41 protein-coding genes, 5 pseudogenes and 1 riboswitch (1 of these 47 running past the window's edge) are annotated in these 57,671 nt (G+C 60.0%); of the genes and pseudogenes, 31 read left to right on the top strand and 15 right to left on the bottom strand.

The window, feature by feature from the left end; all coding sequences use genetic code 11:
• Positions 1–712: the 5' portion of a glycosyltransferase family 2 protein gene (locus E4Q08_RS11325; protein ID WP_248594849.1), read on the bottom strand. It extends 314 nt beyond the left edge of the window; 712 of the gene's 1,026 nt are visible here — the first part of the coding sequence; its start codon is at positions 710–712; the stop codon falls past the left edge of the window.
• Between the two features lie 222 nt (positions 713–934).
• Here E4Q08_RS11325 and E4Q08_RS11320 point away from each other — a divergent pair, with 222 nt between their 5' ends.
• The 6 genes and pseudogenes from E4Q08_RS11320 to E4Q08_RS11295 all read left to right on the top strand — a co-directional run bounded on the left by E4Q08_RS11320 (position 935) and on the right by E4Q08_RS11295 (position 7,397).
• Positions 935–1,696 carry a methyltransferase domain-containing protein gene (locus tag E4Q08_RS11320; protein WP_169070466.1) on the top strand — a complete coding sequence of 254 codons (762 nt, stop codon included), beginning with the start codon at positions 935–937 and terminating at the stop codon, positions 1,694–1,696.
• A gap of 6 nt (positions 1,697–1,702) precedes the next feature.
• Entirely contained in the window at positions 1,703–2,476 is a 774-nt protein-coding gene (locus E4Q08_RS11315) for a sulfite exporter TauE/SafE family protein (protein WP_034908577.1), read from the top strand.
• 89 nt (positions 2,477–2,565) lie between these two features.
• Positions 2,566–3,720, top strand: a complete 1,155-nt coding sequence (locus E4Q08_RS11310; protein ID WP_169070465.1) for an ABC transporter substrate-binding protein — start codon at positions 2,566–2,568, stop codon at positions 3,718–3,720.
• Between the two features lie 102 nt (positions 3,721–3,822).
• Positions 3,823–4,857, top strand: coding sequence for a branched-chain amino acid ABC transporter permease (locus tag E4Q08_RS11305; protein ID WP_034914550.1), 1,035 nt, complete (start codon positions 3,823–3,825; stop codon positions 4,855–4,857).
• Positions 4,854–6,630: pseudogene (locus tag E4Q08_RS11300) on the top strand (branched-chain amino acid ABC transporter ATP-binding protein/permease). The gene E4Q08_RS11305 and the pseudogene E4Q08_RS11300 overlap by 4 nt, the downstream one beginning before the upstream one ends.
• Positions 6,627–7,397, top strand: coding sequence for an ABC transporter ATP-binding protein (locus E4Q08_RS11295; RefSeq protein ID WP_169070464.1), 771 nt, complete (start codon positions 6,627–6,629; stop codon positions 7,395–7,397). The pseudogene E4Q08_RS11300 and the gene E4Q08_RS11295 overlap by 4 nt, the downstream one beginning before the upstream one ends.
• Before the next feature lie 128 nt (positions 7,398–7,525).
• On the opposite strand, the gene E4Q08_RS11290 is transcribed toward E4Q08_RS11295, so the two are convergent.
• Positions 7,526–7,909: a TerB family tellurite resistance protein gene (locus tag E4Q08_RS11290; RefSeq protein ID WP_248594848.1), complete on the bottom strand. Its 384-nt coding sequence runs from the start codon at positions 7,907–7,909 to the stop codon at positions 7,526–7,528.
• Positions 7,910–8,144: 235 nt separating this feature from the next.
• Here E4Q08_RS11290 and E4Q08_RS11285 point away from each other — a divergent pair, with 235 nt between their 5' ends.
• Positions 8,145–9,056, top strand: coding sequence for a LysR substrate-binding domain-containing protein (locus E4Q08_RS11285; protein ID WP_169070463.1), 912 nt, complete (start codon positions 8,145–8,147; stop codon positions 9,054–9,056).
• Here E4Q08_RS11285 and E4Q08_RS24700 read toward each other — a convergent pair.
• The 4 genes and pseudogenes from E4Q08_RS24700 to ahpC form a co-directional block, all read right to left on the bottom strand.
• Positions 9,053–10,096, bottom strand: coding sequence for a tetratricopeptide repeat protein (locus tag E4Q08_RS24700; protein WP_248594852.1), 1,044 nt, complete (start codon positions 10,094–10,096; stop codon positions 9,053–9,055). The two genes, E4Q08_RS11285 and E4Q08_RS24700, sit on opposite strands and share 4 nt — an antisense overlap.
• A gap of 328 nt (positions 10,097–10,424) precedes the next feature.
• Positions 10,425–10,649 (bottom strand): annotated as a pseudogene (locus E4Q08_RS24690) (response regulator); the annotation flags it as partial.
• A gap of 228 nt (positions 10,650–10,877) precedes the next feature.
• Complete coding sequence (ahpF, locus tag E4Q08_RS11275; RefSeq protein WP_169070462.1) at positions 10,878–12,437, bottom strand: alkyl hydroperoxide reductase subunit F; 1,560 nt, start codon at positions 12,435–12,437, stop codon at positions 10,878–10,880.
• A 121-nt stretch (positions 12,438–12,558) separates the two neighbouring features.
• Complete coding sequence (gene ahpC, locus E4Q08_RS11270) at positions 12,559–13,122, bottom strand: alkyl hydroperoxide reductase subunit C (protein ID WP_169070461.1); 564 nt, start codon at positions 13,120–13,122, stop codon at positions 12,559–12,561.
• Between the two features lie 192 nt (positions 13,123–13,314).
• Between ahpC and mnmG the strand changes: the two genes are divergently transcribed.
• From mnmG to E4Q08_RS11205, 13 genes are all read left to right on the top strand, one after another.
• Positions 13,315–15,237, top strand: a complete 1,923-nt coding sequence (mnmG, locus tag E4Q08_RS11265) for a tRNA uridine-5-carboxymethylaminomethyl(34) synthesis enzyme MnmG (protein WP_169070460.1) — start codon at positions 13,315–13,317, stop codon at positions 15,235–15,237.
• On the top strand, positions 15,234–15,869 hold the full coding sequence (gene rsmG, locus E4Q08_RS11260) for a 16S rRNA (guanine(527)-N(7))-methyltransferase RsmG (protein ID WP_034911601.1): 636 nt from the start codon (positions 15,234–15,236) through the stop codon (positions 15,867–15,869). Before mnmG ends, rsmG begins: the two co-directional genes overlap by 4 nt.
• A 13-nt stretch (positions 15,870–15,882) precedes the next feature.
• On the top strand, positions 15,883–16,695 hold the full coding sequence (locus tag E4Q08_RS11255; protein WP_034911604.1) for a ParA family protein: 813 nt from the start codon (positions 15,883–15,885) through the stop codon (positions 16,693–16,695).
• Entirely contained in the window at positions 16,692–17,531 is an 840-nt protein-coding gene (locus E4Q08_RS11250) for a ParB/RepB/Spo0J family partition protein (protein WP_034911606.1), read from the top strand. Before E4Q08_RS11255 ends, E4Q08_RS11250 begins: the two co-directional genes overlap by 4 nt.
• Positions 17,532–17,677: 146 nt before the next feature.
• Entirely contained in the window at positions 17,678–18,034 is a 357-nt protein-coding gene (locus tag E4Q08_RS11245) for an ATP synthase subunit I (protein ID WP_169070459.1), read from the top strand.
• Positions 18,035–18,051: 17 nt separating this feature from the next.
• Positions 18,052–18,822 (top strand): F0F1 ATP synthase subunit A, encoded by a 771-nt coding sequence (gene atpB, locus E4Q08_RS11240; protein ID WP_169070458.1) that lies wholly within the window; start codon positions 18,052–18,054, stop codon positions 18,820–18,822.
• 101 nt (positions 18,823–18,923) lie between these two features.
• Positions 18,924–19,175, top strand: a complete 252-nt coding sequence (gene atpE, locus E4Q08_RS11235; RefSeq protein ID WP_372703636.1) for a F0F1 ATP synthase subunit C — start codon at positions 18,924–18,926, stop codon at positions 19,173–19,175.
• Between the two features lie 35 nt (positions 19,176–19,210).
• Positions 19,211–19,681, top strand: coding sequence for a F0F1 ATP synthase subunit B (locus tag E4Q08_RS11230; protein WP_169070457.1), 471 nt, complete (start codon positions 19,211–19,213; stop codon positions 19,679–19,681).
• A 4-nt stretch (positions 19,682–19,685) separates the two neighbouring features.
• Positions 19,686–20,222, top strand: a complete 537-nt coding sequence (locus E4Q08_RS11225) for a F0F1 ATP synthase subunit delta (protein WP_169070456.1) — start codon at positions 19,686–19,688, stop codon at positions 20,220–20,222.
• 10 nt (positions 20,223–20,232) lie between these two features.
• On the top strand, positions 20,233–21,771 hold the full coding sequence (atpA, locus tag E4Q08_RS11220) for a F0F1 ATP synthase subunit alpha (protein ID WP_169070455.1): 1,539 nt from the start codon (positions 20,233–20,235) through the stop codon (positions 21,769–21,771).
• A gap of 18 nt (positions 21,772–21,789) precedes the next feature.
• On the top strand, positions 21,790–22,653 hold the full coding sequence (gene atpG, locus E4Q08_RS11215; RefSeq protein ID WP_169070454.1) for a F0F1 ATP synthase subunit gamma: 864 nt from the start codon (positions 21,790–21,792) through the stop codon (positions 22,651–22,653).
• Positions 22,654–22,690: 37 nt separating this feature from the next.
• Complete coding sequence (atpD, locus tag E4Q08_RS11210) at positions 22,691–24,091, top strand: F0F1 ATP synthase subunit beta (protein ID WP_169070453.1); 1,401 nt, start codon at positions 22,691–22,693, stop codon at positions 24,089–24,091.
• Between the two features lie 68 nt (positions 24,092–24,159).
• Positions 24,160–24,582: a F0F1 ATP synthase subunit epsilon gene (locus E4Q08_RS11205; RefSeq protein WP_034916659.1), complete on the top strand. Its 423-nt coding sequence runs from the start codon at positions 24,160–24,162 to the stop codon at positions 24,580–24,582.
• A gap of 90 nt (positions 24,583–24,672) precedes the next feature.
• Here the strand turns inward: E4Q08_RS11205 and E4Q08_RS11200 are convergent, their stop codons facing one another.
• From E4Q08_RS11200 to E4Q08_RS11170, 7 genes are all read right to left on the bottom strand, one after another.
• Positions 24,673–25,245: a ubiquinone biosynthesis accessory factor UbiJ gene (locus E4Q08_RS11200; RefSeq protein ID WP_169070452.1), complete on the bottom strand. Its 573-nt coding sequence runs from the start codon at positions 25,243–25,245 to the stop codon at positions 24,673–24,675.
• A 7-nt stretch (positions 25,246–25,252) separates the two neighbouring features.
• Complete coding sequence (locus E4Q08_RS11195; RefSeq protein ID WP_169070451.1) at positions 25,253–26,131, bottom strand: Tim44 domain-containing protein; 879 nt, start codon at positions 26,129–26,131, stop codon at positions 25,253–25,255.
• 16 nt (positions 26,132–26,147) lie between these two features.
• Positions 26,148–26,888, bottom strand: a complete 741-nt coding sequence (gene ubiE, locus E4Q08_RS11190) for a bifunctional demethylmenaquinone methyltransferase/2-methoxy-6-polyprenyl-1,4-benzoquinol methylase UbiE (protein WP_034916672.1) — start codon at positions 26,886–26,888, stop codon at positions 26,148–26,150.
• 30 nt (positions 26,889–26,918) lie between these two features.
• Complete coding sequence (locus E4Q08_RS11185; RefSeq protein WP_169070450.1) at positions 26,919–27,344, bottom strand: gamma-butyrobetaine hydroxylase family protein; 426 nt, start codon at positions 27,342–27,344, stop codon at positions 26,919–26,921.
• Between the two features lie 99 nt (positions 27,345–27,443).
• On the bottom strand, positions 27,444–29,048 hold the full coding sequence (locus E4Q08_RS11180; protein ID WP_169070449.1) for a cyclic-di-GMP receptor FimW-related protein: 1,605 nt from the start codon (positions 29,046–29,048) through the stop codon (positions 27,444–27,446).
• A gap of 19 nt (positions 29,049–29,067) precedes the next feature.
• A complete protein-coding gene (locus tag E4Q08_RS11175; RefSeq protein ID WP_308240111.1) occupies positions 29,068–29,499 on the bottom strand; it encodes an HIT family protein in 432 nt (143 codons plus the stop codon).
• 194 nt (positions 29,500–29,693) lie between these two features.
• Positions 29,694–33,569 carry a DUF3683 domain-containing protein gene (locus E4Q08_RS11170; protein ID WP_169070448.1) on the bottom strand — a complete coding sequence of 1,292 codons (3,876 nt, stop codon included), beginning with the start codon at positions 33,567–33,569 and terminating at the stop codon, positions 29,694–29,696.
• Positions 33,570–33,672: 103 nt separating this feature from the next.
• On the opposite strand from E4Q08_RS11170, the gene ilvA reads away from it, so the two are divergent.
• From ilvA to cphA, 7 genes and pseudogenes are all read left to right on the top strand, one after another.
• The gene (ilvA, locus tag E4Q08_RS11165) at positions 33,673–35,184 is read left to right on the top strand and encodes a threonine ammonia-lyase, biosynthetic (RefSeq protein WP_169070447.1); all 1,512 of its coding nucleotides are present in this window, start codon (positions 33,673–33,675) and stop codon (positions 35,182–35,184) included.
• 30 nt (positions 35,185–35,214) lie between these two features.
• The gene (gene cysK / locus E4Q08_RS11160) at positions 35,215–36,147 is read left to right on the top strand and encodes a cysteine synthase A (RefSeq protein ID WP_169070482.1); all 933 of its coding nucleotides are present in this window, start codon (positions 35,215–35,217) and stop codon (positions 36,145–36,147) included.
• Between the two features lie 4 nt (positions 36,148–36,151).
• Positions 36,152–37,294: a MalY/PatB family protein gene (locus E4Q08_RS11155; RefSeq protein ID WP_248594847.1), complete on the top strand. Its 1,143-nt coding sequence runs from the start codon at positions 36,152–36,154 to the stop codon at positions 37,292–37,294.
• A gap of 133 nt (positions 37,295–37,427) precedes the next feature.
• Positions 37,428–39,740, top strand: coding sequence for a cyanophycin metabolism-associated ABC transporter (locus E4Q08_RS11150; RefSeq protein WP_169070446.1), 2,313 nt, complete (start codon positions 37,428–37,430; stop codon positions 39,738–39,740).
• Positions 39,737–40,210: a cyanophycin metabolism-associated DUF1854 family protein gene (locus E4Q08_RS11145; protein WP_034913575.1), complete on the top strand. Its 474-nt coding sequence runs from the start codon at positions 39,737–39,739 to the stop codon at positions 40,208–40,210. Before E4Q08_RS11150 ends, E4Q08_RS11145 begins: the two co-directional genes overlap by 4 nt.
• 147 nt (positions 40,211–40,357) lie before the next feature.
• Positions 40,358–42,517 (top strand): annotated as a pseudogene (locus tag E4Q08_RS11140) (cyanophycin synthetase); the annotation flags it as partial.
• 82 nt (positions 42,518–42,599) lie between these two features.
• A complete protein-coding gene (gene cphA, locus E4Q08_RS11135; protein WP_169070444.1) occupies positions 42,600–45,182 on the top strand; it encodes a cyanophycin synthetase in 2,583 nt (860 codons plus the stop codon).
• A gap of 627 nt (positions 45,183–45,809) precedes the next feature.
• On the opposite strand, the gene E4Q08_RS26375 is transcribed toward cphA, so the two are convergent.
• Positions 45,810–46,001, bottom strand: a complete 192-nt coding sequence (locus E4Q08_RS26375) for a hypothetical protein (protein ID WP_408612939.1) — start codon at positions 45,999–46,001, stop codon at positions 45,810–45,812.
• Positions 46,002–46,167: 166 nt separating this feature from the next.
• Positions 46,168–46,569: pseudogene (locus tag E4Q08_RS26370) on the bottom strand (ISNCY family transposase); the annotation flags it as partial.
• Between the two features lie 440 nt (positions 46,570–47,009).
• A riboswitch (cyclic di-GMP riboswitch) is annotated at positions 47,010–47,096 on the top strand.
• 29 nt (positions 47,097–47,125) lie between these two features.
• Here E4Q08_RS26370 and E4Q08_RS11125 point away from each other — a divergent pair.
• From E4Q08_RS11125 to E4Q08_RS26365, 4 genes and pseudogenes are all read left to right on the top strand, one after another.
• Positions 47,126–51,844, top strand: a complete 4,719-nt coding sequence (locus E4Q08_RS11125; protein ID WP_169070443.1) for a pre-peptidase C-terminal domain-containing protein — start codon at positions 47,126–47,128, stop codon at positions 51,842–51,844.
• A gap of 188 nt (positions 51,845–52,032) precedes the next feature.
• Complete coding sequence (locus E4Q08_RS11120; protein ID WP_169070442.1) at positions 52,033–56,982, top strand: clostripain-related cysteine peptidase; 4,950 nt, start codon at positions 52,033–52,035, stop codon at positions 56,980–56,982.
• 138 nt (positions 56,983–57,120) lie between these two features.
• Entirely contained in the window at positions 57,121–57,342 is a 222-nt protein-coding gene (locus E4Q08_RS11115; protein WP_169070441.1) for a hypothetical protein, read from the top strand.
• A 36-nt stretch (positions 57,343–57,378) separates the two neighbouring features.
• Positions 57,379–57,671: pseudogene (locus E4Q08_RS26365) on the top strand (ISAzo13 family transposase); the annotation flags it as partial.

The following is a 57,671-nucleotide window of genomic DNA, read 5'->3' as shown; positions in this document are numbered from 1 at the left end:
ACACGGCAAAATCGCTATGCTGTCCACTGGTCGTTCCCGAGCCAACATGATGGGCCACCGATGCGGACACATAAAGGCAGCGGTATCCGGCCAGTCGTAAACGGAAACCGAGGTCCAGATCTTCCAGGTAGCAAAAGTAGTCCTCATCGAAACCACCGGCCTCAACCAATATGCGCCGCTGATACAGCGCCGCTGCCGCACAGGGCGAGAATTCCTCCCGTACCTGCTCGGAAACAGACGCGACGGGTGCTCCATGTCCCCGCCGCCAGACCAGGCCACTGACGTGATAGGCATCACCTGCCCCATCCAGCACGGCCGGGTCAGCGGCAGAGACCAGCTTGCTGGCGAATACCTCAAAGGCGGGATAGTCGCGCGTTGCCGACAGTAATGCTTCCAGCCAGCGCGGCTCGACGAATGCATCCGGATTGAGCAAAGCGATCCATTCAGACTCGGCTGTGGCCTCTTCGATCGCCAGATTGTTCCCGCGCGCAAAGCCGAGGTTTCGATCCTGCGCCAGCAAACGCACCGAGGGAAATCTGCGTACGAGGTCGAGCGAACCGTCGGAACTCGCGTTATCCACAACAATGATCTCATGCGGTGCCACCGTTTGAGCCAGCAGCGCCGATAGACAACGGTCAAGGAATCGTTCGCCGTTCCAGTTGACAATGATCACCGTCACCTTCGGCCATTTCTCATTCAGCAGATCACTCAATGTGTTCCTTACAATAGATGAAACTTTGGGGGAGTCGTGTGCCTCTGTGGCCGCATGTTAACGCAGAGGCACGATCCTGGACATTCTCGAGGCCATCGTCAATGGGAAGCATCACATCAGCAGCTTCGGGAAGTACAATCGTCCCTGTCTGATCCAGCCATTGCGCTGGTATCCATCGCTCTTCTGATCGCTGCCGGCAGGCCGGTGCAAGGTGACTGCCAGATGAACTGGAACCCCGAGCAATACCTGAAATTCGCTGACGCCAGGCAAAGACCCGCGCTGGATCTCCTGGCCCGGCTGGACGGCAGGTCGGCAAGCCGCATCGTCGATCTCGGCTGTGGGGCCGGCAACATCACGCAGTTATTGGCCGAACGTTGGCCGGGCGCGCAGATCATTGGCGTCGACAGCGATTCAGCGATGCTTGCCAAAGCCGCTGCCAGGGTGCCGACGATCGACTGGCGCTTGGCGGAAATCGCTCACTGGCAGGCAGAGGCCCCGCCCGACCTGATCTTCTCGAACGCAGTACTGCACTGGCTGGACAATCACCCGCGTCTGCTGCCGCAGTTGCTCGTTCAACTCGCTGCCGGTGGCGTGCTGGCGGTTCAGATGCCGGCCAACTTCACTGCACCGTCCCATCGAATCCTGCGCGAACTGGCCGCCGAGGCCGACTGGCACGAGGCGCTCGGCGGTGTCCGCATGGGGAGCATCTGCTCGGCTGCCGAATACTGGCGGCTGTTGATGCTGCATTGTCGACACCTGGAACTCTGGGAGACCACGTACTGGCAACTGCTCAGCGGCGACGATGCCGTTTTCGAGTGGATGAAGGGAACCACATTGCTGCCTTACCTGGCGTGCCTCGGCACGGTATCCGCCGGGCACTTTCTGACGGTCTATCGAGAGCGGCTGCGCCGTGCCTATCCGCGGCAGCCTGACGGACACACGCTTTTCCCGTTCAAGCGCATTTTCTTCGTGGCACAGCGCTGAGCAGCGATGTCGGCGCTGGATGATTCGCTGCTGGCCGGCCTGGCCGTGGCTGCCCTGTTTGCCGGCTTCATCGATGCAGTGGTCGGAGGCGGTGGTCTGATCCAGATTCCGGCCTTGTTCAACGCGCTGCCGCAGGAAATTCCGGCGACCCTTTTCGGGACCAACAAGTTTTCGAGCGTTTTCGGCACCAGCAATGCGGCCTGGCGCTACGCCCGGCGTGTCGAGATGCCCTGGCGAACGACACTGCCGGCAGCACTGGCGGCGTTTGCCTGTTCCTATGCCGGTGCGATGGTCGTCGCCTGGCTACCAACGGCGATGCTGCGGCCGCTGATCCTGGTGTTGCTCGTAGGCGCTGCGGCTTACACCTTCAGTCGTCGAGACTTCGGGGCGATTCATCAGCCCCGGCACGAAGGTCGGCAGGAGTTCGCCTATGCCTTGATTCTGGGAGGTGCGATCGGCTTTTACGATGGTTTTTTCGGACCCGGAACCGGCAGTTTCCTGATCTTTCTGTTTGTCCGCTTTTTCGGATTTGATTTCCTGCATGCTTCGGCCGCCTCGAAAGTGGTCAATGTCGCCACCAACATCGCCGCGCTGGGCTTTTTCATTCCGCACGGTCACTTCCTGCCCTTGCTCGCATTGCTGATGGCCGGCTGCAACGTGCTCGGTTCACTTCTTGGCACGCATCTTGCGATCCGCCATGGCAGTGGCTTCGTCAGGAAGGGGTTTTTGTGTGTGGTCAGCGTCTTTATTATCAAGTTCGCGCACGATACCTTCGTTTAGACTTGTCTCATAATTCCTGCGGCGGCACAATGGTCGTTCGCTGCAAGTCGGTAGGCGGCGTCATCACACCGAACAATCGTGCTAGGACCATGAGAAATAAAACATCAATTGCCAGGCTTGTCGCTCTTCTGGGAGCGGCATTTGTTACCTGTGTCCATGCCGAGGTCAACGTCGGCGTGACGCTTTCCGCAACCGGGCCGGCAGCATCGCTGGGGATTCCCGAGAAGAACACCGTGGCCTTGTTGCCCACAAGCATCGCCGGCCAGAAGGTCAACTACCTCATCCTCGACGATGCTTCCGATACCACCACTGCGGTCAAGAACACCCGCAAGCTGCTGGCCGAAAACAAGGTCGACGTCCTCATCGGTTCGACGATTACTCCCAACTCGCTGGCGATGATCGACGTGGCCGCAGAAGCCGAGACGCCAATGATCGCCATGGCCGCTTCGGCACGCATCATCGAGCCGATGGACGGCAAACGTTACTGGGTGTTCAAGACGCCACAGAATGACGCGCAGATGGCGACGGCCATCGTCGAACACATGCTCAACAACAACGTCCGGACGGTCGCTTACATTGGCTTTGCCGACGCCTATGGCGAAGGCTGGTGGAACGAGTTCTCGAAGATTGCCGAGGCGCGCAAGATCCAGATCGTCGCCAACGAACGCTTCAATCGCTCCGACACCTCGGTGACCGGTCAGGTTCTGAAGGTGCTCGCAGCCAGGCCGGATGCGGTGCTGATCGGCGGCGCCGGCACGCCGGCGGCTTTGCCACAAAAGTCGCTCAAGGAAAAAGGCTACAAGGGAATCATGTATCAGACGCACGGAGTGGCCAACACCGACTTCCTGCGGGTGTGCGGCAAGGACTGTGAAGGTACTTTCCTGCCGGCTGGTCCGGTGCTGGTGGCCGCGCAGTTGCCCGACAGCAACCCGATCAAGAAGGCAGCGCTCGAATACGTCAACAAATACGAGGAAGCGCATGGCAGGGGCAGCGTGTCGACCTTCGGGGCGCATGCCTGGGACGCCGGTAAGCTGCTGGGCAATGCCATTCCCGAAGCACTGAAGAAGGCGCAGCCGGGGACGCCAGAGTTCCGCAAGGCGCTGCGCGACGCGCTTGAAAAAACCCGGAACCTGACCGCTGCGCATGGGGTATTCAATATGAGTCCACAGGATCATCTCGGTTTTGACCAACGCGCGCGTGTGATGGTCAAGATCGAAGGCGGCAACTGGAAACTCGTGCAATAGGATTGCCGGCGCACCGCGCGCTGGTGCATGGCAGTCACTCAGCGTCGCCCCGCATTCGGGTAGCGCCGCGGCCGACCCTGGGTATCGACTGGAATCGTCTTGATGGACTTGCAGATTGCATTGCTGCTGGGCCAGGATGGCATCACCAATGGCGCCATCTATGCCCTGCTGGCGTTGGCGCTGGTACTGGTTTTTGCGGTCACACGCGTGATTTTCATCCCGCAAGGCGAGTTTGTCGCCTTCGGCGCCCTGACTCTCGCCAGCCTGCAGGCAGGCAAGCTGCCAGGGACGGTCTGGCTGTTACTGGCAATGGGCACGCTGATTGCTGTGATCGAGAGCTCCCTGGCGCTGCGCGAACGGCGCTTTCGCGAGATTCCCCTGCTCCTGATGGTCAATTGCGGCGCACCGCTGCTGCTCGCCGGCACGCTATTCGCCATTTCGCCGGCCAGTCTGCCGTTGCCGGTGCAGGTGCTGCTGGCGTTGATGCTGGTAGTTCCACTGGGGCCGATGATCTACCGTCTCGCCTACCAGCCAGTCGCAGAAGCGTCGGTGCTGGTGCTGCTGATCGTTTCCGTGGCAATGCATGTCACTTTGATCGGTATCGGTCTGCTTTTCTTCGGTGCCGAGGGTTCGCGGACGCCGCCTTTCACCGACGTGACCTTCGAAATCGGCGATGCACTGTTGCAGGGGCAGACGATACTGGTGATGGTCGCCAGCGTGCTGCTGATTGTCGCGCTGTATTTCTTTTTTGAACGCACAATCTACGGCAAGGCCCTGCGCGCGACCGCGATGAATCGCACTGGTGCCCGTCTGATGGGTATTTCGGGGAACCTCGCCGGCATGCTGTCGTTTACCCTGGCAGCAGCGATTGGCGCCTTTTCGGGAATACTGATTTCGCCGTTGACCACGATCTACTATGACTCTGGTTTCCTGATTGGTCTGAAAGGGTTTGTCGGCGCGATCATTGGCGGTCTCGCCAGTTATCCGGTGGCTGCTGCCGGTGCCATTCTGGTCGGACTCCTCGAATCGTATTCGTCTTTCCATGCCAGCGCCTTCAAGGAAGTGATCGTATTTACCCTGATCATTCCGGTCCTGCTCTGGCGTTCGCTGACGACGCGGCACGTGGAGGAGGGATGAAACGCAGTTTGCATTCGACGCTCCTGCTGCTGCTCTTCATCGCCGCGCTGGCGATCGCGCCATTGCTGCTGCCCGAGTTCTACGTCACGCTGCTCAACTACATCGGTCTCTACGCCATCGTTGCCCTGGGTCTGGTGATGCTCACCGGCGTCGGTGGCCTGACGTCCTTCGGACAGGCTGCTTTCGTCGGCCTGGGCGCCTACACTTCGGCCTACCTGACGACCGTACACGGCGTTTCACCCTGGCTGACGCTGCCTGCCGGCCTGCTGGTCACGGCGGTGGTGGCTCTCTCGCTTGGTCTGGTCACTCTGCGGCTTTCCGGCCACTTTCTGCCGCTGGGCACGATTGCCTGGGGAATGAGCCTTTACTATCTGTTTGGCAATCTCGATGCGCTCGGCGGGCACACCGGAATCAGTGGCATTCCCCCGTTGCGGCTGCTTGATCTGGAACTCAAATCGGGGCGCGAGTTCTTCTATCTGATCTGGACGGTGCTGCTGGTTCTCGTTCTCGCCACACGCAATCTGCTCGATTCGCGTGAGGGCCGCGCCATCCGTGCGCTCAAGGGTGGCTCGGTGATGGCCGAAGCGATGGGGGTCAACACGCCGCGCTCGAAGATCGTGGTGTTCACGGTGGCCGCACTCTACGCCAGCGTCTCGGGTTGGCTTTATGCGCACCTGCAGCGCTTCGTCAATCCGACGCCGTTCTCGCTGACGCAAGGCATCGAGTACCTGTTCATGGCAGTGGTCGGCGGTGTCTCGCACGTCTGGGGAGCGATCCTCGGCGCCGGCTTGATTACCGTGCTCAAACAATGGTTGCAGGATTGGTTGCCGAGATTACTCGGGCAAAGCGGCAACTTCGAGATCATCGTTTTCGGTCTGCTGATGATCTTCGTTCTGCATCGCGCACGTGACGGCCTGTGGCCGATGCTGCAGCGTTTTTTTTCCACAGCAGGTGTTGTTGCGCATGCAGGCCGAAGGCGCGGCGCCGCTGGCGCGGCGGGTACAGCCCGAGGTGGGTTCAGTGCTGCTGGAGGTCCAGGATGCCAGCAAGCACTTTGGTGGCCTGGTGGCCAATGACCGGGTGAGTTTCAAGGTCAGGGCCGGTGAGGTGATGGCCTTGATCGGGCCGAACGGTGCCGGCAAGAGCACCCTGTTCAATGGCATTTCCGGCGTTGACCCGCTGACTTCCGGGAGCGTCAGCTTTCGCGGCGAACGCGTCGAGTACTTGCCGGCGCGCGAAATTGCACGCCGTGGCATGAGCCGGACCTTTCAGCATGTGCGTTTGCTGCCGGCAATGAGCGTCATCGAGAATGTCGCCATCGGCGCCCACTTGCGCGGCCGCAAGAGCTTTGTCGCCGCTGCCTGTCGCAGCGAACGTGCAGAGGAGGCGCGACTGCTGCACGAAGCTGCCTTGCAGATCGAGCGCTGTGGCTTGGCCGAGCAGATGTACGAAGCTGCCGGCAGCCTGCCGCTTGGCAAGCAGCGCATCGTCGAGATTGCCCGTGCATTGGCTGCCGATCCCTGTCTGTTGCTCCTCGACGAGCCGGCTGCTGGCCTGCGCTACCTGGAAAAGCAGTCGCTCGCCGGTCTGCTGCGGCGCTTGCGAGCTGAAGGTATCGGCATCCTGCTAGTCGAGCATGACATGGATTTCGTGATGGGTCTGGCCGATCGAGTGTTGGTCATGGAGTTCGGCCAGAAGCTGGCTAGCGGCCTGCCCGAAGAGGTGCAGCGCAATCCGGCGGTGATTGAAGCCTACCTTGGGGGGGTCGAGTGAACGCACTGCCGGAAGAGAGTGAAAGAAACCTCGTACTCGAGGTGCGAGGTCTGTCGGTCAGCTACGGCAAGGTGGAAGCGTTGCATGGTCTGGCGCTGCAGGTGCACCGGGGCGAGATTGTCACCGTCATTGGCCCCAACGGTGCCGGCAAAACTACCTTGCTATCGGCGCTGATTGGCCTGTTGCCGGCGCGCGGCGAAATCATCTATCTCGGTGAGTCGCAGGGCGCAGGGCGCAGGGTAGAGCAGCTGGTACGGCAGGGGATGACCCTGGTACCCGAGAAACGCGAGCTTTTTGCCGAAATGAGTGTCGCAGACAACCTCCTGCTGGGGGCATTCGACCGCTATCGTGCCGGACACCGCGATGAACTGGAGACCATGGATCAGGTGTTCGACATCTTCCCGCGCCTGATGGAGCGACGAGCGCAGATGGCCGGAACCCTTTCCGGCGGCGAACGCCAGATGCTGGCCATGGGTCGCGCGCTGATGGCCAAGCCAAGACTGTTACTGCTCGACGAACCCAGCCTGGGACTGGCGCCGCTGATCATCAGGGAAATTTTCCGTACCGTTGCGCAATTGAAGAAAACCGGGGTGGCCATCCTGCTCGTCGAACAAAACGCTCGTGCAGCGCTACAGCTTGCCGATTACGGCTATGTCCTCGAAACCGGAGAGCTTTGTCTGGAAGGACCCAGCCGCGAACTGGCCACCGATCCGAGGGTCATTGAAAGCTACCTTGGCCTGGGAGGCCGGCATTTGGAGCCGCGTTGAGCAATAGCACCAGACGCTGGATGTGCAATGGGCTATCCGATCCTTCGCTAGGAGGGCTCTCCTGGCTTTCGATCTGAAAGGGCAGGCGGATGTCTGCTGCTTTTCCGGAAGGTGGCAGCTGGTGGAGTTCAAGTCCCCAGCGGCTCATGGCCTGAGATACGAGGACCGCTTCGGCACCGCTGATGCACCAGTCGGCATTGACGATATCGAGCATCGCGCGCAGCACCTTTTTTTTGCAGTGCCGGTGAGCGAATGTCGCCGAGAAGGTGAGTGATCACCTCAGGATCAATCTCGATCTGCCCGATGTTGGGGGAACGCGCCGATTGCAGTACGTCGTTGCAGAATTCGTGCATCACCCGATCGAAGGTATCCGGGGTGATGCCGAGCTGATCAAGAATCGAGTGTTTTTCGAGTGAGTCCAGTTCGCTATTGTCCAGCCCACCATCGGCGAGCAGTGCGAGAGATATCAGGCGAGCCGTGGCTTCGGCGCTGTCGGTGGTGTAATTGCGCATGCTTTTCTCCTTGATTGGTTAATGTGAAAGTCGCGTCAGCGACTCACGAATCTCCCCTCCCCCTCGCGGGGGAGAGGGAAACGGTCATGACTTTCATGATCGGGGGTGTCTGGAAAAGTCATGACCGTTAGTCCGGTAGGGTTCGTAGCTCTTTCCGGTCGAGTGCACTGTGCCTGCACCGCAGCATCATGTCCAATGAGATAAAATGTGATTTTCCATTTACTATGGTTTATAAATGCCGCGTCGCCGAATCACTTTTCATCAGCTCGATATCTTCGCCGCTGTAGCACGCCATCGCAGTTTTTCGAAAGCAGCCGATTCTCTACATCTGACTCAGCCAGCCGTCTCGCTGCAGATCAAGCATATCGCCGATATCCTGGGCCTGCCCTTGTTCGAGCAGGAAGGCCGCGCGGTGGTCCTGACCGCAGCGGGTGAGGAGGTGTTGAAAACGGTACGGGAACTCGATGACGTCTGGGCCCGCCTTGAATCGGCGATCGATGAGCTGAAGGGTTTGAAGCGCGGCCGCCTGCGCGTCGCGCTGGTTCCTACCGCCAAGTATTTTTTGCCGCGCATGCTGGGGGATTTCTCACGTCGTTATCCGGAAGTCAGCATCGAACTCGAGATCGCCGACCGTGAACGCATTGTTTCCCGCATGCGTGGCAATCAGGACGACCTGTACATCATGGTTTATCCACCGGAAGACCTGGAGGTGGTCAGCTATCCGTTTCTTGACAACGAACTGGTGGTCATCGCGCCAGTGGACCATTGGGCTGCAGCACAGCAAATCGAATTCGGCGCGCTGCTTGGTGAGCGTTTCATTCTCCGCGAAGTGGGTTCCGGCTCCCGCCGGACGATCGATGCGCATCTGCTGCTGATCGGGGAAAAACTGGACGTCAAGCTGGCGGTCAGCAGCAACGAAGCGATCCGCGAACTGGTGGCCAGTGGTATGGGGCTGGCAGTGCTTTCTCGCCACGCGCTACCGGCGAATCCGGCGAGCGATGGCCTGTGCATTCTCGACGTGCAGGGATTCCCGCTGCGTAAGCCCTGGCGGGCAGTGCACCTCAAATCGAAGCTCCTGTCGTTGCCGGCGAGGGCATTTCTTGACGAACTGCTGGCCTCGCGATCGTCGCCTACAGCCGTTGCTTAGAAGCCGCCCTTGCTGCGAAACATCCCGGAAGCGGTGAACGGAACCACGGCAACACCGTATTTGCGCGCGACGCGATGGTACAAGTCGCGCGCCGAAATCACCCTCGCGTTGCGCATGTCCCTGGCTTGTGCCAGTTGCAGGAAACGAATTCCTCGCCTGGCCAGGGAAGGATCCCAGCCCTTCCGTTCGAGCAGAGTGAAAATCGCCTTCGTCGCATTGACCAGAAACTGCAGATTGGGTACCCGTTCCGCAGCCTCCATCAACAATCTCACCGAGCCTTCGACATCGCCGCGGCGGGCAGCCAGCACACCGCGGTTGTTGAGTTCAACGATTTCCCGACCAACCTGCGCGAGCAGCGCCTGGCCCTCCGCTTCCTTGCCGGTTTTGGCGTAGATGCTCTGGACTTGGGCGATCATGGTGCGGTCTTCATGGTTTTCGGCGGCGATCTTGCGGATGATGTCGCGCGCGTTTTCCTCATCGCCCGTGACGAGGCATGCGTGCGCCAGGTCGAGCGCCAGTTTCTCGGAGACCGTTCCGCTGCGGCCTTCGTTCTTCAAGGCCTCGTGCAAAACGAGTGCCTTCTCCACTGCCTGCCTGGCCTTGGCAGGTTCACCTTCCTGGTTTGCACACAGGCTTTCCATGACCAGCACAGCAAATTCGCCTTGCTGGTTGCCTCGCCAGTCACGGCGAAGTTCTTCGGTGACCAGTCGGGCAGCAGCGGTATGTCCGCGGTCGAGCATCACCCGCGAGAGATTGGTGTAGTCGTCGATGTCCCGCAGGGACGAGTTGCGGCGACGCTGCAGCACCTTGCCGTAGGCCTTCTCGGCGGTCGGGAGATCCTGGTTACGTGCCGCCACGTCGCCAACCATGCGTTGTCGTGTCGAGTTGTTGGGCGAGATCATTGCTGCGCGTTGCAACACTTCCTGGGCTTCCGTGAGCTTGCCCACTTCTTCACGCACCTCGGCGAGAAAATCGTAGGCAGCGATGAATTCCGGGAAGTCGTCGATCAGCGATTGCCCGAATGCTTCGGCTTCGGACATTTGTTGCTGTCCACGCAGCGCAATCGCCAGGCCCATCCGTGCCCAGGGCACGACCCGCTGTGCCAGTACCTGCTGGAAGACGCGTTGCGCTTCCGCATGCCGGCCCAGCGCATTGAGCGTCTCCCCCCTTGAGACGCAAGGCGTCAAAACGAAAGCCGCTGTCCTGTCTGATCAGACGTTCACAAGTCGCCAGCGCATCAACGTAGGCACCGTTGTCGAGTTGTTCGTAGAATTGCGCGAAGAAGCGTTTCCTGTAGAGTGCGCGCGCCAGACGTGCGTTCAATTCATGGGCCGTAAAGGGCTTGATCAGATAGTCATCAGGCGCCAGCTCGGCCACCGAGACGACGTTGTGATAGGCACGCTCACTGGTGATCACGAAGAATACGGTAGACCGCGGCAGCAGGTGTTGTTCGCGCAGCTCTTCGAGCAGTTGCTGGCTGTCGCGTCCGTCTTCGAGCAGGTAGTCGGAGAGGATGATGTCAAAACGGTGCGCCCTGAGTTGCCGGAAGACGTCGGCTGAAGTGCCGGCGTTGTCTATGGCGCCAACACCCATCGCCGAAAGCATCATGCGCAGCGAAGTGCGGGCGTTCGGGTAGCGATCAATCAGCAGGGCCCGCTTGCTCGACATTTCCTTGCCGAGCGTGTGCAGCAGATCCGCCGTCGTCTCGGGGTTCTTCATGGCTTGAACCTTACCTGACTGCGGTCTGGCGATCAAGCCGTCAGTGGAATCACTGCTGCCGGAGCCGAGCGCCAGCGCCCGCAGGCGCTGGCGGCAGAGCCTTCAGGAGACCGAGTTGCGGATCAGGTGGTCGAAGGCGCTGAGTGCGGCTTTCGAGCCTTCACCCATGGCGATGACGATCTGCTTGTAGGGAACCGTGGTGACGTCGCCCGCAGCGAAGACGCCCGGCAGCGAGGTCTCGCAACGCGCATCGATCTCGATCTCGCCGCGCGGCGAGAGGGCGATGGTGCCTTTGAGCCACTCGCTGTTGGGGAGCAGGCCGATCTGAACAAACACTCCTTCGAGGTCGATGCGCAGCGACACCCCGCTGGCACGATCGGTGTACAAGAGGCCGTTGACCTTCTGGCCATCGCCGGTGACTTCGGTGCTCAGGGCCTGGGTGATCACCTTCACGTTGGGCAGACTGAAGAGTTTCTTCTGCAAGATGGCATCGGCACGCAGGATGCCTTCGAATTCGAGGAGGGTGACCTGACCGACAACGCCGGCCAGGTCGATCGCCGCTTCGACGCCGGAGTTGCCGCCACCGATCACGGCTACCCGCTTGCCCTTGAAAAGCGGCCCGTCGCAGTGCGGGCAGTAGGCGACGCCATGGCCACGATACCGCTTCTCGCCGGGAACATTCATTTCGCGCCAGCGTGCCCCGGTGGCGATGATCACCGCCTTGCTCCTGAGCCTGGCGCCGCTGGCCAGACGGACCTCGGTCAGGCCGCCGTCCGTTCCCGGCAGCAGCGCCTCGGCGCGCTGCAGATTGATAATGTCTACGTCATATTCCCTGACATGTTCCTCGAACCCGGCTGCGAGTCGCGGACCGTCGGTCTCCTTCACCGAGATGAAGTTCTCGATTGCCAGGGTATCGAGCACCTGCCCACCGAAACGCTCGCTGACCACGCCAGTACGAATGCCCTTGCGGGCTGCATAAATTGCTGCAGCGGCGCCGGCCGGTCCGCCGCCGACGATCAGTACGTCGAAGGGTGCGCGCGCCGAGACTTTTTCCGCCTCGCGCTGCAAGGCGCCGGTATCGATCTTGCCGATGATTTCCTCGAGCGTCATGCGGCCCTGTCCGAAGGGTTCGCCGTTCAGGAAGACGGTTGGCACGCCCATGATCTGGCGCGCGGTCACTTCGTCCTGGTACAGTGCGCCATCGATCATCTGGTGGCTGATGCCGGGGTTCTGAACCGCCATCAGGTTGAGCGCCTGCACGACATCCGGACAGTTATGGCAGGACAGCGAAATGAAGGTTTCGAAATGGAACTGCCCAGGGATGGAGCGAATCTCCTCGATCACACTGGCTTCGACTTTGGGTGGATGGCCACCGGTTTGCAGCAGTGCCAGGATCAGCGAGGTGAATTCGTGTCCCATCGGGATGCCGGCGAAGCTGATACGCGCCGGTTCGCCAAGCCGACCGACCGAAAAGGAAGGTTTGCGCACGGAATTGCCATCTTGCCGGACGCCGACCTTGTCTGACAAGGCGGCGATGTCCTGCAGCAGGGCCAGCATCTCTTGTGCCTTGTTGCTACCATCGAGCGTGCCGACCAGTTCGATCGGGTGCTGGATTTTTTCGAGGTAGGCCCGCAGTTGAGCCTGGATGTTTGCATCTAACATGGGTCTTGTTCCTGGTGAGTTGCATTGAAAAAGGGCCGCCAAGCAGCAGCGGCCCCTTTGCACTGAGACCCGCCATCACGCTGCAGGGAAAGCCGCCTGCAGCGTGGGTTACACGGTTCTCTTAAATCTTGCCGACCAGGTCCAGCGAGGGGGCCAGCGTTGCGTCACCCGGCGTCCACTTGGCCGGGCAGACTTCCCCAGGGTGGCTGGCGACGTACTGGGCAGCCTGAACCTTGCGCAGCAGTTCCTTGGCGTCACGACCGATACCGAGGTCGTGGATTTCGCAGACCTTGATGACGCCTTCCGGGTTGATCACGAAGGTACCGCGCAGCGCCAGGCCTTCCTCTTCGATCATCACGTCGAAATTGCGGGTGATGGTGCCGGTCGGATCGCCGAGCATCGGATACCGGATCTTCTTGATGGTGTCGGAAGCATCGTGCCAGGCCTTGTGTGTAAAATGCGTATCCGTGGATACCGCGTACACTTCCACGCCGATCTTCTTGAACGACTCGTATTCGTCAGCCAGGTCGCCCAGTTCGGTCGGGCAGACGAAGGTGAAGTCAGCCGGGTAGAAGACGACGACAGACCATTTGCCCTTCAGGTCGGCGTCGGATACGGGACCAAACTTGCCGTTGTGAAAAGCGGTGGTTTTGAACGGTTTGATTTCGGTGTTGATCAGTGACATCTTGAGCTCTCCTTCGAGTTCGGTGAATGAAAACAAGCGACGGATGGATCATAGTAGAGTCGCCAGAATTGTTCCAATTGATTCTGGTAATTCAAGTCATAGTCCAACGCTATTTGCCTGGCCTTTCAGCAAATTGCCGTAGAATGCCGGTCTTTTCCGGAGCCTCTCCCTTGTCACAATTGCCGACTGCCCATGCTATTTCCTGACCGTTTCGACGTCATTGTGGTCGGTGGCGGTCATGCCGGCACCGAAGCGGCGCTCGCCGCAGCGCGGATGGGAGTCAGGACGCTGCTGCTGACGCACAACCTGGAGACACTCGGCGCAATGAGCTGCAACCCGTCGATTGGCGGTATCGGCAAGGGGCATCTGGTCAAGGAAATCGATGCCCTGGGCGGGGCGATGGCGGAAGCGATCGATGCAGCAGGCATCCAGTTCCGGATTCTCAATGCAAGCAAGGGGCCGGCCGTGCGCGCGACGCGTGCGCAGGCAGATCGCGTGCTGTATCGACAGGCGATCCGCTGTCGCATCGAGAACCAGCCCAATCTGATGATCTTCGCGCAGGCATGTAACGACCTGATGCTCGATGGCGACCATGTCGCCGGTGTCGTGACCCAGTTGGGAGTGCGCTTTGCTGCGCGTGCGGTGGTTCTGACTGCCGGCACCTTCCTCAACGGCCTGATTCATGTGGGTTTGTCCAAGCATAGCGGCGGCCGCATGGGGGATCCGCCGTCGGTCTCGCTGGCCGCACGTCTGCGCGAATTGCAGTTGCCGGTCGGCCGTCTCAAGACCGGCACGCCGCCTCGGCTGGACGGCAAGACCATCGATTTCTCGAAGCTGCCCGAGCAATGTTCGGACGATCCATTGCCGGTGTTCTCGTTTCTTGGTGATGCTGCCCAACATCCACCACAGCGGCCGTGCTGGATCACCAGCACCAACCCCCAGACGCACGCCATCATCCGGGCCAACCTCGATCGCTCGCCGATGTACACCGGGGTGATCGAAGGTGTCGGGCCGCGCTATTGCCCGTCGATCGAAGACAAGATTCATCGCTTCGCGGGCAAGGACAGCCATAACGTCTTTCTTGAGCCGGAAGGTCTGACAACCCACGAGATCTACCCGAACGGGATTTCAACCAGCCTGCCTTTCGATGTCCAGCTGGCCATCGTCCGCTCGATGCGCGGCCTCGAGAACTGCCATATCCTGCGCCCCGGCTACGCCATCGAATACGATTACTTTGATCCGCGCGGCCTGCGCAGCTCACTGGAAACGAAGGCGTTGCGTGGTCTTTTCTTCGCCGGTCAGATCAACGGCACCACCGGCTACGAGGAGGCCGCTGCGCAGGGCTTGCTGGCCGGTGTCAACGCTGCCCTGCAGGTGCAGGCAAAAGAACCCTGGACGCCACGCCGCGACCAAGCCTACCTGGGGGTTCTGGCCGACGATCTGATTACGCGCGGCGTCTCGGAGCCTTACCGGATGTTTACCAGCCGCGCCGAGTATCGCCTGTCCTTGCGTGAGGATAATGCCGATCTGCGTCTGACCGAGGAGGGCCGCCAATTGGGACTGGTGGGCGAGCAGCGCTGGACGGCCTTCTGCGAGAAGCGGGAAGCGATTGCCCGCGAACAGGAACGTTTGAAGTCGACCTGGGTACAGCCGGCAATGCTTGCGGATGAGGAAGCGACGAGAATCTTCGGCAAGCCTCTGGAGCACGAATACAGCCTGTATGAGCTGCTGCGCCGACCGGACGTGAGTTACCTCGCCTTGATGACGCTGCGCCTGGGAGAAATGTCGGTCAACGCTGGCCTGCGCGATCCACAGGTCATCGAGCAGGTCGAGATCCAGGCCAAGTATCAGGGTTATATCGAACGTCAACAGGATGAAGTCAGCAAGAACCTGGCCAACGAAGAGACGCGCTTTCCTGACGATTTCGACTTCTGCAGCATCAGCGGCCTGTCCAGGGAAGTGCAGCAGAAACTCGTTCTGCATCGGCCACAGACCCTGGGCCAGGCGTCCCGCATTCAGGGCGTGACTCCGGCGGCCATCTCGATCCTGCTGGTGCATTTGAAGCGTGCGCAAGCCGTCGCACCATGCCAGCGTAGCACCGGCTTGGGTTCATGACGCTGGCGGCGCAGCTTGAACAGGGCCTGCTTGTTCTGGGGATCGATCTTCCGAACCTCGCACGGAACCAGCTGCTCGCCTACGCAGCCCTGCTCGACAAGTGGAACAAGACCTATCGTTTGACCGGCCAGAAAGATCCCTCACTGACGGTCAGCCATCACCTGCTCGATTCGCTGGCGATCCTGCCCTTTGTCGATGGGACGACACTGCTCGACGTGGGCAGCGGTGGCGGCATGCCCGGCATCCCGCTGGCCATCGCTCGTCCGGATCTGCGGGTAGTCCTGCTGGACAGCAATTCGAAAAAGACGGCATTCCTGCAACAGGTGGCTATTGAGCTGGGTCTGGCGAATGTTGCCGTACATTGTGGCCGTGTCGAGGCGTACAGGCCGACGGCCAGGTTCTCGGTGATCAGCGCGCGGGCTTTTGCCGATCTCGCCGAGCTGGTGACCCTGTCGCGTCACTTATTGCAAAGGGACGGTCATTGGCTGGCCATGAAAGGCCTTCGGCCACTGGGCGAGATGGCAAATTTGTCGGTGGATGTGGTGGTGGATGCGGTGCATCGTCTGAACGTGCCGGGCGTCACCGGTGAGCGGCATCTGGTAGTCATGAGCAGCGATCAAGCACGGCATTGAGGAGAAAGTCGATTTGGCAAGAATACTCGCGGTAACCAATCAAAAAGGTGGCGTCGGCAAAACGACGACGGCCGTCAATCTCGCGGCCTGTCTCGCCGAGGTCGGCCAGCGCGTGTTGCTGATCGACCTGGATCCGCAGGGCAACGCCACGACCGGCTGCGGCGTCGTCAAGAGCGAAGCGCTGTCGACGGTCTACCAGATTCTGATTGGCCGATCGACGATGCGAAGCGCCTGCCTGCGAACCGCATTCGGCTTCGACCTGATGCCTGCGAATCGCGAACTGGCGGGTGCCGAGATCGATCTGATCGATCTCGGACAGCGCGAATATCGGTTGCGCGACGCGCTCGCCGACATCCGTGGCGACTTTGACTTCATTATCATGGATTGCCCGCCGGCGTTGAATCTGCTGACGGTCAACGGGCTGGTCGCTGCCGATACCGTGATGATTCCGATGCAGTGCGAGTACTACGCTCTGGAAGGCCTGACAGACCTGGTTGCGACACTGAAGAAGGTGCGTGCCAAACTGAATCCGGTGCTCGAGATCGAGGGTCTGCTACGGACCATGTACGACCCGCGATCGACGCTGACCCTGCAGGTCTCCCGCGAACTGGAAGGACACTTCGGTCCGAAGGTCTATCGGACGATCATTCCACGCAATGTACGTCTGGCCGAGGCACCGTCCTACGGCAAGCCGGTGATTGCTTTCGACCGCGGATCGAAAGGTGCGCAAGCGTATCTCTTGCTGGCGCGGGAGATTCTCGATCGGCAAGCCGGCAGCGTAGGTGCTGTGACCGCGGCGCTTGCAGGGGCTGGAGTGGGGCCATGAAACTGAAAGGTCTGGGGCGTGGCCTCGACGCCCTGTTGGCGGATAACGACGTTCAGAGCAGGGAACAGCAAAGAACGCTGCCGGTCGGTCATCTCCAGCCGGGCAAGTATCAGCCGCGTACGCGCATGGACAGCGCTTCGCTCGAAGAACTGGCGGCCTCGATCCGGGTGCAGGGACTGATGCAGCCGATTCTCGTACGGCCAGTCAGCGACGATCGCTACGAGATCATTGCCGGCGAAAGGCGCTGGCGAGCGGCGCAGATGGCCGGACTGACCGAGGTGTCCACCCTGATCCGGGACATTCCGGACGAAGCCGCGCTGGCCATGGCGTTGATCGAGAATATTCAGCGCGAAGATCTCAACCCGCTCGAGGAAGCGCTTGGCCTGCAGCGATTGATCGATGAGTTCTCGATGACTCACCAGCAGGCAGCCGATGCCGTTGGACGATCACGACCGGCGGCATCGAATCTGCTGCGTTTGCTGCAGTTGGCAGCACCAGCACAGGAACTCCTGATGCGCGGGGAAATCGACATGGGGCATGCGCGCGCCCTCCTCCCGCTGGCGGGTGCGCAACAGATCCAGTTGGCGCAACGGGTAGTACAGAAGGGTTTGTCGGTACGCGAAACCGAACGCCTGGTTCAGTTCGCCCTCAAAGCACCGAAAGAGGCGACGCCGAACAGGCCGGATCGCGATGTGCTGCGCCTGCAGGAGGAACTGGCTGACCTGCTCGGTGCGCAGGTGGCAATACGTTCGAATAAACGAGGGGCTGGAAAGGTGCTGATCGAGTTCGGCGATCTCGATCAACTCGAAGGCATCTTACAGCGCCTGCGCCATTGATGCGCCGCACCATGAAAGCCTGTCCAGGACTCGCCGATCCTGGCTGCAGGGCAGATGCTGTCGAGGAATTCAAACTTTTTTTGCAGTTGCGGTTTGATTCCTCAATGTGAGTCTGGTATCCTGCTCGTGTTTTGGAGGGGCTAGCCGTGCATCCGCAGGTCCGCTGGGTTCTGGCCTGCCAGTTGCTGGTCACACTGGCGGCGGGGCTGCTAGCGGGGCTTGCTCTGGGAGTTGATGCGGCGGTTTCTGCTGGACTCGGTGGCGGAATCGCAATGGCAAGTGCTTTTGCTTATGTATGGCGGGCGTTGCGGCTATCGGGGCAGGTGGATGCGAAAAGAGCGTTTCAGGCCCAGGTGGCAGGTGAAGGTTACAAGTTTGCCGTAACCCTTTTGCTGTTTACCGTGGTCTTCAAGAGCTACGAACAACTCGCAGCCTTGCCGCTCTTCCTGGCCTATGCTGCAACGGTTGTCGTTTATTGGATGGCGCTGCTCAGGCAGCAATAGTCGAACAGGGGAAAAATATGGCTTCGGGCGAGGCATTGACGACGAGTGGATACATTGTCCACCACCTGACCAACCTGACCGTCGGTCACGGATTCTGGACTTTTCACCTGGACTCCCTGATCGTATCCGGCCTCCTGGGCCTGTTCGCTTTCATCGGTATGGCCAGGCTTGCCAGCAAGGCTGCCATCAAAGAGCCGGGCAAGATGCAGACCTTCGTCGAAATGCTGGTCTCCTTTATCGATCAACAGGTCAAGGACACCTACCACGGCAAGAGTGCGCTGATTACGCCGCTCGCGGTCACCATCTTTGTCTGGGTTTTTCTGATGAACGCGATGGATCTGATCCCGGTGGATTTCATCCCCTTGATCCTCGGCATGGGCGGCGTACATTATTTCAAAGCGGTACCGACCACCGATCCGAACCTGACCTTCGGCATGTCGCTGACGGTGTTCGCGATGATGCTGATCATGGGTGTCAAGGTGAAGGGTGTCGGTGGCTTCCTGCATGAAGTGTTCACCGTACCGTTTGGCGCGAAGCTGGCACCACTGAATCTTCTCTTCCGTGTGATTGAAGATGTCGCCAAACCGATCTCTCTCGCGCTGCGTCTGTTCGGCAACATGTACGCTGGCGAGATGGTGTTCATCCTGATTGCCTTGCTGGGCTTGTGGCAGTTGCCACTGGCTCTGCCCTGGGCGCTGTTCCATATCCTGATCATCACCTTGCAGGCCTTCGTGTTCATGATGCTGACCATCGTGTACATGTCGATGGCCAGTGAGTCCCACGGCTAGTGGCCGACAGCCCTTCTTTGTTGCAGGTTTGATTCACGTTGTCTTCGTTTAACCCATTTAGCATGTTTTACTAGGAGAAAGTAATGGAAGCCGCTCTGTCTATGTTGCTTGGTAATACCGCCATCGCCGTCGCCATCCTGATCGGTGCGGGTGCTCTCGGTACCGCTATCGGTTTTGGTTTGCTCGGTGGCCGTTTCCTCGAGGGCGCCGCTCGCCAGCCAGAAATGATTCCGACTCTCCAGGTAAAGATGTTCATCGTTGCTGGTCTTCTCGACGCGGTCACCATGATCGGTGTCGGTATCGCGCTGTTCATGCTTTTTGCGAATCCCTTCATTGCCATTGTCAAGGGCTGATCGCTTTTCGGACTAACTCTTAACAGGAGGTTAGCGTGAATATCAACGCAACGTTGATTGGCGAAGCGATCTGGTTTGGCGTCTTCATCTGGATCACCATGAAATACGTCTGGCCACCGCTGGCCAAGGCCATGGCTGATCGCCAAAAACTGATCGCTGACGGGCTTGCCGCTGGCGAGCGCGGGAAGCATGAACTGGAGCTTGCCGGCAAACGTTCCGCAGATGCCCTGCGCGACGCCAAGGCAAAGGCTGCCGAAATCATTGCTGCTGCCGAAAAGCGCGGCGCACAGATGGTCGAAGAGGCGAAGCTGGTGGCCAAGGTGGAAGCCGACAAGGTGGTCGCGTCGGGCAGGGCCGAGATTGCCCAGCAAGTGGAGCAAGCCAGGGCCGAGCTGCGTGGCCGTGTCGCCGACCTTGCCGTCGCCGGTGCCGAGCGCATCCTGAAGCGCGAGGTCGATGCCAGGGCGCATGCCGAAATGCTGGTCGCGCTCAAGCAGGAACTCTAACATCATGGCTGAACTCGTTACCATCGCGCGCCCTTACGCTGAAGCGGTTTTTCGCATCGCACTGGAAAACAAGGCGCTTGCGGCCTGGTCCGAGCGCTTGTCGCTACTTTCTGCCATCGCCACGGACGAGCAGATGCGTTCCTGCATCGGCAACCCCGAGCTGTCCGCCACGCAGAAGAGTGCGCTCTTCAAGTCGCTGGTTGGCAAGGCGCTGGAAGGCGGCGAGGCCAATCTGATCGAGGTCCTCGCCAGCAATGAGCGGCTTGCCGCCTTGCCGGAAATCGCCGGTCTCTTCGAGGAGCTGAAAGCTGCCCAGGAAGGCGTCAGGGAAGCCACGATCTACAGCGCCTTTCCTGTTGACGATGCGCAGCGCAAGGCGCTGATCGAGGACCTGGAAGCGCGCTTCAAGACCCGGCTGACTGCCGAAGTGGTCGTCGATCAATCGCTGATCGGCGGCGTCAAGATTGTGGTTGGCGACCAGGTTCTCGATACCTCCGTACGCGGAAAATTGGAGAGCCTGCGGTTGGCGCTCAAGAACTAGGAGAATTTCCATGCAGTTGAATCCTTCCGAAATCAGCGAACTGATCAAGAGCAAGATCGAAAATCTTGCAATCAGCGCCGATCTGCGCACCCAGGGCACCGTCGTTTCGGTGACCGATGGTATCTGCCGTGTTTACGGCCTGACCGACGTCATGCAGGGAGAAATGCTCGAGTTTCCGGGCAATACTTTCGGCATGGCCCTGAACCTTGACCGCGACTCGGTTGGCGCGGTGGTTCTCGGTGAATACGAGCAAATCAGCGAAGGCGATACCGTCCAGACCACCGGTCGCATTCTCGAGGTTCCGGTGGGTCCGGAGCTTCTCGGCCGGGTGGTGAATTCACTGGGCCAGCCGATCGACGGCAAAGGTCCCGTAAACAACAAGCTGACCGACAAGATCGAAAAAGTCGCACCTGGGGTCATCTGGCGCAAGTCGGTTTCACAGCCAGTCCAGACGGGGCTCAAATCGATCGATGCAATGGTGCCAATCGGGCGCGGTCAGCGCGAGTTGATCATTGGCGACCGGCAGACCGGCAAGACCGCGGTGGCCGTAGACACGATCATCAACCAGAAAGGCCAGAACCTGATCTGCATCTACGTCGCGATCGGTCAAAAAGCTTCAACGGTGGCCAACGTCGTACGCAAGCTCGAAGAAAACGGCGCGATGGAATATACCATCATCGTTGCCGCTACTGCTTCCGAATCTGCTGCCTTGCAGTACATCGCTCCCTACTCTGGTTGCACCATGGGCGAGTACTTCCGTGACCGCGGACAGGACGCGCTCATCATCTATGACGATTTGACCAAGCAGGCGTGGGCTTACCGTCAGGTTTCCCTGCTTCTGCGCCGCCCACCAGGACGTGAAGCCTACCCCGGCGACGTGTTCTACCTGCACTCCCGTCTGCTTGAGCGCGCAGCCCGTGTTTCCGAAGAATGGGTTGAGAAGTTTACCAATGGTGAAGTGAAGGGCAAGACCGGATCGCTGACGGCCTTGCCGGTCATCGAGACACAGGCGGGTGACGTCTCTGCCTTCGTTCCGACCAACGTCATCTCGATTACCGACGGCCAGATCTTCCTGGACACCGATCTCTTCAATGCCGGCGTCCGGCCGGCCATCGATGCCGGTATCTCGGTTTCGCGCGTCGGTGGTGCGGCCCAGACCAAGGTCATCAAAAAACTTGGCGGTGGTGTCCGTCTGGCGCTTGCCCAGTATCGTGAACTGGCAGCCTTTGCGCAGTTTGCCTCGGATCTCGACGAAGCGACCCGCAAGCAGCTGGACCGTGGCCGTTTGGTCACCGAACTGATGAAACAGCCGCAGTATTCGCCCTTGTCCATTTCCGAGATGGCGATTACCCTGCAAGCGGTGAACAAGGGTCTTTTCGACGATGTTGAAGTGAAGAAGGCGCTTGCTACCGAGAAGCAGATGCACGGCTTCATCAAACAGAAGTACGCCGACCTCGTCACCAGGATCGAAACTACCAAGGATCTTGACGCTGATACTGAGCAGAAGCTCACCAAGGCGATTGAGGAATTCAAGGCCACGCTGGCCTGATCGATCGAGGAGATTGCCATGCCTAGCGGCAAGGAAATCCGAAACAAGATCAAGAGCGTAGAGAGTACGCGCAAGATCACCAAGGCCATGGAAATGGTGGCCGCATCGAAGATGCGCAAGGCGCAGGACAGGATGCGAGCTGCCCGTCCCTACGGTGAGAAGATTCGCCTGGTGGCCGGTAACCTCTCGCATGCCTTGACGGATTATCGCCATCCTTTTCTGACCGTACGCGAGCAGGTAAAGACTATAGGACTGATCACGGTCACCTCAGACAAGGGGCTCTGCGGTGGCCTGAACACCAACGTTCTGCGTCTTGCCCTGACGAAGATGAAGGAGTGGGACGCCGAAGGCAAGAAGCTTCGGGTGACCACAATTGGAAACAAGGGCCTGGGCTTCATGCAGCGCGCGGGCGCGAACATCGTCTCACAGCTCACCGGATTGGGGGATACGCCGCACCTGGAGAAGCTGATCGGTCCGGTCAAGGTTCAGCTTGACGCCTACATGAAGGGCGAAATCGACGTTCTCTACATCGCCTTTACCCGTTTCATCAATACGATGAAGCAGGAGCCGACTCTCTATCAGTTACTACCGCTCTCCGGGGATCTCGTAGGCGGCGAAAGCAATCGCTGGGACTACCTCTATGAGCCGGACGCCAAGGCGGTCATTGATGACCTGCTGGTGCGTTATGTGGAGGCGATGATTTACCAGTCGGTTGCCGAGAACATGGCTTCCGAGCAGAGTGCACGCATGGTCGCCATGAAATCGGCGTCGGATAACGCGAAGAATGTGATCGGCGAACTCAAGCTGGTTTACAACAAGGCTCGCCAGGCAGCGATCACCAAAGAGCTTTCGGAAATCGTTGGCGGCGCAGCGGCTGTCTGACCACGCGATAGTTGATTTATTGATTAGGGATACGACGATGAGTCAAGGAAACATTGTTCAGTGTATCGGCGCCGTGGTGGACATCCAGTTCCCGCGTGACGCCATGCCTCACATTTACAACGCACTCCAGCTCGACAAGGCCGAAGAATCGGAGATGTGCGAGGCCGACCTGATGTTCGAGGTTCAGCAGCAGCTGGGGGACGGCGTCGTGCGCACCATCGCCATGGGATCTTCCGACGGACTGCGGCGTGGCATGAAAGTCAACGACACAGGTGCGGGAATTTCGGTACCCGTCGGCAATGCGACGATTGGCCGCATCATGAACGTTCTCGGCAGGCCGATCGATGAGGCCGGACCGATTGCCACCGAGGAGCGGCGTGAGATTCACCAGCTCGCGCCGAAATTCGACGAGCTGTCGCCATCGGTGGATCTGCTGGAAACCGGGATCAAGGTGATCGACCTCGTCTGTCCTTTCGCCAAGGGCGGTAAAGTCGGTCTGTTCGGTGGTGCCGGTGTTGGCAAGACAGTGAACATGATGGAGCTGATCAACAACATCGCCAAACAGCACTCGGGACTTTCGGTGTTTGCCGGCGTCGGAGAGCGGACTCGTGAGGGCAACGACTTCTACCACGAGATGAAGGACTCCAACGTTCTCGACAAGGTCGCGATGGTCTTCGGTCAGATGAACGAACCACCGGGCAACCGCCTGCGCGTCGCATTGACCGGCCTGACCATGGCCGAGCGTTTTCGTGATGACGGTCGCGACATCCTGTTCTTCGTCGACAACATCTATCGCTACACGCTTGCCGGTACCGAAGTTTCGGCGCTGCTCGGCCGGATGCCGTCTGCCGTGGGCTATCAGCCGACTTTGGCAGAAGAAATGGGCCGTCTGCAGGAGCGTATCACCTCGACCAAGGTGGGCTCGATCACCTCGATCCAGGCCGTCTACGTGCCTGCCGACGACCTGACCGACCCGTCGCCGGCGACAACCTTCCTTCACCTCGATTCGACCGTGGTGCTGTCGCGTGACATCGCCTCGCTCGGCATCTATCCGGCCGTCGACCCGCTCGATTCCACTTCGCGGCAGCTCGATCCCCAGGTCGTCGGCGAAGAACACTACAACGTCGCCCGCGCAGTTCAGATGACTCTCCAGAAATACAAGGAGCTGCGCGATATCATCGCCATTCTCGGCATGGACGAGTTGTCACCGGAAGACAAACTTGCGGTTTATCGGGCCCGCAAGATTCAGCGCTTCCTGTCGCAGCCGTTCAACGTCGCAGAAGTCTTTACCGGCTCGCCGGGTAAGTACGTTCCACTCAAGGAAACGATCAAGGGCTTCAAAATGATCGTCGAGGGTGAATGCGACAATATTCCCGAGCAGGCGTTCTACATGGTTGGCGGCATCGAGGAAGTGTTCGAAAAGGCCAAGACACTCTAGTCTAGCAGGAGCAAATGTCGTTTCCGGGCGCCCTACGCGCCTGGGATACGGCCCAGCAAGGAAAAACCATGGCAATCAGAGTACATGTTGACGTCGTCAGCGCCGAGGAATTGATCTTTTCCGGCGAAACGGACTTCGCGGTCTTTCCGGGTGAGGCCGGCGAACTCGGAATCTATCCGCGGCACACGCCGCTGTTGACCCGCATCAGGCCGGGGACCGTTCGTCTGAAAGTTCCGGATCGCGACGAGTACGAAATGGTTTACGTCTCGGGCGGGATGTTGGAAGTGCAGCCAGCGTTGATTACGGTCCTGGCAGACACGGCGATCCGTGCGCACGACCTCGACGAAGCCAAGGCAATGGAATCCAAGCGTCGCGCCGAAGAAGCACTCAAGAATCGCTCTTCAGAGGTTGGGCTGGCTACCGCCGAAGCGGAGCTGGCGCAAGCGGTTGCTCAGTTGCAGGCAATCAAGAGACTACGCAAACGTCACTAAGTGACCCACTTGTGACTCGTGAAAAAAAGCAGCCGGACGGCTGCTTTTTTTTCTGTCCACGACCTGGAGCGCGGCCAGAGTATTCTAGTTCTAACCCAGTTCCACATGCGCCAGCCTTTTTTCCAGGCGCAAACAGTCATCATGCAACACGTCCACCTCCAGAGAAAACTTTTCGATTTCTCTGCGGCGCACGATGGCTGCGTCCTCTTCAGTCAGGTACTCGGACACACCGATCGCCAACCTCCTGGCAGCGACCAGCTGCCATTGTCCCAAATGCTTCGCAAACTGGAGGCTGCGACGAGCCAGCACATCGCCCAGCATTTGCGACAAATCATGCTCGATATCCCAGCGCAGGTTGCGAAAAACGAAGCCCAGGGTCTCTGCCAGATCCGCAGAGCCAGAAATGGTCGCTGAAGAGAGCAAAGAGGCCTTGTCGGTCAAGGCCAGCGCGGGCGCGTCACCGGGGAGAGTGATGCTGACCGTCGCCGGTGTGCCTGCTGCCCCGGCTTCGAGCAAGCCCTCATCGCCGATCCTGACCAGCAGGGTGCCGCTACCGAATTGCAGGAGAGCGGTTTTTCCAGCAAAGCCGATCAGTCGATCGCGCGCCCAGGCCTCTCCCCGCAACAGGTGATTGACGAGTGCGAGCGCAGGCCGGGCCAGCATAATTCGATCAGGACAGTTGCTGGATACCGGCGATAACCCAGCCCGTCGAACCGTCAAGGGCTTTCGTAAGGTTCCAGACCTCATCGAAAGGTGCAGCTACCGCACCCGCTTCTTCGCGGATCATGCCGTTGAAGCGCACGCTGGCGACGTGCCGGTTGGCATCGGTGACGACCTCCAGTAGCTCGGCGTTGAGCGTTACGACATCCGTTTGCTGCTGCGTTGCCTTCCCTCTTTCGTCGAACTGCAACTTGATTTCTGCAAACATCTCGGGAGTCACGAACTCTCGTATGTCGTCGAGATTTCCTGCGTCGTTGGCAGCCTGCAGGCGAATGAAATTCAGCCTGGCCACCCGCAGGAAGCCGTCCACGTCAAAGCCCGCCGGAATGTTGGCCGACGTCGGCGGGACAGAGCTGACCGGAGGCATGCCCACAGCCGGAAAGCCTTGCTGAGAGTGGCTCGGTAGCGTGGGCGGCATGCCTGCACCTGCCCCGGCATACTGTAGTGGTTGAGAATCCGGGAGCGTCCCCTTGCGACGAAACAGCAATTTGAAGACGAGAACCGCCCCCAGCAACAATAAGGCGATCATCAGGAAATTGGCCATGCCCTCACCCATACCGAAGTGAGATAAGAGTGCGGCAATGCCGAGGCCGGCTGCCAGACCCGCCAATGGACCCATCCAGTTACGCTTGGGTGCTGCTGCTGGTGCAGTCGCGGCAGCAGGTGCTGCCGGCGCTGCATTCTGAGGCGGCGTTGCCTGCCGCTGGGTCACGGTATCGCGCTGCATCCCGGTCGAACGGCCGCCCCCCAGTCTCTTCGCTTCAGCATCTCCGGCCGCAAGACCAAGGCTCAATACACCGACAGCCAGGGCCAACAGAATATTTTTCATCCGTTCATCTCTCCACTCAAAACTTGAAACCAAGGTGCAGGGCGACAACACCCAGCGCCAGATTGTAATATTCGACCTGCTCCAGTCCGGCTTGTTCCATCAACAACTTCAGCGCCTCCTGATCCGGATGCACGCGAATCGACTCTGCCAGGTAGCGGTAGCTCGCCTCGTCGTGGGTAATCATCTGCCCTAGACGCGGGATCACATGGAACGAATAAAAATCGTACGCGGCTGCCAGAGGTTTCCATATCTGCGAAAACTCGAGCACCAGCAAGCGCCCTCCCGGCCTGAGTACGCGTCGCATTTCGGCCAGCGCCTGAGGCTTGTGCGTCATGTTGCGCAGGCCAAAGGCAACCGACACACAATCGAAATAATCATCGGGAAATGGCAGCCTCTCGGCATCGCACTGTACAACCGGGACGATCAATCCCTGGTCGCAGAGTCGATCTCGACCGCGAGCCAGCATGGCGTTGTTGATGTCCGTGAGCCAGATCTGTCCTCGGCCGCCGAGCTTCCTGGCGAAAGCCAGTGCCAGGTCGCCGGTACCGCCAGCCACATCGAGCACACGCCAGCCTTCGCGAACGCCACTCTTGGCGATCGCAAACGCTTTCCAGAAGCGGTGGAGGCCGCCCGACATCAGATCATTCATCAGGTCGTAACGCTCTGCGACAGAGTCGAAGACCCCGGCAACATGACGTGCCTTTTCCTCTTCAGCGACTTCCTGATAGCCAAAGTGGGTCGTATTTCGCTCGTTCATCATGATATGGAGAGGATGAATCGGGTTGGATCAATGCTTGCCGCAAGCGCCGTGGGTCTTGATAGCGAGCGCAGGGATTTCCCTGGGGTCACGGCTGCCGTTTTCCTGCTGCAGGCGCTTCAGATACGCCTGCCATAGCTGGTCGCGATTGACGCCCAGATGGTAGAGCAGATCCCATGAGTACAGCCCGCTGTCGTGGCCGTCCGAAAATACCGGTCTGATGGCATAGTTGCCAACCGCCTCGATCCGGTCAATACCGACGTCGCGCTTGCCAACCTGCAGAACCTCCTGCCCTGGTCCATGACCGCGTGCCTCGGCAGAAGGCGTAAACACCCGCAGGAATTCGTAACTCAGTTCGAAATGTTCACCGCCCTCGAAGCTCAATTCAATGATGCGGGACTTCTGGTGCAGTTTGATCTCGGTGGGGGTCTTCGTGGTTTCGTCCAGGCCGGCCATGGGTGCCTCTGCGTTGATTTGACGACACATCATAACGCAAAATCACTTTGATCACCTCGGCAGCCTGCCATGCCGCGCAGTGCTCGGCGGCGGTCACCCTCAAACAACGATAAAACTCACCCTCTCAAAGTCTGCGCCATCCGCCACCAGGCGTTGTAACCTCACTTGCATCAGGTTTTCCGTGTAGACCTCCAGCAGGCGCTCCGGTCGATACCACCCTGGCGGGAGAATCAGTGTCTGCTCCGAGCCGATGGCCGGAACTGCCGGCAGCAGGAACGCCCGGTGATAGGGATCTTGACGCCCTGGCTCGTAGGTCAGTCCTCGAGCAGCTACCGCCTGTGGTTTGCCAGGCAGAGCGGCGATACCAGCAATCAGACTGCCCCCTTCTTCCTGCATCAGCCACGCCACCTGTGCCAGCAGATGCGAGTTGCCGTCATGCGGGCAGATGGACAGCAGCTGCCCCGGCTCGACTTTCTTGCCGACGACCGAGCGTAGCAGGCGAAAGCCATTCGCGCACTGGTCAAGCACTTCCCAGGTGTCGAAGCCAAAGCCAAGCTGTACCTGGCGAACCTCCAGCATCTGTGTCGGGTCAAGCATGTGGCGGAAGGCAAACAAACTTTCGAATTCCTGGCGAGAATAGATGCTGGCAACCTCCGGCTGCTGGAACTCCTTTCCGGAGATGTGGTAGTGCATTGCCGAAAACCCCGTAGAGACTTTGGAAGTACCTGATGCATTGTGGCGGCGAAACCTGCGTGCAGCGCGCAACATGCACCACGGTTTGTAGAGACGATTGAGCAGTCGATGACACTGCGCAGCAGTGCAATCTTCACCGAGGCCGAGCTGTGCTGGCGGGATTCGTTGCTGCAACTGCCTTTTCACCTGATTGAGCTGGCTCACCAGGCGAGAGGTGTCGAGGCGACGCAGATGTTCTCGTTGCAGGCACTCGCTAGACGCCCGCAAACCACAATCCTGCATCAGGTCGACGACGAAAGGAGGAAGCGGCTCATCCGCCACGGCCGGGTGCATCCCCACCAGCGGCGACCAATTGCTTACCCAGCGACGCACCAGGCTGATGTCAGCAATCGACAGGCTGTAAGGACTTGCCAATTCTGCAAGGAGCAGGCTGATATAAGCGGCAGTACAGTGGCTGCTGCGACCGAGGGAATCGAGAGAATCCGGGACTGGGAGGGTCGCAATGCCCCATTCTTCAGCACTGGCGTAATACCCATGCAGGTTCAGCCACACCCCTGCCGGCAGCTCTTGACGGGCGCGATGGTGCTCGATGATCACCATCCCCGTGTAGAAAATGCAGCGGTGCAGGATCAAGGCGAGTCGTTCGGCATGCACGTCGCTGTCGCTGTCCAGCATCTGCGCACAATGTGAGTAGGCGCGGGCTGCCTTCAGCCAGGTGGCAACGACCTGATGAAAAGTGCTCGCCTCGAAGTCGCCAAGTGGCAGTGCCTTGTTGATGTAGCAGCGGGCGAGTTCCTCCTCGATGAAACAGAGTGAAATACGCGTCTGTTCGAGTAGTTGCAGATACACTTCGCCTTGTGGTGGCGTTTGCAGCAGGCTGTCGAGAAAGTAGTTGATTTCGAGCGCCGCCTGCCGCGAATTGGCCAATGGAAGTCGCGAGAGAATCTGGAAACCGCTCTGCAGGTTGGAAATCTTCATGGGAACCGGGCGTTTGTCAAGAACTGCATTCATGATCTTCTCTGTCTACAGGCTACCGGGTACGCAGGGCGGCGATGATCTGCTCACCCAGTTGCTGGCTATTCACCATGGGTCCAAGATGGCTCTTCGGCCGTTGCGGCATTGCCCAGACGGGCTGGGGAAAATGCCTGTCGTCGCGCCAGCGTGGAATCAGGTGCCAATGAACGTGCGGCGTCTGGTTGCCCAGGCTCGCGAGATTGATCTTGTCCGGCTGGAACAAGGTGCGAACAGCGCTCTCCACGGCAAATAGCACGTTCATGATCTGCATCCTTTCCTTCTGAGGCAGGTCGGTCATCTCGTGCAGGTGCTGGTGCGGAATGATGCGGCAATAGCCTGGGTAATCCGGGTCGTCAACCATGACGACTCGACATAGGTCGCTTTCCCACACCACTTCGCCTTCCGGCGGTTCGCATAGTTCGCAATCCTCAAACTCGTACTCAAGCACTTGTGGTCTCCTTGCTGATCCCAGGGCGCCGATGCGCCATCCAGGGCTCAACAATAAGTCAGGGCGACGGCGAGCATAAGGAACTAGGTCACGGAAGGGGTCAGGGGTTGCAGGGGCAAGGGGGGTGAGGCGGAGGGAAAGGCGCACAACTCCTCCCTCCTGAGCTGAGACGGGGGTCTTCCTAAAACCCAGAATTACAGCAGGACGCGTTCGATACCGCCGTGGTTGGCCCTGGCCACGTATTGCGCCATCCAGTCTTCACCAAGCAGCCGCCTGACCATTTCGACGACGATGTAGTCCGCCTGTGTGCCGGTGTCGTCGTGGTAGCGGGACAGGCCTTGAAGGCACGATGGGCAGGAGGTGAGCACCTTGATCTCGCCGGTGAAATCATCGGAGCGCAGTCGGCTGGCGCCTTTCTCGATCTCCTCCTGCTTGCGAAAGCGCACCTGCGTAGACACGTCGGGGCGCGTGACCGCCAGCGTTCCCGATTCGCCGCAACAGCGCTCGGAGAGATCGACCGGCTGTCCCATCAGCTTGTTGACCACCTTGATGCCCGGTATCGTCCGCATCGGTGCGTGGCAGGGGTCATGGTACATATAGCGGGTACCGCTGACCCCATCGACCCGGACGCCCTTCTCCAGCAAATATTCGTGGATGTCCAGCAGGCGGCAGCCGGGAAAGATCTGCTCGAAGTGGTATTTTTCGAGCTGGTCCATGCAGGTGCCACAGGAGACGATGACCGTCCGGATGTCGAGATAGTTGAGCGTGTTGGCGACACGGTGGAAAAGCACCCGGTTGTCGGTGGTGATCCGCTGCCCCTGGTCGGCCTCGCCGGCGGCCGTCTGGGGATAGCCGCAGCACAGGTAGCCCGGCGGCAGAACCGTTTGTGCGCCGATGTCGTAGAGGATCGCCTGGGTGGCCAGGGCGACCTGCGAGAACAGCCGCTCCGAGCCGCAACCCGGAAAGTAGAACACCGCGTCGCCATCGTAATCCGGTGCGCTGACCTTGATGGGGTCGCGAATGATTGGCACGACCTTGTCGTCTTCGATATCGAGCAGGGCGCGGGCAGTCCGTTTGGGCAGTCCGCCCGGCATGGGTTTGTTGATGAAGTGGATGACCTGTGCTCTGAGCGTTGGCGAACCCAGCGTCGCTGGCGGTTGCCGGGTCTGGCTCTGGAGCAGGTGCAAGGATCTCGCCAGTCGGTAGGCCAGACGCTGCGCTCGGTAGCCCCAGTCGATCATCAGCTTGCGGACCAGCTTGATCGTCGCCGGATCCTTGATCGTCAGAAAGGCCATCGCTGCGGCTTTCGCCGGAACGAACTTTTTCTTGCCCTGTTCACGCAGCAGATTGCGCATCCTGATCGAAACATTGCCGAAATCGATGTCGACCGGGCAGGGAGTGAGGCACTTGTGGCAGATCGTGCAGTGATCGGCGACGTCGTTGAACTCGTCGAAATGCCTGAGCGAGACGCCGCGGCGAGTCTGTTCCTCGTAAAGGAAGGCCTCGATCAGCAGGGAAGTGGCCAGGATCTTGTTGCGTGGCGAATAAAGCAGATTGGCGCGCGGTACATGCGTTGAACAGACTGGCTTGCACTTGCCACAGCGCAGGCAGTCCTTGACCATCGTCGAGATGTTGCCGATCTCCGATTGCTCCATGATCAGCGACTCGGTGCCGAGCAGCGAGAACGAGGGCGTGTAGGCCTTTGCCAGATCGGCACCGGGAAGCAGCTTGCCCTGGTTGAAACGGCCGTCCGGGTCGATCCTCGCCTTGTAAGCGCGAAACGGCCGGATCTCTTCCTCACTCAGGAACTCGAGTTTGGTGATGCCGATTCCATGCTCGCCCGAGACGACGCCGTCGAGCGCCCGTGCCAGCGCCATGATGCGCCCGACCACCGCATAAGCCGCCTGCAGCATTTCGTAATGGTCGGAGTTGACCGGGATGTTGGTATGCACATTGCCGTCACCGGCGTGCATGTGCAACGCGACAAACAGGCGGCTGCGCAGAACCTCCTGGTGGATGGCGACGATACGTTCGCGTACCGGTCGATAGACAAGGCCATCGAAAATCGCTTCGAGCTGCGGCTTGAGTTCGCTTTTCCACGCAACGCGCAGCGAGTAATCCTGCAGGCGATGGAAGAGCGTCGGCATGGCAGCGCGGTTTTTCAGCGCATCGACGTGGATGCCCAGGGCGGCAAACTGCGCCTCGGCCTGCGGCAGGGGTAGATCGAGATTTTCGAGCAGCCACTGCCAGCGTGTCTGCACGCTGGCGACAGCGTCCAGCGCTGCCATTCGCCGATCGCCGATCAGCAGTTCCCTGTCGAAGTCGGCGTCACCGCGATGCAGGGGCAGGTCGCCACGCAGGAATTCCGTCAGCGCAGCGCACAGCGACAGCTTGTTCCTGATCGACAACTCGATATTGATGCGCTCGACTCCATCGCAATACTCGCCCATGCGCGGCAGTGGAATCACCACGTCTTCGTTCAACTTGAAGGCATTGGTATGGCGCGAAATGGCTGCGGTGCGCGAGCGATCGAGCCAGAATTTCTTGCGCGTCTCGGCATCGACGGCGATGAACCCCTCGGCACCACGCAGATTGCACAGACGCACCACTTCCGACGCGGCCGTCATCACCGCCGTCTCATCGTCACCGACGATGTCGCCGATCAAAACCATTTTCGGACGGCCTGCGGTTTCCGCCTTGCGTTTGGCCTTGGTCGCATAGCCGACGGCCCGCAGATAGCGCTCGTCGAGGTGTTCGAGGCCGGCGAGCAGCACTCCGGCCGCCCTGCCGGCACCCCCTGGCTTGAAGTAATCGGTGATATCGACAATCGCCGGCACCGCCTCGCGCACCTGTCCGAAGAACTCCAGGCAGACGGTGCGCGTGTGCGCCGGCATCCGGTGCAGGATCCAGCGGGCAGCGACAATCAGGCCATCGGTCCCTTCTTTCTGGACACCCGGCAGACCGGCCAGGAACTTGTCGGTCACGTCCTTGCCGAGGCCGGCCTTACGAAAACGGACGCCCGGGATTTCCAGGATTTCCGGCGTTCCGTAGAGTGTCCTGCCGTCCTTGCGAAAGCGTCTGACCTCGAAGCGCGCCAGTTCCTGTTCGTGAATCTTGCCGAAGTTGTGGTGCACGCGTGTCACTTCCAGTACGTGACCGCTCGGGTCGATCATCTTCCACCACGCCAGGTTGTCGAGGGCAGTTCCCCAGAGCACGGCTTTCTTGCCGCCGGCGTTCATCGCGATGTTGCCACCGATGCACGAAGCTTCCGCCGATGTCGGGTCGACGGCAAAGACGCTTCCGGCCGCTGCTGCAGCCTCCGAAACGCGCGCCGTGACGACGCCGGCACCGGTACGGATGGTCGCCACAGGGCGGTCACAGCCTACCAGCAGCAGTTCTTCGACGGCGCCGATGTCGATCAGTTTCTCGGTGTTGATCACAACCGACAGCGCCGTCAACGGGATGGCGCCACCGGTATAGCCGGTGCCGCCGCCGCGCGGGATGATCGTCAGCCCGAGTTCGATGCAGTCACGCACCAACGGAGCCATCTCCTCCTCGCTGTCCGGGTAGAGGACGACGAAAGGGTACTCGATTCGCCAGTCGGTCGCGTCGGTCACGTGCGAGACGCGAGCCAGACCGTCGAAGGCGATGTTGTCGCGGCGCGTATGCCGGCTCAGCACTCTCCGGACCTGTGTACGCAGTCGGGCGGTATCGTCGAAATGCTGTGCAAAACGATTGACTGCCGCCTCGGCAGCCAGGATCAACTGCAGCACCTTGGCATTGCCCTGCCGCCGCTTGCCGATTTCACGCAGGCGGTGGCGCAGCGCCTCGACCAGGGCGGTGCGGCGCTCGCGGCTGGCAAGCAGGTCGTCTTCCAGGTAGGGGTTGCGCTGCACCACCCAGATGTCGCCGAGTACCTCATAGAGCATCCGCGCCGAGCGGCCGGTGACACGTTCGGCACGCAACTCGTCAAGCAGCGCCCAGTTTTCCGGCCCGAGCAGGCGAATGACGATCTCGCGGTCGGAGAACGAAGTGTAGTTGTAAGGGATCTCGCGCAGACGTGCGTTCATGGGTACTTCGCCGCCAAAGAGCGCATTCTAACTGTTTGCCCATCAAACGCCGTTTCTGCTGCTAGAATCGGGCGCTTAGCCCAAGGATCTCTTCTCTGCTGCCATGCCCACGGATTACCTCGAAAGAATTCTCAACGCGCAGGTCTATGACGTAGCGATTGAAACCCCACTTGACTTCGCACCCAGCCTATCGGCGCGTCTGGGCAACCGGATCCTGTTGAAGCGCGAAGACCTGCAGCCGGTTTTTTCCTTCAAGTTGCGCGGCGCTTACAACAAGATCGCCCATCTCTCGGCCGAGCGACTCAAGCGCGGCGTGATCTGCGCCTCTGCCGGCAACCATGCCCAGGGGGTGGCGCTGGCGGCAGCCAGGCTGGGCTGCCGGGCGGTGATCGTGATGCCGACGACGACGCCACTGATCAAGGTACAGGCGGTACAGGCGAGAGGTGCGGAAGTCGTGCTCGCCGGCGAGGGCTATGATGACGCCTACACCCACGCTCTGGAACTCGAGAAAAGCGAGAAGCTGAGCTTCGTGCACCCGTTCGACGATCCCGAAGTGATCGCCGGGCAGGGCACGATCGGCATGGAAATCCTGCGCCAGCATGCGAAGCCGATCCATGCCATATTCTGCTGCGTCGGTGGGGGTGGTCTGATTTCCGGTGTCGCGGCCTACATCAAGCGGGTCAGACCGGAAACCCGGATCATCGGAGTCGAAGCCGTCGACGCCGATGCCATGACGCGCTCGCTGAAAGCCGGCAAGCGCGTCCGGCTCGATCACGTCGGCCTGTTTGCCGATGGCGCGGCGGTCAAGTATGTCGGCGAGGAGACCTTCCGCCTCTGTCAGATGTACGTCGATGAAATGGTGCTGGTGGATACCGACGCGATTTGTGCGGCGATCAAGGACGTTTTCGAAGATACCCGTGCCGTGCTCGAGCCGGCCGGCGCTCTGGCAGTTGCCGGGGCCAAGGCCTATGCCAAGGCGCACAGACTGAAGGACAGGACGCTGATCGCAACGGCATCCGGCGCCAACATGAACTTCGACCGCCTGCGTTTTGTCGCCGAGCGTGCCGAGATCGGCGAGCAGCGCGAAGCCGTCTTTGCCGTGACCTTGCCGGAGAAGCCTGGCGCCTACAAGCGCTTCGTTGCGCTGATCGGTGCCCGCAACATCACCGAGTTCAACTACCGTTACAACGACCAGCGTGATGCGCATGTCTTTGTCGGCATACAGGTCGCATCGCGCGCCGAATCGGTGCGGCTGCTCGAACATCTGCGCAAGCACGACTATCCGACGCTCGACCTGACCGATGACGAAATGGCCAAGGGTCACATCCGTCATCTGGTTGGCGGGCACTCGCCACAAATCCAGCACGAGCTCCTCTACCGATTCGAGTTTCCCGAGCGCCCTGGCGCGCTGATGAACTTTCTCAATCGCATGAGCGCCGGCTGGAACATCAGCCTTTTCCATTATCGCAACCACGGCGCCGACTACGGTCGCGTGCTGGTCGGCATGCAGGTGCCACCGAGCGAGATGGGTGATTTCGAGGACTTCCTGGCGAAACTCGGCTACGCGTACTGGAACGAAAGCAATAACCCGGCGTACAAACTGTTTCTCGCCTAGTCCCATTTCAGAGGAGATTTCATCATGCCAATGCACATCGCCGACAAGGTCACCGACCTGATCGGCAACACGCCACTGCTCAGACTCAACCGTCTAGGTGCCGGAATTGACGGCACCGTCGTCGTCAAACTCGAGTTCTACAGTCCCGCGCACAGCGTCAAGGATCGTATCGCTGCAGCGATGATCGATGCAGCGCAGGCCGCCGGCAAGATCAGCTCGGAAACCATCGTTCTCGAGCCGACTTCGGGGAATACCGGTATCGGCCTGGCGATGGTCTGTGCGGCGCGCGGCATCCGATGCTGCTTCGTGATGCCGGAAACCATGAGCCGCGAACGCCGCCTGCTGCTCAAGGCCTATGGTGCCGAACTGGTGCTGACCCCCGGGCCCGATGGCATGGGTGGCGCGATCCGCCGCGCCGAGGAACTCGCTGCCGCCGATGCCCGTTATTTCATCCCGCAGCAATTCGAGAACCCTGCCAATCCGGCGATCCACCGCGCAACGACGGCGGAAGAGATCTGGCGCGATACCGACGGACAGGTCGACATCTTCGTCTCCGGCGTCGGCACCGGTGGCACCATTACCGGCGTCGGCGAAGTGCTCAAAGCCAGAAGACCTGGTGTGCAGGTCATCGCCGTCGAACCCGACGCGTCGCCGGTGCTCTCGGGCGGGGTCAAGGGACCGCATCCGATTCAGGGGATCGGCGCCGGTTTCGTCCCCAAGGTCCTGAACACTGCGATCTACGACGAAGTGCTGCGCGTCAAGGCCGACGATGCTTTTGACATCGCTCGCCGGATGGCGCGCGAAGAAGGGCTATTGGTGGGAATTTCCTCGGGCGCGGCCGTCTGGGCCGCCCTCGAAGTCGCGCGGCGGCCGGAAAATGCCGGCAAGCTGAGTGTGGTGATCATTCCCTCGTTCGGCGAACGCTACCTATCGACCGCACTCTACGCCCACCTCGAAGTCTGAAATCTTGACCCTGGGCTTGCCGGTGAACGGTTTCGACTTTGCTCGTGTCATCGACCGCCGCGGCGGCGATTCGCTCAAGTGGAACAAATACGCCGGTCGCGACGTGCTGCCGCTATGGGTTGCGGACATGGATTTTGCCGCGCCGCCGGCGATCGTCGCGGCCATCGAGAAGCGTGTCGCGCAAGGCTGTTTCGGCTACGCCGTGCCATCGCCGGCGCTCTACGACGCCGTGCTCGGGCACTTGTGGAGCGCGTACGGCTGGCGGGTCGAGGCCGACTGGCTGGTGTGGTTGCCCGGTCTGGTCTGCGGCCTCAACGTCGCCTGCCGGAGCATCGAAGGCGATGTCCTGACGGCGACGCCCGTCTATCCTCCATTTCTCTCTGCGCCGCGATTGTCCGGCCGGCGGCTGGCTAGCGCCGCGCTGTGTCAGAGCGATGGCCGCTGGGGCTGGGATTTCGCGGCGCTGGAAGCCGCGCTGACGCCCAGCAGCCGCCTGTTGCTGCTTTGCCATCCGCACAACCCGGTTGGTCGGGCCTGGGAGCGTGAGGAACTCGAGGCCATCGCCGCATTCTGCCAGCGCCACGGCCTGCTCGTCTGCTCCGATGAAATCCACTGCGGCCTGATCCTCGACGAGGACCGGCAGCATCTGCCGCTGGCGATGCTCGATGCCGACCTTGCCGATCGCAGCATCACCCTGATGGCGCCTTCGAAAACCTATAACATTCCCGGTCTGGGCGCTGCTTTTGCGGTGATTCCCGACGCTGCCTTGCGCCGGCGCTTTGTCGCTGCCGCGCGCGGCATCGTACCGGACGTCAATGTCCTCGGCCTGGCGGCAACCGAAGCGGCATACCGCGACTGCGAGGACTGGCGCAGCGCCTTGCTGCAGGCGCTACGCAGCAATCGCGATCGTGTCGAAGCCGCCCTTGCCGGCATGCCCGGCCTGGCCGTGAGCCATACCGAAGCGACCTACCTGGCGTGGATCGATGCGCGTGGCCTTGGAGTTGCCGACCCCGCCGCCTTTTTCGAGGCCGCAGGCGTCGGTCTGTCGAGTGGCGTCGATTTCGGTCTGCCGGGTTGGGTACGGCTCAATTTCGGTTGTCCACAGACGACGCTCGACGCTGCGCTCGAACGGATGCGGCTCGCCTGACGAGAAAACAGTATCTTCACGATCGCTCCTTCGATAGGCAACGCCGCGGCACACAAAGGGGAAATCCAGATCCACCGGCGAGAGTATACTCCCGGATTCACTGCGCACACCTCGTCTGGAAACCGGCCAACCCATGAGTTCTGTTGCTTCGCCATTGCTCCTTGCCGCCCCCTGCTCGCCAACGACGCTGCCCGCCGCATGGGCGACGCAGCTCGATACGCAGCTCGCCGGCAGCGAGAGCGTCCTGGCCTGGCTTGAAATCGACCTCGACGCCAGCCTGCGTTTCGCGCGCGGCCTGGTGGTGGTGAGCAGTGAGCGCCTGCTGGTGATGCCACCCGGCGGCAGCCAGTGGCAGGGCTGGGCCTACCGGCCGGGACTGTCGCTGTCGCGCCGCGATCATTCCGGGGTGGGCACCCTGGAACTCTGCGACACCCATTCGCTGCTGGCGCACTGGCGCTACACGCTGGGCGCTGACATCGCCGCTGGCCGGCTGGTCGAGCACTTCACGCGCCAGCTCAGCTTTCGGGTCAGCGGTGAAGTGCCGCCTCCATCTTCCGTGGCCCTCTGCCCGAAGTGCGAAACCCCGCTGCTCGAGGGACAGGAAGAATGCCCGGCATGCAGCAAGGAAATCCATGAACCGCCTTCGACCTGGACGCTGTTGCGCCTGACACGCTTCGCCAGGCCCTACCGAGGACAACTGCTGACCGCCTTCGTGCTGTCCCTGCTGACCACAGCCGCAACCCTGGTGGCACCGTACCTGACGATGCCGATGATGGACAAGGTGCTGATCCCCTACCAGAACGGCCAGCCGATCGACCCCGCGCTGGTCGCACTCTATCTCTCGGGACTGCTCGGATCGTCACTGTTCGCCTGGGTGCTCGGCTGGGGACGCACCTATATCCTGGCGCTGGTTTCCGAACGGATCGGAGCCGACCTGCGCACCACCACCTACGAGCATCTGCTGAAACTCTCGCAGGAGTACTTCGGCGGCAAGCGAACCGGCGACCTGATGGCGCGCATCGGTTCCGAAACCGACCGCATCAACATCTTCATTTCGCTGCACCTCCTCGACTTCGCCACCGACGTGCTGATGATCGTCATGACCACGCTCATTCTGGTGTCGATCGATCCCTGGCTGGCGGCGGTGACCCTGTTGCCACTGCCGATCATCGGCTGGTTGATCCACGTCGTCCGCGAAAAGCTGCGCACCGGCTTCGAGCGCGTCGACCGCATCTGGGCGGAAGTCACCAACGTGCTCGCCGACACCATTCCCGGCATCCGGGTGGTCAAGGCCTTTGCCCAGGAAAGCCGCGAAGCGGCGCGTTTCCGGTCAGCCAATATGCACAACCTGGAAGTCAATGACCGGGTCAACAAGGTGTGGTCGCTGTTTTCGCCAACGGTCACCCTGCTCACCGAAATCGGCCTCCTGATCGTCTGGGCTTTCGGCATCTGGCAGATCGCCAAGGATCAGATCACCGTCGGTGTGCTCACTGCCTTCCTCGCCTACATCAGTCGCTTCTACCTGCGCCTCGATTCGATGAGCCGCATCGTTTCGGTGACCCAGAAGGCCGCGGCCGGCGCCAAGCGCATTTTCGACATTCTCGACCATGTCTCCAGCGTTCCCGAGCCGACGCATCCGGTGCACCTGCCGCAAGTCTCGGGACGCATCGAGTTGCGCAACGTCGGCTTCCGCTACGGGACGCGCAGCGTCACCCGCGACATCAATATCGCCATCGAACCCGGCGAAATGATCGGCCTGGTCGGACACAGCGGTTCCGGCAAGAGCACGCTGGTCAACCTGATCTGCCGTTTTTACGATGTCAGCGAAGGCGCCATCCTGATCGACGGCGTGGACATCCGTTCTGTACCGGTCGCCGAATACCGCAAGCACATCGGCCTGGTGCTGCAGGAACCCTTCCTGTTCTTCGGCACGATTGCCGAGAACATCGCCTATGGCAAGCCCGCGGCCACGCGCGCCGAGATCGTCGCGGCTGCACGCGCCGCGCACGCGCATGAATTCATCCTTCGCCTGCCACATGGTTACGACTCGCTGGTCGGCGAACGCGGGCAAGCGCTCTCCGGCGGCGAAAGGCAGCGCATCTCGATCGCGCGCGCGCTGCTGATCGACCCGCGCATCCTGATCCTCGACGAAGCCACTTCATCGGTGGATACCACCACCGAGAAGGAAATTCAGAAAGCGCTCGACAACCTCGTGCGTGGACGCACGACGATTGCCATCGCGCACCGCCTGTCCACCCTGCGCGACGCCAATCGCCTGGTCGTTCTCGACCGTGGCAGTGTCGTCGAGGTCGGCAGCCACGACCAGCTGATGGCTTGCGAAGGCCACTACTACCGCCTCTATCAGGCACAGGCGCGCAACGTCGACACCGAAGACGAGCTACGCAGGATGGAACTCGCTGCCAAGCGCGAGGAAGAACGCGAATGACCGACACGCCAGACTATCAGTTGCGCCGCAATGCTTTCGGCAAGCTCGAATTGATTTCGTCCGACGATGAAATCCATGCAGGCGTGGTGCCGGTGCGCGCTTTTCCGATCAGCGCGCCCGCTGACGGCATCGCCCTGGTCGACCCCTATGGCCACGAACTGGCCTGGATCGACGAACTCGGCGAGCTGCCCGAGGAACTGCGCACACTGCTTGAATCCGAACTCGCCCAGCGCGAGTTCATGCCCGTGATCACGCGCATCGTCAGCGTCGCGAGTTTCGCGACGCCGAGCACCTGGCAGGTCGAAACCGATCGTGGTGCGGCGACGCTGATCCTCAAGGGTGAGGAGGACATTCGCCGCCTCACCCCACCGGCGCTGCTGATCGCCGACAGCCATGGCATTCATTTCCTGATTCCTGACCGTTCTGCGCTCGATCAGCATAGCCGGCGCATTCTCGACCGCTTCCTGTGAGGCAGGCCAGTGTAATCGTTTCGCTGTTCGGTCAGCCAATTGACGCGCGCCACGTTATTCCGACAATGATTCCGATCTGGCTGTCTGCTTGCCTTCCGCCTGTTTCGCGCCGCCGCGCGCCAACCTCCCCGTGCCTGGACTGACGCCATGAAAACGAAAGACATCAAGTTCCTCGAGATCCGCTACCTGCGCGGTCCGAACATCTGGACTTACCGTCCGGTCATCGAAGCGGTCGTCGACATCGGCGAACTCGAAGACTTCCCGTCGAATACCATTCCTGGCTTCCATGACCGTCTGACGGCTCTTCTGCCCTCATTGATCGAGCACCGCTGCAGCTACGGCGAACGCGGCGGTTTTCTGCGGCGCGTCCAGGAAGGCACCTGGCCGGCGCACATCCTCGAACACGTCACGCTCGAACTGCAGAACCTGGCCGGCATGCCCGGCGGTTTCGGCAAGGCGCGCGAGACCTCGACGCGCAGCGTGTACAAGGTGGTGGTGCGCGCCTGGCACGAGGATGTCACGCGCGCGTGCCTCTATGCAGGACGCGATCTGCTGCTGGCGGCGATCAAGGACACGCCTTTCGACGTCGCCGCTACGGTCGCGCACCTCGCAGACATGGCCGAGCGCAAGTTGCTCGGGCCGAGCACCGGTTGCATCGTCGAAGCGGCGACCGCCAAGGACCGCCGCATTCCGGCGATCCGCCTGCTGGCCACCGGCAATCTCGTGCAACTCGGCTACGGTGCCCGTAGCCGACGCATCTGGACCGCTGAATCCGACCGTACCAGCGCAATTGCCGAGGGCATCTCGCGCGACAAGGATCTCACCAAGACCCTGATCAAATCCTGCGGTGTGCCGGTCCCCGAAGGGCGCCTGGTCGATAGTTCCGAAGATGCCTGCGAAGCCGCTGCAGAGATCGGTTTTCCGGTGGTCGTCAAGCCGTCGGATGGCAACCACGCGCGCGGCGTGTTTACCAATCTGATGGCCCGCGAAGAAGTCGAGGCCGCGTATGCCGCAGCAGTCGTTGAGGGCAGCGGCGTCATCGTCGAACGCTACGTGCGCGGCTCGGAGCATCGCCTGCTGATCGTCGGCGGCAAGCTCGCCGCCGCCGCCCGCGGCGAGGTCGCCAAAGTCATCGGTGATGGCCAATCAACGATCAACGAACTGATCGACAGCCAGATCAACTCCGACCCGCGCCGCGGCGCCGCCGAGGAATTCGTCCTCGACATCATCGACCTCTCCGACAATCCGGTTGCCCGGCTCGAAGTGTCGCGACAGGGATTTACCCCGGATGCCATCCCACCGGCGGGTCGCGAGGTCCTGATCGTGCGTAGCGGCAACCATACCGACGACGTCACCGACCTCGTACACCCGGAAACCGCGGCCACGGCTTCGCTCGCCGCCCGTATCGTCGGACTCGACATCGCCGGCGTCGACCTGGTCTGCGAAGATATTTCACGACCGCTCGATGCACAGCGGGGTGCGATTGTCGAGGTCAACGCCGGCCCCGGTCTGCTGATGCACCTCAAACCGGCAATCGGCCAGCCGCGCCCGGTCGGTCGCGCAATCGTCGATGAGTTGTTCCCCAATGGCGACGATGGCCGTATCCCGGTGGTCGGAGTCACCGGCAGTTTCGGCAAGACGACCGTTGCCCGCCTGATCGCACGTCTGCTCTGCCTGTCTGGAAAACACACCGGTCTGGCCTGCAGTGACGGCCTGTTCGTCGACCGGCGTTGTATCGACCAGGGTAATGGTGCGAACTGGGGATCCGCGCACCGCATCCTGATGAATCGCTCGGTCGAAGCAGCCGTCTTCGAAAACGGCAGCGACAGCATCCTCAGCGAAGGTCTCGCCTATGACCGCTGCCAGGTCGGCGTGATCACCAACGTCGAGGCCGCCAAGCATTGTGGCCGTTACTACATCGAGACCCCCGAGCAGGTATTCACCGTCCTGCGCACGCAGGTCGATCTGGTGCTGCCGGCGGGCGCCGCGGTCCTCAACGCCAGGCAGCCGATGCTGGTCGACATGGCGCCGCTCTGCGACGGTGAAGTGATCTTCTTTGCCGTCGACCCCGACCTGCCCAGCCTCGTCGAACACCGGGCGCAAGGCAGGAAAGCGGTATTCGTTCGCAATCGCCAGGTCATCCTTGCCAGCGGTCAGGACGAGAAAGCGATCGTCAGCCTGCAGGGTATTCCGATGACCGACGGTGGGCGTGACGACTTCCAGATCGAGAACGTCCTGGCCGCCAGCGGCGCTGCCTGGGCACTTGGCATCGGATCGGAAATCATCCGTACCGGGCTGGAAACCTTCACCCTTGCCTGAGCCGGAAACCAGCAGCAGACCGGGCATTGCCTGCCGGCCTGCGGACTGAACCAGAAAGAGGAAACTGTCCATGGAAGTATCGCGTATCCGCGCTCTGCGCGGTCCCAATCTCTGGAGCCGGCACACGGCGATTGAAGCGATTGTCTACTGCGAGGAAGAGGAGCGCAGCATCGACCAGATGCCGGGTTTCGAGACCCGTCTGCGCGAACGCTTCCCCGAACTGGCGATGCTCGGGCCGGCAGGTCATGATGAGGCGATATCGATGGCACAGGCCCTGGAGTTCGCGGCGCTTGGCCTGCAGGCACAGGCCGGCTGCCCGGTGACATTCAGCCGCAGTGCGCAGACCCTGGAACCGGGCATCTACCAGGTCGTCGTCGAATACAGCGAAGAGGCCGTTGGCCGCCTGGCATTCGAACTCGCGCAGGATCTCTGCAAGGCAGCGGTCACGGCCACGCCTTTCGACCTCACCGAAGCGCTCGATCGCTTGCGCGAACTCGACGAGGACGTCCGCCTGGGCCCCAGCACCGGTGCGATCGTTTATGCCGCAATGGCGCGCAACATCCCCTACCGCCGCCTGACCGAAGGCAGCATGGTGCAATTTGGCTGGGGCAGCCGGCAGCGGCGCATTCAGGCGGCAGAAACCGACCGCACCAGCGCCGTTGCTGAATCGATCGCCCAGGACAAGGAACTGAGCAAGGAACTGCTGCACGCTGCCGGCGTCCCGGTTCCCGTCGGCCGGCCGGTGCTGAGCGCCGAGGACGCCTGGGCGGCCGCCTGCGAGATTGGCGCCCCGGTCGTCGTCAAGCCGCAGGACGGCAACCAGGGCAAGGGTGTCGCAGTCAATCTCAGCACCCGCGAACAGATTGAAGCTGCCTACGTGATCGCATCCGAAGTGAGCGACGAAGTTCTCGTCGAACGTTACCTTCCAGGCCACGATTACCGCCTGCTGGTGGTGGGGGACAAGTTGATCGCCGCCGCCCGACGCGATCCCCCGCTGGTCATCGGTGACGGGGTGCACAACATTCGCCAGTTGGTCGAACGGGTGAACAGCGACCCGCGCCGCGGCGAAGGGCACGCCACCTCACTGACCAAAATCCGCCTCGATGAGGTGGCTCTGGCCCGCCTGGCCAATGCGCAACTGACTCCGGAATCGATCCCCGCCAGGGGCCAGCGCATCGTCCTGCGCGACAATGCAAATCTCTCGACCGGTGGTACGGCAACCGATGTCACCGCCGACGTTCATCCCGAGTTTGCCGCGCAGGCGATCGCTGCCGCACAAACCATCGGCCTCGATATCGCCGGCGTCGACGTCGTCTGTGACAGCGTCCTGCGCCCGCTCGAAGTCCAGGGCGGCGGCATCGTCGAAATCAACGCCGCACCGGGACTGCGCATGCATCTGCAGCCCTCGTTCGGCAAGGGTCGGCCGGTCGGCGAAGCAATCATCGCCAATATGTTTGCCGCCGGCGACGATGCACGCATTCCACTGGTTGCCGTCGCGGGAACGAATGGCAAGACCACCACCGTCCGCTTGATCGCCCACATCCTGGGTCAGCAGGGTCTGCGTGTCGGCATGACCACTACCGACGGCGTCTATGTCCAGGGCCGGCGTATCGATACCGGTGACTGCAGCGGCCCGAAGAGCGCCAAGAATGTCCTGCTCCACCCCGACGTCGACGCCGCCGTCCTCGAAACGGCGCGCGGCGGAGTGCTGCGGGAGGGACTCGGTTTCGACCGTTGCGACGTAGCCGTGGTCACCAACATCGGTCTCGGCGACCACCTCGGGCTTTCGTATATCAGCACCGTCGAAGACCTGTCGGTGGTCAAGCGCGTGATCGTCCAGAACGTCAGACCGGGAACCGGCGTCGCGGTGCTCAACGCCGCCGATCCGATGGTTGCCCGGATGGCCGATTCGTGCCCCGGCAACGTCACCTTCTTCGCCGGTGACCGGAATCATCCGGTGATGGCCATGCACCGCGCGCAACGCAAGCGCGTCGTCTATCGCGACGGCAATTCGATCGTCGCTTCCGGCGGCGGTGTCGAACACCGCATCGCCCTGGCCGAGATCCCGCTCACGCAAAACGGCGCCATCGGTTTCCAGGTCGAAAACGCAATGGCGGCGGTGGCCGCGGCCTGGGCTCTGGGGCTCGATTGGCCAACGATTCAGCGTGGCCTCGGCAGCTTCGTCAACGATACAAGAACGGCGCCTGGACGCTTCAATCTCTTCAGCTATCGCGGTGCAACGCTGATTGCCGACTATGGCCACAACCCGGACGCCATGCAGGCACTGGTCGACGCCATCGACAACCTGCCTTCGCCGCCGGGCAGCAAACGTTCGGTGGTCATCAGCGGTGCAGGTGACCGGCGCGATGAAGACCTCCGCCAGCAGACCGAGATTCTTGGCGATGCCTTCGATCGGGTTCTGCTTTATCAGGACCAGTGCCAGCGTGGTCGAGCGGATGGAGAGGTGCTGGCACTACTGCAGGAGGGTCTGAAAAATGCCCGGCGAACCTCCGAGGTCAGGGAAATTCGTGGCGAGTTCCTCGCCATCGACAGCGCTCTGGCCGAAGTGCAGGCGGGAGATCTTTGCCTGATCCTGATCGATCAGATCGAGGAAGCCCTGGAACACATCAGCAGGCGGGTTGCCGAGGGTTAGACTCAGATCACCTGCTCTCCCGGATGCTGCGATGCGTCCAGTTTCAGGATGGGTGCGGCTCTTTTGAGCCACGGTTTCTCTGCGATCACGCAGCCAATTTGATGGCATCGTTCTGCGGTGCCGACACATATAGAGCCGATAGCTGACTAGCAGACACTGACGGAGGCATATCCCGTGTCAGAACCCGCAGTGAGGGTCCGTTTCTTAATTAGTGTCTGAACGAAAAGTCTAAAAAACGCCTTTACTACAAATGCTTAGGTGCTACTTTACAAAACGAAGATTTTGGCATTTGAAGTTCATATGCATAAATATGACAAAGTTTGAGCCGTTTAACCCCAAATATCTCTAGTGCATAAAATATTCGTTTCTGAAAAACCCACTCAAAGCCTTGCGCGGCAAGGCTCTTGGAATTTCCGTTCAGACACTAATTAGTGCCTGGCAGAAAATCCCCGTTTTGGCAAAAAAGTGGGGGTCTCGCGCCTCCGGAACGTGGCTGAGCGCCGCGAGATATCATTGATCGCGTTCGACTTTGCGCGCGAATCGAGCTTGACCGCCAAAAGGATGCATATGGCATTATCGATGGTCGAGCGGAGCGCCGCATCGTTCGTTTGACCCTCGTCAGCGGTGTCAGGCGGCTCGGGTTTGCGGCTCGGGCACCAGGGCTTTTGTACGGGCAGTCTGCTCGCGAACCACACCCCCCAGGCGATGGATGTGGCGCGCCAGGACAGCCAGCGCCACGTAGCGTTTGAAGCCGACGATTCCGTGATCCGGGCACAGATCGAGCCCGAAATGCTCCAGGCCATTGATCGCGGATTCCACCGCGGAATGCTTATGCCGCGCCTGGACAAATTCCGGTGCCGTTTCCCTCGCATCATCAGCGGCCGAGTGGCGGCCTTTTTTGGGGAGGGCGACCAAGTCCAGTCGCGCTTCGAGACACGATCGATTCGACGGACTGTGAAAGCCCTTGTCGAAGCTCACGACCCGCAAACAGTCGCAGGTTGTCTTTCAGGGTCTGTAATTCGTACCTGTGCGGATCGTACCAGTCGGCATGCCCCAACATTTGGCGCAACGTCTTGTGCTGATTGGCGAGTTCCTGTAACCGGTCGTAGTCCGCGTCAAGCCCGAGACGCACGACGCCCAGCACCAGGATCTTCCACTGCTCCATGCCGGGTCGCCCCAGTGCACTGCTGGCCAGCTTGCCATCAGCATGGCAGGGAAGCACTTCCTCGAGGATCGCAAAGACTTCGTCTCGCAGTTCGCGATGCGTATAAATGTGCTGCAGCCCGACGAGCAGTTTCGGGATGTCGTCCCGCGATTTGGGATCGAGCACGATGGCTTCGATCGGAAACTCGCCCAAACTCGCTTGCCGCTTCATGACTTCCCGCATCGCTCTTTCCTTCGACTGAAGTTCGTCCCACAAAACCCCAAGCGGTGGAGGAAAGTCGCCTTCCACAGCAATCACCACCAGAATATCAGCTAATAATCAGACATCTACGAATTCAACCCAAAAGTATATTGCTCTGGCATTGCCATCTTCGCTCGTCATCGCGTATTGTAACATACTGATAAAGCGTGTGTTTTCTGGTTTTCCACCAAACACTAACTACCGACTGGTGGAATGGGGTTCCAGTGGCACCCACCCGATGCTCGCGGTTCACCTCCCTCAAGGCACCCGCTCTGGCCGCCTGAAGGATGGTCAAGAATTCGCCAACAGTGTCACGGTTACGTTCTCCACCCGTTCCGGCGTAGCCGCCGGGAATTCAGCCAAAAAATGAGAATTGCTGATCCAGGTCAACAGAAGACCCTGATAGCGATGGTACATTTTTGGTGAGATCAAGGCAAATGGAGTGTAAGCTCCAGACGCAAAGCTTCAGACCCTAACCTGAAGTCCGGGAGGGTGGCTGGGTTTCCTCAGCCCAATCAACGAACTTTGGATCTGCGTCATGCCTGCCATCAAACTCTCGAGTACCGCCGCCGCGACCGGCGGCTTCGTTATCAACGGCGATAGCGCCGGTGACTTGAGCGGTGTCATTGTCGACGACGACATTCACGGTGATGGTCTGGCCAGCCCGATCGTCGAGGCACCTGGCGGCGACCCCGTAGCCGGCAGCGCTGCCGGGCGCCGGCCAACAGCAAACAGCCAAGCGACGGACCTAGGAGTTTACCTGACCCTGGCTCAGAGCACCCTCCGCCAATTCCTGCTCAATCCCGATTTCGAAAACGATATCCACCAGGTTTTCGGAAACGGCGTCGACCCCTTGCGGGCAAGAATGCTTGTTCAGGGCTTCGCCGAGCCGGATTTCATCTCCTGGCCAAGGCTGGAAATCTGCCCAGAAGTGGAAATCAATCGCGCCCAAGGCGCTTATGCGGCGGCAACCGACACGATTTATCTGGCGAGAGAATTTCTCTCTGAAAACGCCGATAAGCCCGAAGCGATCACATCTGTCCTGCTTGAGGAATTGGGGCACGCGCTGGACGTGCGCCTGAATGCTGCCGATTCACCGGGCGACGAAGGGGAGTTTTTTTCGGCTCTCGTCCGAAACCAGGTGCTGACTGCTTCCGACTTGGAACGAATGCGGGCCGAAGACGACAGGGTTGCACTCTTGCTCGATAGCCAATCCGTGCTTCTCGAACAATCGACCTCCAATCTGGGTTCCAGGCAGGGTTATGGCTATCTGACCGACTTCATATACTATGGCGACCCCAGCGACAATTGGGACTTCTCCACCGTCCTTACTGGTGGATCCGGCGACTATGTCCGCGTCTCGTCGAGTTCCACCTACGTCGATCTGGTGCTTCGCTTGTACGATCAATATGGTGTTTTTATCGAAGCGGATTACGACGATGATCCGACCAATGGGAACCTGGAGACTATATCGCTGGCAGATGTTCCGGCCGGCACCTACACAGCAACGGTATTTGATTACTATTCCGGCGATTACCTGGGTTGGAGCAATGCCTACTACACACTCGAAATCAATGCGCCGCAAATTCCCAAGGACCACTTCGAAGGCAACGATACACGTCCGACTGCGACGCCCGTTAACAGAGGGGTATCGCTGCCTGGCATTGGCTACTATTTTTCCGATCTATCCATCGACCGGCCGGGCTCCACCACTGGCGATGTCGACGTCTTCAAACTTACGACCACCCGCGTCGCGACGAATACTGACATTATCCTGAGCCTTGTCACCGGTACCGGCGATATCGATCTCGAACTCGAAGACAGCTCCGGGAATATCATTTATACGACCTACTGGGACGCCACAGGATACGACTGGAATGCAATTCCCTTGGCCGGACTGCAGCCGGGAACGTACTATTTGCGAGCCGGAAGTTATGAAGGGAACGTCACCTCATCCTACGATCTGCTTTTCTACCTGCCACAAGCACCCACACCTGATCACTATGATGCCACCGCGAGCAATAACACCCGGAATACGGCCACAAATTTGGGGGAGGTCAGTGGATTCCGGCAAGAAACCGATTTGTCTATCGATCGTGCTTCTGATGTCGACTGGTTCAAATTCCAGCTTTCCGGACAAGGGTCAAACCAGAATTATCTCCAGATTGATTTCGACGGTTTGCAGGAAGATCTGGATATCGAACTGTATAATTCCGCAAACCAGTTGATCGATTATTCAATCGGAATCGAAGGTGTGGAAGCCATTGCGCTGTCCGGGCTGACCGCTGGAACCTATTATTATTTGAAGGTGTATGGGTATAATCAGAGCACCAGCGATTACAGCCTGACGATCAATGCGCCTGGTACCAATAGCAACATTAGAACCGACTCTTTCGATAGCGTCGCCAGCAATAATACCCGTGCCACTGCAACAAATCTTGGCGCTCCTCAGTACGGCTGGCTTCAGAGTGCGGGGTTTTATGCATGGGAAAAGCTATCCATCACTTCGGGCGATCAGGACTGGTTCAAGTTTCAATTGAACGGCACCGGAAGTTACGGGAATTATGTTGCCGCCACATTTGATACCACCAAGGGTGATCTGGACCTGAAGCTTTATCGGGAAAGCGGAACAACTCCTGTGCTCCAGTCGACCGGTTTCCGGGATATGGAAAGAATCGATCTGAACGGTTTGACTCAAGGCACTTATTACATCCATGTGGCGGGGTATCAGGGCGCGACCAATCCCGATTACACCCTGGCCATCAATGCTCCCGGCAATGACTCCTATGAGGACAACGACCGCCAAGACGACGCGAAAACGCTCACCCGTGCGACGGCGCAGCAGACCTGGAATAATCTGTCGATCGACGACGCCGACTGGTTCAAGTTCAGCCTGCCGGGCAAGGGCACCAACAACGATTTTGTCCGGATTGATTTCTCGCATGCGCTCGGCGATCTGGATCTGAAGCTATGCAACAGCGCTGGGAATACCATCTCCGGACGTACTTCATCTGGCGTCGGTGACCACGAACAGATTTCTCTCGATGGGCTAAACCCAGGCGATTACAAGATTCAGGTTTACGGTTACAACAATGCGAAAAACCCCGCTTATTCGCTCACTATCGCTGCCCCTGTAGCCAACAGCCAGGATTGGGCAGAACCCAACAACAATCGCACACAGGCGACCGAACTGAACTCGCTGACCCATCCCGGTTCCGACCTGGTTCAACTCGGCATCGATGCGGCGCGCCCGCTGTCGATCAATAGCCAAACCGATGTCGATTGGTTCAAGTTCACTCTGGCGACGGCTGGACGCAGCGGCGATTTTGCGCAAATCAGTCTGGATCACACGGCGGGCGATCTCGATTTATATCTCTATGACGCCTCCAACCAACTCATCGGAAAATCGGAAGGCGTCGCCAATCTGCACGCCATTGACCTGAAGGACCTGAAGGCCGCGACCTACTATCTGGAAGTCAAGGGCTACAACGGGGCGACCAACTCCGCCTATGCACTGTCGGTTCAGGCGCCGTTCACCCAGACTGGCGGTGACTGGGCGGAAGGCAACAACGACGCAGTGCATGCCAAGGACCTGGGCGACGTCAGCAGTCCTTACAGTCAGGGCAACCTGTCCATTCAGGCGTCCGATGTGGATTGGTTCAAGTTCCATATCGGTGCAACCGGCGAATCCGGCGACGCGGTCGGCATCAGTTTCAATCACGGCCAGGGAGACCTGGATATCGCCCTCTATGCTGCCGACAGGACGACCTTGCTGGACAGTTCCACTGGCGTCACCGGCCTGGAGAGCATCTCCCTCAACGGCAAGACAGCCGGGGATTATTATCTCAAGGTCTACGGTTACCAGGAAGCTGCCAACCCCGACTACACCCTGTTCATCGACCCGCCCAAGGACACCCAGGGTGATTGGGCCGAAGGAACCTCGGGCAACAATACCGTTGCAAGCGCCTATAACCTCCGCAATGTGGAGGGTTTGCAGACTTGGGCCCCGCTCTCTTTGCATCAAGCCTCCGACGTGGACTGGTTCAGGTTCACCACGCTGAAAACGGATGCCAGTGACTTCGTGCGGATTCAGTTCGACCAGACTCAGGGTGACCTGGATTTGTATCTCTACGACTCGAGCGGCGCGACACTGTTGGGCAAGGCGGAAACCACCGACAACGTCGAGCAGATCAAGCTGGCCGATGCCAGCGGCGCATCGTTGCCCGCGGGAAGCTATCTGGTCAAGGTGGCGGGTTACCATGGCGCGGCCAATCCGAGTTATCAGCTTTCGATCAACGCCCCGGACAACAATCCCGCGGACTGGGCCGAAGGCAACGATACGCGGGCGGCAGCCAAAGCCTTGCAGACCGTCGAGGGGACTCAAGCCTTTTCCGGGCTTTCCTTGGATCACGCCGGCGATGTGGACTGGTTCAGTTTCTCCACCGTCGGAATGGGCGGCCCCGGTCATTCGGTGAGCATTCAATTCGATCACACGCAGGGCGATTTGCAGCTTCAACTGTTCGACAAGAACGGCGAGAAGTTGGGAGAATCGTTGTCCGACAGCGACCGGGAAGCCATTTCCCTGGAAAACCGGCCCACCGACGAATACCAATACTTCGTCAAGATTTACGGAGCCACCGGCAGCACCACAAGTCCGAGCTATTCCCTGGATTTCGACACTCCGCAGACGCTGAAGCCAGATTTCGCCGAGGGCAACGACGGCAACGACACCCGGCAAAAAGCCTACGACCTTCGCTCGGTTTCCGGCACCTTGCAGGTGGGGGGATTGTCGATCAGTCCGGCCGGCGACCAGGATTGGTTCAAGTTCACCCTCGACAAGGATGCCACGGCCGGCGACAAGGTCCGCATCGACTTCGACAAATGGGAAGGCGATCTCAGCCTGGAACTCTACGACGCCAGCGGCAGCCGTTTGGCCAGTTCGACGACGTCGGAAAACTTCGAGGAGATTTCCCTGGCGGGGAAAGCCAAGGGGACTTATTTCGCCAAGGTTACGGGAAACGACGGGGCGACGAATCCGGAATATAACCTGGCCGTGACTGGCACGTCGGCGCCGACATCCGATGCTGCAGAAGACAACAATCGCCCAATCGACGCCTACGATTTGCGGAATGCCACAGATATGAGCGTGGCGAGCTCGCAGACGCGCTCCTCCCCCCCCCTATACATACCCTCCTGGATGGACTGGCATTTTGTCTACTATTCCTGCTTTAAATCTGAGCGCCCAATACTCATATAATCAGGCTTATCATCAGGCAAATGTTCCCACCTCGATTATTTCGCAACAGTTTGGTCAGAATGCTTCGTCGGATTTTGATTTTAGCCGTACTTGGTCTTTATTAGACCAGGGACAAAACCTTAGTAACTTTGGAAACGATTTTTTTTTACCATGGCGGAACAGCACGTCCAAGTTATAATGGTAGCAATTTGAGCTTTGGCAACACATCTAGTTCTTTCCTCTCGCCGAGTTCATCCTACTGGAATACCTCCCTGCCCAGCCCATCGAATTACGGTGGTTCTGGGAATTATTCGCAGGGTAGCTTCACCCCGACTTACTATAGTAATTATGGACGTCCAAGTAACTTCTTCTTACCAACTTCTTCTTATTGGAATACCTCCCTGCCCAGTCCATTGAATTACGGTGGTTCTGGGAATTATTCGCAGGGTAGCTTCACCCCGACTTACTATGGTGGCAACGGGAACTATATTCTAGGCAGTGTCAACCCGATGGCCTATGGAGGTTTGGGAAATCTGGGGCGCGCGGAGACAGCCAGTTTGGCCATGCCGAACCTTTCAATAGATGCGCCTGGCGACCAGGACTGGTTCAAGTTCGAACTCAGCCGCGACGGCGCTGACGGGCAGTTCGTCGGTATCCGTCTCGATCACACCCAAGGTAGTCTGAAACTGGAACTTTTCGAAGCTTTCGATCCGACCACCAATACCACCGAAGCCCAATACCAAAGACACCTGATCGAACTCGCCGACGGCAACGGCGACAGCGAGCAGGTCAGCCTGGCGGGTCTCGCGAAGGGGAGCTATTACGTTCGGGTCACCGGCGTCGAAGGCGCGACCAACCCCAACTACAGCCTGGAACTCAGCGCGCCGCCCCAGGGCGACGCGGCTGGTGATTGGGCAGAAGGCAGCGCAGGCAACGATACCGCCGCCACGGCCTATGACCTGCGCGATGTTGAAGGTGGACGGGTTCTGACCGGCCTGTCTATCGATACCACTAGCGATCGAGACTGGTTCAGCTTCAATACCAGGGGTGTTGGCCATGAAGGTGACAGGGTCCGGATCGACTTCGACAATGCTTCCGGCGATCTGGATATGGTTCTCTACGATCAGAACGGGACCGTCGTGCGAGGGGAATCCAGAGGTACTGAAAATTTCGAGGAAATCAGCCTCAAAGACCTGGCTGCAGGCCCGTACAAGATTGAAGTCTCGGGTTATAACGGTGCCGTCAACCCGCAGTACACCTTGTCGATCATCGCGCCGGACACCTCGCTTTCTCCGGACAGCCTGGAACCGAACAACGGTTTCGAAACCGCTTTCAACCTTGATCTCACCAGTGGTGTCACCACCATCAACGCCACCATCCACGCTGCCGACCACGACTACTTCAAATTCACCACCACCACCAGGGGCACTGCCGGTAGCAGCCTCGGCATCCAGTTCGAAGCGGGCCGAGGCGATCTGCAACTGCAACTGTACGACCAGAACCACATACCCAAGGCCATGGCCACCGGCGTTGGTGGCAACGAATCGCTTTCGCTCGACGGACTGGCCGTCGGCACGTACTACGCCGAAGTCAAAGGGGCAAACACGGCTACCGCCAACGCCTACCAACTGCATCTCGATGCACCGACCAGCGGCGAGACCGCAAAACCGCAAAACGACTGGACCGTCCTGGTGTACGTCACCGCCAGCACTCTGGAGCCATTCTCCTTCGCGGACATCAACGAGATGGAAAAGGCCACGGCTGGGCTGCCGGGGAAGGTCAATTTCGCTGTCCTCTGGGATCAAAGCTCGCTGGGCGAGACCTACGCCACCGGCGGCAGCGCGGCCTGGGGCGACACCGGTCGGGCGGTCATTCTCGCCGATAGCCGCGACGACACCATAGCGACGCCCTTCGAACGTATCGGCGAGAAGGACACTGGCAATCCCTCGACGCTGGTGGACTTCGTCCAATGGGGCGCAACAGCCGCCCCGGCCAGCCATTACGCGCTGGTGATGTGGGATCATGGCGGCGGTTCCATTGGTGGCTTCAATCTCGATAACGAAGGCAACGAAGATGCGCAGTCGGCGACTCGCCTGTATACCTCGGAACTCGCCTCTGCACTGAGCACTCTTGAAGCCTCAGGCATCCACAACGTGGACCTGATTGCTTTCGATGCCTGTCTGATGGCGAACGTGGAAGTCGGATACGCGCTGCGCAGTCACACCGATGTGCTTGTTGCCTCGGAAGAGGTGGTGAATGGGAACGGGTTTGACTATACGCAGGCGTTTTCGACGCTGGGCATCGACTCGCAGGCGTCAGCGTCGACCCTGGCCGCTGGTCTGGTCGACAGCTTCCAGCAACAAAACCAGGGCCGACCCGAGGATACCCTCGCCGCTCTCGATGCCGGGAAGTTCGACAGCTTTGTCGGCAGGCTGAAAGCCTTTTGCGATGGCGCTGTCGCGCTGACCGACTCGGCCAACTGGAACGCCATTTATCAGGCACGCGCCGCTTCCACGCACTTCCAGGATCCGTCTTATTGCGATCTCGGCCAGTTCCTGCAAAACGTCGCCGGCAGCGTCAGCAGTCTCAAGGATGTCGCTGGCGCAGCTTATGATTCCCTGCAGGCCGTGGTGATCGATCAGACGGCCGATCATCGCCAGACGCAGGGCCTGTCCATCTATTTGCCGGGCAGCGGCACGGTGAATGCCAGTTATCCGGTCGAGAACCAGGCTTTTCTGGCGGCGACGGATTGGGGCAACTTCCTCAATGCCTTCCTCACCCGCCCCACCAGCCGTAGCACCGGCTTCCAGGGAGATTGGGCGGAATCCAACGACGTCGCCGCACGCGCTTACAACCTGCATGGATTGATCGGCGATGGTCATTCGTTCACCGGGCTGAGCCTCGACAGTGCTGCCGATGTGGACTGGTTCCGTTTCACCATTGAGCAGGCCGCGGTGACGGGCGATGGCGTGACGGTAAACTATGATCCGGCGGACGGGCAGAAACTCAAGCTTTCGCTCTACTACTACGACCAGACCACCACCGCCTATACCGCCCTTCCGACTTCGAATACCGGCACTGGCCATGAAACGGTCAGTCTGAGCGGGCAAGCGGCGCGCGAATATCTGGTCAAGATCGAGAGCACGGGGTCTGGCGGCGTCTCGCAGTATTCTCTCAATGTGAACGCTCCCGGAACCGTCGCCAACGGCAAAGACTGGCTCAATGGCAACAAGAGCGTTGGCAAGGCGCATGACCTGGGCGTGATCGCGGCGGACGCCTGGTTTGCCGGCCTACGGGTGGATCCCGCCAATCCCGACTGGTTCCAGTTCGAAGCGCCGAAAACTCAGGAGGCTCAACCGGGCACCGTGCACATTGAAATTCCCGGTAGTCAGGTGGTCACCGTTGAGTTATTCGCGGTACACGACGACGGAACAGCCGGGAGCCTGCTCGATTCCGTGACCGGCAGTACGTCTCTCGAAATCCACTATCCAGGCGATCCAGGAGACAAGTACTTCCTGAAACTCAGCCAGCAGAGTACGGCTTCCGCCGCTGGCTACACATTGGACTTTGCTCCTGCGGAAAACACTGCAACCTCAACCTATATCTTGGCTGCCAATGCCGCAAGTTACGATGAAGGATCGAGTGCAATGTTCACGCTCGCCACCACGGGTGTCTCGAACGGTACAGTTTTGCCGTATGTCCTGTCCGGCACGGGCATCACCGCGGCCGACCTGATAGGTGGTGCGCTAGCTGGCAATGTCACAGTGAACAACAATACGGCGACCATTACGGTACCACTCGCCAATGACGCCCAGACGGAAGGCGACGAGACGCTGACCGCCTCGATCAGCGGCACATCCGCCACGGCTTCCATCCGGATAAGGGACACCAGCACCGGTACCATACCCTCGCCGCCTCCCATCTCATACACCGTCCCCGGCACCTTGGGCAACGACTTCTTCCTTCCATCCGCCGGCAACAACTATCTGGGCGGTGGCGGCAACGACACCTACGTCATCAGCCCCCATACGCTGTCTGGTGCCGTCACCGCCAAGATCACCGACACGGAAGGCAACAATATCATCCAGCTCGTCGACGGCATGACGATCAGCGCCAGCAGCTTCTACGGCAATGCGGCGCAACTGACGCTCGCCAGTGGGGCCATCGTCCAGGTCCTCGGCGCCTCGACGTTCCGCTATCAGGTCGGCGCCAACGCACCCGCCGGTGACACCGCCACCACCCAGACCTATTCCCAGTTCGCCGCTACCCTGGGTGCTTCCGTACCTCCCGGCTCGACCCCGGTTCCCGGCACCGCGGGCTACGTCGTTCCCAGCGGTTTCACGCAGGCTCCAACGCTCACCCCGGCCGTTGCCGGAAGTACCTTCACGGTCCCCGGCACGCTCGGCAACGACTTCTTCATTCCCTCGGCGGGCGACAACTATCTGGGTGGCGGTGGCAACGATACCTACGTGATCAGCCCGATGACCTTGGCCGGTGCCGTTACCGCCAAGATCACCGACACCGAAGGCGCGAACGTCATCCAATGGGTCGACGGCATGACCCTCACCGCCAGCAGCTTCTACCACGACGCCGCGCAATTGACGCTCTCCACCGGCGCCAAGGTGCAGATCCTGGGTGCGTCGAAGTTCCACTTCCAGCTCGGCGCCAACGCGCCCGCCGGCGACACGGCCACCAGTCAGACCTATGCCGAGTTTGCAAACACCCTGGGAGTGACCCTTCCGGCAGCCGGTGCCGCTCCGGTCAGCGGCACCCCCAACTTCATCGTCCCGAGTAGCAGCGTCTCCGCCTTCACAGTGGTCGACCTCAGCTCCGGCACGGTGACGGCGAGCGCAGCGGCGGAAGAATTCCGCTACGACTTCCAGATCGTGGGCGGTCGAATCACCAAAGCAGGAGATGGCGAAGTGACCATCCACGGCTTCGACGTCGTCAAGGACAAGCTGGTGTTCGTCAATACGACCAATCATACGGTCTATAGTGAGGCCGAGTTCAAGGTGCTGCCAGGCGTGTCTGTCGCCGCGGATCCATTCGGTAACAATACCTCGATCTATTTCGACCCCGCCTCCGGCATCGCAGGGGGAGTGACCCTGACGGGCATCTCTGATGCATTGCTTTCCCAGATTGTGGTGGAAATGATGTAGGAGAAACCGTGATTCGTACAGTCCACTGGTGACGCTGAGAACTCTGAGCAAGGCTCAACTTCAGAGCCAGAAAAGCCGTGGCATGCTGCCCCACAGCCCGAAATTGCCTACAGTTCCTCTGAAACAAGGAAAAAGATCATGCCGCGCCAAATCCTCTCGGTCGATCGCAGCGTTCGGGATAGGGAGATTCCGCTCGCCAGCGCAACCCACAATGTCCCTGCCTCCGCCGATTTCAGCGCCACACGCATCGTCGGTGGCGATTGGTTACCAGAAGCCACTACAGAACGTGTTGAAGCGGTCACAGTGGCGAGCGAGTTGTTCGAGATCTACAGCAGCAACTTAGTATCTGTCCAGAAATAACTTGTACAACTTATACGAGTAGGCGACGATCTCGTCATGAGTAATGACGAGCTAGTTGAAACGATCCGTAAGAAGTTCGAGCGCGTGTCCACGGTTTTGGATGAGCGGGGGCGGTCGTGTGTGGGCGTTGGCGGAAGCCGAGGCGCTCGGTTACGGCGGACAAAGCATCGTCGCTAAAGCCACGGGGCTATCGCGAATGACGCTGTATTCGGAAAAATGCGGTCATGCCCAAGGACGACCCGGCGGGTTCTCGTAGACACGTCCGAAAAGCAGGGGGTGGACGCAAGAAGCTGATCGAGCACGAGCCGACATTGCTCTCGGCGCTGGAA

Source organism: Candidatus Accumulibacter contiguus, from assembly GCF_012940005.1.
Taxonomy (GTDB): domain Bacteria; phylum Pseudomonadota; class Gammaproteobacteria; order Burkholderiales; family Rhodocyclaceae; genus Accumulibacter; species Accumulibacter contiguus.
Note: the sequence above shows the minus strand (reverse complement) of the source record. Positions and strands in the feature narration are given on the sequence as shown.

What these genes read in the sequence shown, in the direction of transcription:
- E4Q08_RS11320 (WP_169070466.1), top strand. Translation starts at nt 935, where the DNA reads ATGAACTGGAACCCCGAGCAATACCTGAAATTCGCTGACGCCAGGCAA.
- E4Q08_RS11315 (WP_034908577.1), top strand. Translation starts at nt 1,703, where the DNA reads ATGTCGGCGCTGGATGATTCGCTGCTGGCCGGCCTGGCCGTGGCTGCC.
- E4Q08_RS11310 (WP_169070465.1), top strand. Translation starts at nt 2,566, where the DNA reads ATGAGAAATAAAACATCAATTGCCAGGCTTGTCGCTCTTCTGGGAGCG.
- E4Q08_RS11305 (WP_034914550.1), top strand. Translation starts at nt 3,823, where the DNA reads ATGGACTTGCAGATTGCATTGCTGCTGGGCCAGGATGGCATCACCAAT.
- E4Q08_RS11290 (WP_248594848.1), bottom strand. Translation starts at nt 7,909, where the DNA reads ATGCGCAATTACACCACCGACAGCGCCGAAGCCACGGCTCGCCTGATA.
- E4Q08_RS11285 (WP_169070463.1), top strand. Translation starts at nt 8,145, where the DNA reads ATGCCGCGTCGCCGAATCACTTTTCATCAGCTCGATATCTTCGCCGCT.
- E4Q08_RS24700 (WP_248594852.1), bottom strand. Translation starts at nt 10,096, where the DNA reads ATGTCCGAAGCCGAAGCATTCGGGCAATCGCTGATCGACGACTTCCCG.
- ahpF (WP_169070462.1), bottom strand. Translation starts at nt 12,437, where the DNA reads ATGTTAGATGCAAACATCCAGGCTCAACTGCGGGCCTACCTCGAAAAA.
- ahpC (WP_169070461.1), bottom strand. Translation starts at nt 13,122, where the DNA reads ATGTCACTGATCAACACCGAAATCAAACCGTTCAAAACCACCGCTTTT.
- mnmG (WP_169070460.1), top strand. Translation starts at nt 13,315, where the DNA reads ATGCTATTTCCTGACCGTTTCGACGTCATTGTGGTCGGTGGCGGTCAT.
- rsmG (WP_034911601.1), top strand. Translation starts at nt 15,234, where the DNA reads ATGACGCTGGCGGCGCAGCTTGAACAGGGCCTGCTTGTTCTGGGGATC.
- E4Q08_RS11250 (WP_034911606.1), top strand. Translation starts at nt 16,692, where the DNA reads ATGAAACTGAAAGGTCTGGGGCGTGGCCTCGACGCCCTGTTGGCGGAT.
- atpB (WP_169070458.1), top strand. Translation starts at nt 18,052, where the DNA reads ATGGCTTCGGGCGAGGCATTGACGACGAGTGGATACATTGTCCACCAC.
- atpE (WP_372703636.1), top strand. Translation starts at nt 18,924, where the DNA reads ATGTTGCTTGGTAATACCGCCATCGCCGTCGCCATCCTGATCGGTGCG.
- E4Q08_RS11225 (WP_169070456.1), top strand. Translation starts at nt 19,686, where the DNA reads ATGGCTGAACTCGTTACCATCGCGCGCCCTTACGCTGAAGCGGTTTTT.
- atpA (WP_169070455.1), top strand. Translation starts at nt 20,233, where the DNA reads ATGCAGTTGAATCCTTCCGAAATCAGCGAACTGATCAAGAGCAAGATC.
- atpG (WP_169070454.1), top strand. Translation starts at nt 21,790, where the DNA reads ATGCCTAGCGGCAAGGAAATCCGAAACAAGATCAAGAGCGTAGAGAGT.
- atpD (WP_169070453.1), top strand. Translation starts at nt 22,691, where the DNA reads ATGAGTCAAGGAAACATTGTTCAGTGTATCGGCGCCGTGGTGGACATC.
- E4Q08_RS11205 (WP_034916659.1), top strand. Translation starts at nt 24,160, where the DNA reads ATGGCAATCAGAGTACATGTTGACGTCGTCAGCGCCGAGGAATTGATC.
- E4Q08_RS11200 (WP_169070452.1), bottom strand. Translation starts at nt 25,245, where the DNA reads ATGCTGGCCCGGCCTGCGCTCGCACTCGTCAATCACCTGTTGCGGGGA.
- E4Q08_RS11195 (WP_169070451.1), bottom strand. Translation starts at nt 26,131, where the DNA reads ATGAAAAATATTCTGTTGGCCCTGGCTGTCGGTGTATTGAGCCTTGGT.
- ubiE (WP_034916672.1), bottom strand. Translation starts at nt 26,888, where the DNA reads ATGAACGAGCGAAATACGACCCACTTTGGCTATCAGGAAGTCGCTGAA.
- E4Q08_RS11185 (WP_169070450.1), bottom strand. Translation starts at nt 27,344, where the DNA reads ATGGCCGGCCTGGACGAAACCACGAAGACCCCCACCGAGATCAAACTG.
- E4Q08_RS11180 (WP_169070449.1), bottom strand. Translation starts at nt 29,048, where the DNA reads ATGAATGCAGTTCTTGACAAACGCCCGGTTCCCATGAAGATTTCCAAC.
- E4Q08_RS11170 (WP_169070448.1), bottom strand. Translation starts at nt 33,569, where the DNA reads ATGAACGCACGTCTGCGCGAGATCCCTTACAACTACACTTCGTTCTCC.
- ilvA (WP_169070447.1), top strand. Translation starts at nt 33,673, where the DNA reads ATGCCCACGGATTACCTCGAAAGAATTCTCAACGCGCAGGTCTATGAC.
- cysK (WP_169070482.1), top strand. Translation starts at nt 35,215, where the DNA reads ATGCACATCGCCGACAAGGTCACCGACCTGATCGGCAACACGCCACTG.
- E4Q08_RS11150 (WP_169070446.1), top strand. Translation starts at nt 37,428, where the DNA reads ATGAGTTCTGTTGCTTCGCCATTGCTCCTTGCCGCCCCCTGCTCGCCA.
- E4Q08_RS11145 (WP_034913575.1), top strand. Translation starts at nt 39,737, where the DNA reads ATGACCGACACGCCAGACTATCAGTTGCGCCGCAATGCTTTCGGCAAG.
- cphA (WP_169070444.1), top strand. Translation starts at nt 42,600, where the DNA reads ATGGAAGTATCGCGTATCCGCGCTCTGCGCGGTCCCAATCTCTGGAGC.
- E4Q08_RS11125 (WP_169070443.1), top strand. Translation starts at nt 47,126, where the DNA reads ATGCCTGCCATCAAACTCTCGAGTACCGCCGCCGCGACCGGCGGCTTC.
- E4Q08_RS11115 (WP_169070441.1), top strand. Translation starts at nt 57,121, where the DNA reads ATGCCGCGCCAAATCCTCTCGGTCGATCGCAGCGTTCGGGATAGGGAG.